The organism is Yersinia bercovieri ATCC 43970 (assembly GCF_013282745.1).
Lineage (GTDB): Bacteria > Pseudomonadota > Gammaproteobacteria > Enterobacterales > Enterobacteriaceae > Yersinia > Yersinia bercovieri.
In genome coordinates this window covers 2,935,944-2,993,614 of record NZ_CP054044.1, presented here as the reverse complement: position 1 = coordinate 2,993,614, position 57,671 = coordinate 2,935,944, and the positions used below count along the sequence as shown (strand labels likewise).

The window sequence follows — 57,671 nt, the reverse complement described above, 5'->3', positions numbered from 1 at the left end:
TTAATGCGTTTTTGATTGTGGTGCTGAAGATCCCTGACATGTTGGCGACCCTCGCCAGTCTGTTTGTGATCCAAGGTGTGGCGATGACTTACAGCTACGGCGGCTCTATCACGCAGAATATGCTGCTGCCAAGCGGCGATATGGCGGAGGGTGTCATCCCTGAGATGTTTTCAGCGCTGGGGCAAGTGCCGGTTATCGTGCTGATTATGTTAGCAGTCACCATTGTGGTGCAGCTGTATTTGTCGCTGACCAAGCATGGTCGGCGGATGTATGCTATTGGCGGCAATCCAGAAGCTGCGCGGCTAGCGGGCATTCGGACAGTGCGTTATCGGGTGCTGGCTTATGTGCTGTCGTCGCTATTAGCCGCATTGGGCGGGATTTTACTGGCATCGCGGATTGGCTCATCACAAGTGAACGCCGGTGGCGGTTATCTGATGGATGCGGTGGCGGCCGCCTATATCGGTTTCTCGCTGGCAGGTTCAGGCAAACCCAATGCCTTCGGCACCCTGATTGGCGCGGTGATCCTCGGCGTATTGCAAAACGGGCTGGTGATGCTGTCAGTACCCTATTATGCGATGGATATCATCAAAGGGCTGGTTCTGGCGATGGCGCTGGCACTGACCTATATTCATCAGAAGCGGTGATAGGGTATTGATTCTTATGTTGTAATGCTTTCAATGCCCATCCATTCGAGGCGTGGCGAGCAGAAGTAGTTTGGGTGCGGCCAGCGCGCAAAAACCGGAGCATACACGTAGTATGTGAGGATTTTGAGCACTGCCCAAACCCAAAATACAAACGCGCAGTAGCCAATAAGAGACTCAATTCAAAGGCATTCTTGCTGGATCAGGATACTGATACTCAAACCCCAGCTCACGGCAAATCTTGCTGCCATCGATCTCACGAGTAGGCTCTTCGATATCCTCAGATGCAAATTCCGGTGGCGTCAGTTGCAACGCCCGCGCACTGGCGGGATAGAAGTCACGTTTTCTCGGATGAAGTGGCGCGCAGAGATTGTAAATATGGCCGCCTCTTGGCAGGTTAAGCAGCAGTTCGATGGCTGAGATAACATCCTCCTGATGCACCAAATTGACCCCCAGTGAACCGCCTTTTACATCAATTTTCCCCGCCAGAAAACGCCCAGGATGGCGATCAGCGCCCACCAGTCCGGCAAGGCGCAAAATATCCACCGAGGTATTGGGCAGCTTATGCAACCAAAGCTCAAGCTCCAACAGCGTTTTTCCGGCGGTGGTCACCGGTTGCAGTGGTGAGCTCTCTTTGATTCGGCCACGGGTTTCGCCATACACCGAGGTAGAACTAGTAAAAATAATGCGAGGCACACCGAAAGCCAGTGCGCTGTCGACCACCATTTGTACCGCCTGAAGATAGTCCCCGCCCCCTTCAGTCGTGCGGCTGGCAGGTAAGGTGATGACCAATGCATCGACTGTCATTAGCTGTGCTAAATCATCCGGATCGCAAATCAGTTCCGGTGTCAGTTGCAATAGGTAGCAATCAATGCCGCTCATTCTGGCGGCTTCGACCCCATCCGGGGTGGTTTTGCTACCAACCACCTGCACTCCGCGCCGGATCAATGATTGCGCTAACGGCAAGCCTAACCAGCCCAATCCAATAATGGCGACTTTTTTCATTTTAATTGCTCTCCATCGGTTTATACCGATAACTCATGCCGATAACTCACGCCGATAATAAGCACTATACTGATAACCTACGCCAGTTGGCCTGCGCTAACAATTATGTTGAGTACATAATGCCTTTCATTTCATTCATCGGTGTAATGGCAATGCGTAACAACTTTGTGCTTAAACTGACATAAAATAGAGTGGTAATCGCCATAAAGAAAAAGATTAACAGCAGATCAGTCGCGGCCTGCCAGCTTGAAATAACCTCATCTAGCGAAAAAAAGGTTGCGCCCTAGCCATCAGATGGTTTACGTTGATTGACAGAAATTATGGCACGTCACGGCTATTTTGATTTTCTCAAAAGCCCAAATAGAGAAATTATTATGAATCGCGTTCAATTTAATCACCATCATCACCATCATCCTGACTAGTCTTGCAGGCCGATGTGTGCTGGAAGACGGTTAACGAATCTTCCAGGTGGCGGTAGAACGCAATAGAGAAAGCCCTCGGAAGATTATCTTCCGAGGGCTTTTTTGTTGCCCATAATTTTATAAATTAGATTCTATTTATTAAAAAGTTAGAGGATTACCATGCTGGATAAAACACGTTTACGTATCGCAATGCAGAAATCAGGCCGCCTAAGTGACGATTGCCATGAACTGCTGTCGCGCTGCGGGATTAAAATCAATTTGCAGCAGCAGCGTCTAATCGCTTTCGCAGAGAACATGCCTATCGACATTCTGCGCGTACGCGATGACGATATCCCAGGTTTGGTGATGGATGGCGTGGTTGATCTGGGCATTATCGGCGAGAACGTACTGGAAGAGGAGTTGCTGAGCCGCCGTGCTCAGGGCGAGGATCCACGTTACTTCACCTTACGTCGTCTCGATTTCGGTGGCTGCCGCCTGTCACTGGCTGCCTCACTGGATACTGAGTATACCGGCCCGCAGTGCTTACAAAATAAACGTATCGCCACCTCTTACCCGCACATTTTAAAACAATACCTCGACAAACAGGGTGTTAGCTTTAAATCTTGTTTGCTGAACGGCTCAGTTGAAGTCGCCCCCCGTGCCGGTTTGGCTGATGTGATCTGTGACCTGGTTTCGACCGGTGCCACCCTGGAAGCCAACGGCCTGCGCGAAGTTGAAGTGATTTACCGCTCTAAAGCTTGCCTGATCCAGCGTGATGGCGAGATGCCTGTTGAGAAACAAGAACTTATCGACCGTCTAATGACCCGCATTCAGGGCGTCATTCAGGCGCGTGAATCCAAATACATCATGATGCACGCACCGAGCGAACGTCTGGATGAGATCATCACCCTGCTGCCCGGTGCCGAGCGCCCAACCATTCTGCCGCTGGCCGGTGATAAGAGCCGCGTCGCGATGCACATGGTCAGTAGCGAAACCCTGTTCTGGGAAACCATGGAAAAACTGAAGGCGCTGGGTGCCAGCTCCATTCTGGTGTTACCGATTGAAAAAATGATGGAGTAACCGATGCAGCCGACGAATTTCAATACCCTAATCGACTGGCAGCAATGCAGTGCAGTGCAGCAAAAAGCGCTGCTAAGCCGCCCGGCAATTAATGCATCAGGCCGCATCACCAGTGCGGTCAGTGAAATCCTGGATCGGGTGAAAGCCGAGGGCGATAGCGCCTTACGCGATTTCAGCCAGCGCTTTGATGCGGTGCAGGTGGCCGATATTCGCGTCACTACTGAAGAGATAGCCGCCGCTGCGGCCCGCTTGAATGACGAGATCAAGCAAGCGATGGCGCAAGCGGTGCGTAATATTGAAATCTTCCACAATGCGCAGAAAATGCCGATAGTGGATGTTGAAACTCAGCCGGGCGTGCGTTGCCAGCAAATCACTCGCCCGATTGCCTCCGTCGGCTTGTATATTCCCGGCGGCTCCGCGCCGTTGCTGTCTACTGTCCTGATGCTCGGCACGCCCGCGCGTATTGCCGGTTGTCAGCGCGTCATTTTATGTTCACCACCGCCAATTGCCGATGAGATTTTGTATGCCGCGCAACTGTGCGGGATTAAAGAAGTGTTCCAGATTGGCGGGGCGCAAGCTATTGCCGCGATGGCCTTCGGCAGCGAATCGGTGCCAAAAGTGAATAAAATCTTCGGGCCGGGCAATGCATATGTCACCGAAGCAAAACGTCAGGTCAGTCAACGCCTCGATGGTGCCGCCATTGATATGCCCGCTGGCCCGTCAGAAGTGTTGGTTATCGCCGATAGCGGCGCGACACCGGCGTTTATCGCCTCTGATTTGCTGTCTCAGGCCGAACACGGGCCGGATTCACAGGTGGTTTTACTGACACCTGATGCGGACATCGCGCAAGCCGTGGCGGTTGAAGTTGAGCAGCAACTTAAGTTGTTGTCGCGCGCCGATATCGCCCGGCAGGCACTGGAGAGCAGCCGCCTGATCATCACCAAAGATTTGCAGCAATGCATTGATATCAGCAATCAATACGGCCCGGAGCACTTAATTCTGCAAATACGTAAACCGGAAGAGATTATCGATCAAATCGATAACGCCGGATCGGTCTTTATGGGTGACTGGTCGCCGGAATCCGCCGGTGATTATGCCTCTGGGACTAACCACGTGTTGCCCACTTATGGTTATACCTCGACCTATTCCAGCCTGGGTCTGGCCGATTTTGTTAAGCGCATGACGGTGCAGCAGTTAACCCCGCAAGGCCTGCTGGGCCTGGCATCAACCATCGAAACACTGGCTCAGGCCGAACAACTGACCGCCCACAAAAACGCCGTTACCCTACGCGTCGCTGCCCTGACAGCCGCCAATAAGGAGCAACCATGAGCAAGTCTGCCACCGTGACTGATTTGGCCCGCGCCAATATCCGTGCGCTAACCCCTTATATGTCGGCCCGCCGCTTAGGCGGCAATGGTGATGTGTGGCTCAATGCCAACGAATATCCGCTGGCGACGCAATACCAACTGACAGCGCAAACGTTCAACCGCTACCCTGAGTGCCAGCCAAAGCTGGTGATTGAACGCTACGCGGCTTACGCGGCTTTAGACACTGAGCAAGTGCTGGTGAGCCGTGGTGCGGATGAAGGTATCGAACTGCTGATCCGCGCCTTCTGTGAACCGGGTCAGGATGCCATCCTATTCTGCCCGCCAACCTATGGCATGTATGCCGTGAGCGCCGAAACCTTTGGCGTCGAGCTGCGCACCGTGCAGACCAAAGCGGATTGGCAGCTCGATTTACCAGCGATTAAAGAGAGTCTGGATCGGGTGAAGCTGATTTACATTTGCAGCCCGAATAACCCAACGGGCAACTTAATCAATCCAGCTGACCTGCGCGCAGTGCTGGAACTGGCGCAAGGTCGCGCTATCGTCGCTATTGATGAAGCCTATATTGAGTTTTGTCCACAGGCCAGTGTCAGCAGTTGGCTAAAAGATTATCCGAATTTAGTAATTTTGCGCACCTTATCGAAAGCCTTCGCATTGGCGGGTTTACGTTGTGGCTTTACGTTGGCGAATAGCGATATTATCCAGCTGCTACTTAAGGTGATTGCACCCTACCCGCTATCAACGCCGGTTGCCGATATCGCCGCACAAGCACTTAGCCCACAGGGCCTTGAGCAGATGCGTCAGCGGGTGAATGAAGTGCGAACCAATCGTGAATGGCTGCAAAATGCGCTGAATGAGTGCGCCTGTGTTGAGCAGGTGTTTACCAGTGAGAGCAACTATTTACTGGCTCGTTTTACTGCCTCCAGCAGCGTATTCAAAACACTATGGGACCAGGGCATTATTCTGCGTGATCAAAATAAGCAGCCGGGTTTATCTAACTGCCTGCGCATTACCATCGGCACCCGTCAGGAGTGTGAGCGCGTGATTGCCGCCCTTGCCCCCCTGCCCGGCGTTGACAGCCCGAATCAGACCAATACTGCCAGCCTGCGCAAGGAAACGATATGAGCCAGAAATTTCTTTTTATTGATCGCGACGGCACCCTGATTGCCGAGCCACCGGAAGACTTTCAAGTTGATCGGTTAGATAAACTGGCGTTAGAACCAGAAGTGATCCCAGCACTACTGGCACTGCAAAAAGCAGATTACCGTTTGGTGATGATCACCAATCAGGATGGTTTGGGGACTAACAGCTTCCCGCAGGAGACTTTCGACCCACCGCACAACCTGATGATGCAAATTTTCAGCTCGCAGGGGATCAATTTTGAGCAGGTTTTGATTTGCCCGCATCTGCCCGCAGATAACTGTATTTGCCGTAAGCCAAAAACCGCCTTAGTCGAGAGCTATTTGGCGGAAGGCGTGATGAACAGCGCCAACAGCTATGTGATAGGTGACCGTGAAACTGACCTGCAGCTGGCGCAAAATATGGGTATCGGCGGCCTGCGTTATCAGCGCGATGGCCTTAACTGGCCACAGATTGCCAAACAACTGACCCAGCGTGATCGCCACTCTCACGTTAACCGTGTCACTAAAGAAACAGCGATTGACGTTAATGTCTGGCTGGATCGCGAAGGCGGTAGCAAGATCAAAACTGGCGTCGGTTTCTTCGACCATATGCTGGATCAAATCGCTACCCACGGCGGTTTCCGCATGGATATTCAGGTCAGTGGTGATCTCTATATCGACGATCACCACACGGTGGAAGATACCGCACTGGCACTGGGCGAGGCTATCAACAACGCGCTGGGCGACAAACGAGGGATTGGCCGCTTCGGATTTGTGCTACCAATGGATGAGTGTCTGGCACGCTGTGCACTGGATATTTCCGGCCGCCCGCACTTGGAATACAAAGCAGAATTTAACTACCAGCGAGTTGGTGATCTGAGCACCGAGATGGTCGAGCACTTCTTCCGTTCTCTCTCTTATGCCATGGCCTGCACACTGCACCTGAAAACCAAGGGTCGTAACGATCACCACCGGGTGGAGAGTCTGTTTAAAGTGTTTGGCCGTACTCTGCGTCAGGCGATCCGCGTTGAGGGCAACACCTTGCCAAGCTCCAAAGGAGTGCTCTGATGAATGTGGTGATTCTGGATACCGGTTGCGCCAACCTCTCCTCTGTCACCTACGCGGTGCAGCGACTGGGTTATGCACCGCTTATCAGCCGTGACCCTGAAATCGTGCTACGTGCTGATAAACTGTTTTTACCAGGCGTAGGGACCGCGCACGCAGCAATGGATCAGTTGAAAGAACGCGAACTGATCGAGCTGATTAAGAGCTGTACCCAACCAGTATTGGGTATCTGCCTTGGCATGCAATTGCTAGCAAACAGCAGCGAAGAGAGTGGTGGCATCAACACCCTTGGCATTATTGATGCGCCAGTGAAACAGATGACCGATTTTGGTTTACCGTTACCGCATATGGGTTGGAATCAGATTACCGCACAAGCGGGAAATCACCTGTTCCGTGGTATCCCAGACGGAACCTATTTCTACTTTGTGCACGGATATGCAATGCCAATATGCCCAAATACCATCGCCCAAGCCAATTACGGCGAGCCATTTACCGCCGCAGTCGAAAAAGACAACTTCTTTGGCGTGCAGTTTCATCCGGAACGTTCCGGCGCAGCGGGAGCCCAACTGCTGAAAAACTTTCTGGAGATGTAAACACCATGATTATTCCCGCTTTGGATTTAATAGCAGGCAAGGTAGTACGTTTGCATCAGGGCGATTACGGTCAGCAGCGTGATTATGGCAACCACCCGCTACCACGCTTACAGGATTATCAGCAGCAAGGCGCTCAGGTATTGCACTTGGTTGACCTTACCGGCGCCAAAGATCCCGCCGCCCGCCAGATCCCGTTATTGCGTGAGCTTTTGGCCGGCGTCGATGTGCCGGTGCAAGTGGGGGGCGGCATCCGCAATGAGCAGGATGTGGTCGCGCTATTAGAAGCTGGGGCGACACGAGTTGTGGTCGGTTCAACCGCCGTTAAGCAGCCAGAAGTGGTGCAGCAGTGGTTTGAGCGTTACGGCCCCGAGGCGATCGTCTTGGCGCTGGATGTCAGGATCAATGCTGCGGGTCGTAAGCAAGTTGCCATCAGCGGCTGGCAAGAAAACTCCGATGCCACATTGGAACAGATCGTCGAACAGTATCTGCCTTTCGGCCTAAAACATGTGCTGTGCACAGATATCTCCCGCGATGGCACCCTGAGTGGCTCCAATGTTGAGCTGTATCAGGAGGTTTGCCAGCGTTATCCACAAGTGGCGTTCCAGGCCTCTGGTGGTATCGGTTGTCTGGATGATATCGCCCGTCTACGCGGCAGCGGTGTACAAGGGGTGATTGTCGGTCGTGCGCTACTGGACGGCAAATTTAACGTGAAGGAGGCGATCGCATGCTGGCAAAACGTATAATTCCCTGTCTGGATGTAAAAGATGGGCAAGTGGTTAAAGGGGTCCAGTTCCGTAACCACGAGATTATTGGTGATATCGTGCCGCTGGCGCAGCGCTACGCGCAAGAGGGCGCTGATGAACTGGTATTTTACGATATCACCGCCTCCTCGGATGGGCGTGTGGTCGATAAAAGCTGGGTCTCACGAGTTGCGCAAGTGATTGATATTCCCTTCTGCGTCGCAGGCGGAATTAAGAGTGTGGAAGACGCAGGCCAGATTTTGGCCTTCGGTGCCGATAAAATATCCATCAACTCACCCGCACTGGCTGACCCAACCTTAATTACCCGACTGGCTGAGCGCTATGGCGTACAATGCATAGTGGTGGGTATTGATACTTGGTATGATGAAGAAAGTGGCAGTTACCAGGTTTATCAATTTACCGGCGATGAAAAGCGCACCAAAGCCACCACTTGGCAAACCGAAGATTGGATCAAAGAAGTCCAGTTGCGCGGTGCCGGCGAGATAGTGCTGAATATGATGAATCAAGATGGTGTGCGTAACGGCTATGATTTGCGTCAACTGAAACAGATGCGGGCTATTTGCCATGTGCCGTTGATCGCCTCTGGCGGTGCCGGAACGCCGGAGCACTTCCTCGAAGCCTTCCGCGATACGGATGTAGATGGTGCGTTGGCCGCCTCCGTGTTCCATAAGCAGATCATTAATATCGGCGAGTTGAAAAAGTATTTGTCTGAACAAGGCGTGGAGATAAGAGTGTGTTAACCGAACAACAAATTAACCAACTAGATTGGGAAAAAGTCGACAATCTAATGCCTGCCATCGTTCAGCATGCCGTGTCCGGTGAGGTTCTGATGATGGGGTATATGAACCGTGAAGCGCTGGCAGTGACAGAAGAAACCGCTAAAGTGACCTTCTTCTCTCGGACCAAACAGCGTTTGTGGACCAAAGGCGAAAGCTCCGGTCACTTCTTAAACGTGGTGAATATCTACCCTGACTGTGACAATGATACCCTGCTGATTCTGGTGAATCCTATCGGTCCAACCTGTCATTTAGGTAATAACAGTTGCTTCGCCCCTGCAGCCAGCGACTGGAGTTTTCTGTATCAGTTGGAGCAGTTGCTAGCATCACGTAAGTCAGCCGATCCGGCCAGTTCTTATACCGCAAAACTCTATGCCAGCGGGACTAAACGAATCGCCCAAAAAGTGGGGGAGGAAGGCGTAGAAACCGCCCTCGCCGCGACGGTGAATGATCGCGAAGAGTTGACCAACGAAGCATCAGACTTGATGTATCACTTGTTAGTGTTATTACAAGATCAAGATTTAGATCTCAGCAAAGTCATTGGCCGTCTACGGGAACGCCACGAAAAGTAGTCTTCTTATTGGTGGCTTTATTGCTGATAAAAGAAAACGCCCCGACTTATCATCGCGGGCGTTTTTGTTGGGACAAACCTATAAATCAGCAAGCACTACGCAATCCCGAAATGGCAACGCGCAGTAGCCATTATATGAATTACTCCATCCACTCAGTATGGAATACGCCATCTTTATCAGTACGTTTATAAGTATGCGCACCAAAATAATCGCGCTGCGCCTGAATCAGGTTAGCGGGCAGCACGGCTGAACGGTAGCTATCGTAGTAGTTAATCGCAGCAGAGAACGTTGGTGTTGGGATACCATTTTGTACCGCATAAGACACAACATCACGCAGCGCTTGCTGGTACTCATCAGCGATTTGCTTAAAGTATGGAGCCAACAGCAGGTTAGCGATTTTCGGATTTTCTGCATATGCATCAGTGATTTTTTGCAAGAACTGAGCGCGGATAATACATCCTGCGCGGAAGATCTTGGCGATTTCACCGTAATGCAGATCCCAGTTATTTTCGTCAGATGCCGCTTTCAACTGAGAGAAACCTTGCGCGTAAGAGACGATTTTCCCCAAATACAGCGCACGACGGATTTTTTCGATAAATTCAGCTTTATCACCCACAAAAGGCTGCACTTTCGGGCCAGTCAGCACTTTAGATGCCGCAACACGCTGATCTTTCAGGGAAGACAAATAGCGGGCAAACACAGATTCAGTGATCAGTGTCAGTGGCTCGCCTAAGTCCAGTGAACTTTGGCTGGTCCATTTACCGGTGCCTTTATTTGCAGCTTCATCCAGAATCACGTCGACCAGATAGATGCCAGCCTCGTCTTTCTTGGTAAAGATATCTTTCGTGATATCAATCAGGTAGCTGTTCAGCTCACCTTTGTTCCATTCAGCGAAAGTGCTTGCCAGCTCTTCGTTGCTCAGGCCCAGTGACTGCTTCAACAAAGAGTAAGCTTCCGCGATCAGCTGCATGTCGCCATATTCGATACCGTTGTGAACCATTTTCACGTAATGACCAGCACCGTCTGCACCGATATAAGCCACACATGCTTCACCGTCATCTGCACGGGCCGCAATTTTCTCAAGAATAGGTGCAACCAATTCGTAAGCTTCTTTCTGGCCACCAGGCATGATGGAAGGGCCTTTCAATGCACCCTCTTCGCCACCGGAAACACCAGTACCGATAAAGTTGAAACCTTGTGCAGAAAGTTCGCGATTACGACGGATGGTGTCTTTGTAATAGGTATTACCACCATCAATCAGAATGTCACCTTTATCAAGGTGCGGCGTCAGTGAAGCGATAGTTTTGTCAGTAGCTTCACCCGCTTTCACCATCAGCAGGATGCGGCGTGGTTTTTCCAGTGAATCAACAAACTCTTCAACGGTGTAACTCGGCACCAGGTTTTTGCCTGGATTTTCAGCAACCACTTCGTCGGTTTTGTCTGATGAACGGTTGAAGATAGAGACGGAATAGCCACGGCTTTCGATGTTGAGCGCCAGGTTACGGCCCATCACCGCCATACCGACAACGCCAATCTGTTGTTTGGACATTAAAAGAACTCCTGTCTGAAGGATGACACCTGTTACCGGCCTTGAGGCCAACAGGTTTTTGATGTGGGAAACATGTTAACTCAGGATTATGCCCGCTGGGTAGTGATTGGTGCGATAGATAGCACAACTGACCAGTTGCTGTGCGCATACGTTTGCTTCGCCAGTACAGACAGGTAATGTAACGCTATTTAGGGCGGGTAAATCAAAACAAAAAAGCAACCCCATGGATTGCTTTTCATCGGCCTAACTCATATCTCAAATTTGACTCATGCCACAAAATCTTTCAACCAGGCTTTAAACTCCACCCCTTGTTGTGGATGGCGTAAACCATAAGCAACATACGCCTGCATATAACCGAGTTTCTCACCGCAATTGTAAGATTGCCCAGTCAAGGCAACGGCATCAACTGGCTCTTCTTCTGCTAGTGCATCAATGGCATCGGTCAGTTGGATACGGCCCCAGGCACCTGGTTTGGTTTTTTCCAACTGCGGCCAAATGTTCGCAGACAGCACATAGCGCCCAACGGCAGAGAGATTTGATTGCAGGTCCACCGGGCTTTGCGGCTTCTCGACCATGGCTTTAATTCGGCTGCTCTCACCGGGTGCTAGTTCAGTTTTCTCACAAGAGATAACCGAATAGTTCGATAACGCCTCGGGTTCGACCGAATGCACCAAGACCTGGCTAGTTCCGCTCTCTTCGAAGCGCTTGACCAATTGAGCAAGATTGTCTCGGGTCAAATCTGATTTTGCGTCATCAATCAGAACATCCGGCAGCAATACCGCAAATGGCGCATCCCCCACCAGCGGTTTGGCACATAACACGGCATGACCCAAACCTTCAGGGTGGCCTTGCCGGATGTGCATGATGGTCACCCCTGACGGGCAGATAGATTGCACTTCATCCAATAACTGGCGCTTAACGCGAGCCTCTAACATGGCTTCCAGTTCATAAGAGGTGTCGAAATGGTTTTCTACCGCATTCTTTGACGAATGGGTTATCAGAATGATCTCTTTAATACCAGCAGCAACGCATTCATTAACCACATATTGAATCAAGGGCTTATCAACAATAGGCAGCATTTCTTTTGGAATGGCTTTGGTGGCTGGAAGCATTCTCATGCCTAAACCTGCTACTGGGATCACTGCTTTCAATTTGGTCATCATTAACCTGCTGATCTCTTGAGACGAACTTAAAATATTTACCTCTTCAGCCACTAAGCCGAAGTTAGTTGATTTGCTGTTTTAGCCAGGCGGTAAAATTCTCACCCTCGGTATTATGACGGACGCCATAAGTGACAAAAGCTTTCATATAACCCAACTTGTCACCGCAATCGTGCGATTTACCGGTCATATGGAAGGCCTCAACCGGCTCCTGCTCCATTAGCATCGCAATGGCATCAGTCAGCTGAATTTCATCACCCGCACCACGTGGGGTTTTTTTCAACAGTGGCCAGATATCCTTAGACAAGACATAGCGCCCAACCACTGCAAGGTTGGATGGCGCTTCAGCGACTGAAGGTTTCTCGACGACTGCTGTCATTAGGGTGCTCTCGCCCGGTGCCAAATCAACATGGCCGCAATCCGCAATACCGTACTTGGAGACATCCGCTTTCGGCACCGGCTCTACCATGATTTGACTACGCCCGGTCTCCTCGAAGCGCTTAATCATGCTAGCAAGGTTTTCTTTAGATAAATCAGCTGTTGAATCATCAAGTAGCACATCGGGCAGCAGCACAATAAATGGGTTATCACCCACCATCGGTTGCGCGCAGAGCACAGCATGCCCCAGCCCTTTGGCATGGCCCTGACGCACTTGCATGATAGTGACATCCGGCGGGCAGATATTTTTAATCTCTTTCAAGAGCTGCCGCTTAACCCGTGACTCCAGTGCCGCCTCCAACTCAAATGAGGTATCAAAATGGTTTTCTATCGCATTTTTAGAGGAGTGGCTTACCAACACAATCTCTTTCACGCCAGCAGCAACGCATTCGTTCACGATATATTGAATCAGGGGTTTATCGACCACTGGCAGCATTTCCTTTGGGATCGCCTTAGTCGCGGGCAACATGCGGGTGCCAAGCCCGGCAACAGGAATGACTGCTTTCAAAGACTTCATTGCTATGACCTCTTCAACTTTAACCAGCTAAATCTGGTTAGATTAATTGTGCACACTTAAAAAATAAGCTGAGATTACTCATTATTCATTTATCTACTCTAAAGTTTACATCAGTAATGTGCCTGATTACAGGCATAAAATATCAGCAACTATTTCATTTACTAATGATTAACAAGAAGAGTTGAATGAATATTACACTATTAAATAAAGTAAAACCTTATAAAACCAGAGCGACATTGTAATTAAGTATTATTTTCAATAAGATTATTATATAAGTCTATATAACTTGAAACCATTTTCTCAGAAACAAAATAATCTAAGTAGCGAGCTCGTGAATTGCGGCCAAACTCTGCAGAGAGTTCAATATTATTCCATAAGTTATCCATTGCAACTCTTAGTGCTTTATAATCTGATGGTGGTACAACTAACCCCGTTTGTTGATCAATATTAATAAATGTCGTACCTGTTCCTATTTCACTTGAAATTAAAGGTTTTCCATACATCGCGCCCTCTAATAAGGTAATACCAAAGGCTTCTGAACGTAAATGAGAGGGGAAAACCACTGCATAACAAAGCGTTAAAAGAGCGGCTTTATCTTCATCAGAAACAGCTCCCAGGAAATGAATATTCTCAATTTTCAACTCTTCAGCCTGGTGTTTTAATTCAGACTCGATAGGGCCTGCACCGACAATAACAATCGGATAAGTTGAGTTTTTTGCAGCTTCGATAAGTATATGCAAGCCTTTATAATAGCGGAAAGCACCGATAAATAAGAAAAAACGCGGGCCGATTTTATTCTTCCAACAGTCAAGGCGTTCAAGTGTTGGAACAGGATAGGACTTCTCATCGAGACCATAGGGAATAACACTTACTTTATGAACAAATTTCTTCAATGTAATACTAGTCGCAACATAATTAGGTGAAGCAGCAACAATATGTGATACATCATTAAGAAATCCATTCATTAATGGCGTGTATATTTTTAACATGTTCTTCTGCTTTACAATATCAGAATGATAACTAACAACAGTAGGCTTTTTTATTCCCGACAAAAAATGGACCATGTCCATAAAAGGGAATGGAAAATGATAATGAATAATATCAGCTTGATTAGCTAATTTTTTAAAATCTTTCAATGCTTGAAATGAGAAAGGTGTAGAAGCGAGCTCAAGATTAATTGGGGAACAATATACGCTATGTGAACCTATCTTTTTATTTATAATACTACCTCGTTTACTTAAAGAGAGTACTGTAGAGTCAATACCTCTACGCGCCCCCCCTCGCATAACTGAAAAATAACCTGTTCAATGCCACCGAATGAGTCAGGGTAATAAGTTTTATAAAAATGCAGTATTTTTAGCATTATATTATTATACCTGTCGATAGGCTTTTATTGTTTCCTGAGCACACCGCTTCCAGGAGAAGGTATTAGCTCTGGAGAGTCCAGCAGCTATTGCATTATTTCGCCAATTTTCATCTTCCAGACTTTTAATGATAGCAGCAGTTAGCCCCTCTACATCCAAAGCATCGCACATCAAACCTGACTCACCTAGAACCTCAGGCAATGAAGCTGCATTTGAGCAAACAACGGGGACACCTGATGCCATAGCCTCAAGAACAGGTAAGCCAAACCCCTCATATAATGAAGGAAATAGAAACGTCCTTGCGCCAGAAAAAAGCAAAGGAAGATCATCCGAACTTAAATAACCAAGGTATAATAGCCAGCCTTGTTGTGTGGCTAATTCAAAACGGCGATGTAACGCTTCACTATTCCAACCAGGAAAACCACAGATAACCAACGGATAGAAAGTACGTATTTCTTGAGGAAGACGTTCATAGGCATCGAGCAACGTTGCAATATTCTTTCTTGGCTCAATGGTTCCAGTAAACAGCGTATATTGACCGACAGTGAGCCCTAACTTTGTCATTAATTTTTGCAAGATTACATCATCGCGAGGATAAAAATCCTTATTACTAGCTAAGGGTGCTGAGACAATTTTTTCTATAGGATAATCAAAATACTCGGCTAACTCTTTACGGGTAAATTCAGAGTCAGTAATTAAGACTTTCGCCCTTTTTAGTGTGAGTAATAACTCTTTTTTCATATATTGCACACGATTTTGAGGGTGACACTGTGGCCACTTAAAAATCGAAAGATCGTGGAAAGTTGCGACAGCATTATCAACTCGAGGGGGTAAATAAAAATTGGTGCTATGGTAAACAGAATCCTTATAAGAGCTTAATGCCATGCTTTTTAACCACGTCGCAGAAAGGTGATACAGCTCAATCCCAATTGCACTATTTTTTACCGCGGTTTTTAACCCTGAAGCAACACTCGACTCAGTCTTAACAATTGGTAAATCACGGGATATTTTTCCACCCTGTAAAAATAGGAGTTCTGAGATGTCATCATTATTTTGCAACTCTCGGGCTAACTCATATGTATAGCGACCAATACCGGTCAGCGGATATTTAATAGAGTCAGTAGAAAAAACTACTTTCATTATTTATTTTCCAGCATCCAACGTAGTGTTTGTTCTAATGGTGGCGTATCCCAGCCATCAATAATGCTTTGTAATTTACTCGCATCACCACATAGTATTTTTACTTCATTAGCACGAACAAAGGCTGGATTAACATGAATAGCTAGGTTATGCGAGGTTATTTCTTCACATAGGCTAATCACTTCACGTAATGAATAGGCCCGACCAGAACAGACGTTAACAATCTCGCCAATAGGTTTGGCTGCTAATAGACCTAAATATGCTTTTGCTAATGCCCTAACATCCGTAAAGTCGCGCCATACATCTAAATTTCCTAACTCTATTTGATCGGCTTTACGTTTGAAGTGAGAAACTATTTTAGGCAGTAAGAAATTATCTGATTGCCCAACACCAGTATAGTTAAAGGGACGAACAATGATAATGGGTAATTTATCAGACCATAATTTAGCCATATACTCCATGGCTAACTTGCTGACGGCATAATCATTAGCAGGATTTACCACGGCTGTTTCACTCAACATGCCAGCTTGGGTGTTACCATAAACATTAGCACTGCTGGCAAGTAAAACTGCGTCTATAGTGTCGGAAATCCTATTCAACGCGGCTAATAAATTCCTGGTACCAACAACATTAACATCATAAAAAGCGCCTGGATCGCCATGTCCGACAAATGCAATGGCAGCAAGGTGAACAACAAAATGAGGTCTCACCTGCTCAATGATAGAAGTAAGTCTGTTAGCATCAAGTAAATCTACTTCAAAATAATCAGGTTCATTTGATGGCTGTGAGCCTAAACCAAACACCCGGTAACCAGCAGCGGATAATTCCACTGCCATGTAATGGCCCGTAAATCCCTGGATACCGGTGATCAGGGCACGCTTGCCATTCATTACCATCAGAATGAGAAACCTTGTTGGTTACGGCGAAGGTCTTCTTCAACCATCATCTGACAAAGTTCTTCTAAGGTTGTTTTCGGTTCCCAGCCAAGCACATCTTTAGCTTTTTGCGGATTACCAATCAACAATTCTACTTCTGCTGGACGGTAGAACTTAGGATTAACTTTAACTAAAGCTTTCCCTGTGGCGACATCAATCCCAACTTCATGCTCATCCTTACCTTCAAAGCACAAATTAAAACCAGCAGCCTTGAATGCCATAGAAACAAAATCACGTACCGTTTCAGTACGGTTGGTTGCCAAAACAAAAGTATCAGGGATATCTGCTTGCAGCATACGCCACATACCTTCTACATACTCTTTGGCGAAACCCCAATCGCGTTTAGCATCCATATTCCCTAATTCCAGAATATCCAGTTTGCCTAATTTAATTTTTGCGACTGAGTCAGTAATTTTGCGAGTCACAAATTCACGACCACGTAGCGGAGATTCATGATTAAACAGAATGCCGCTGCAACCAAAAATACCGTAGCTTTCACGATAGTTAATTGTCATCCAGTGTGCATACAACTTAGCGACACCATATGGGCTGCGGGGATAGAACGGCGTATCTTCAACTTGTGGTATAGCCTGAACTTTACCAAACATTTCAGAGGTAGAAGCCTGGTAAAAACGAATTTTAGTATTAACAATACGAATAGCTTCTAACAGGTTCAGTGGACCAATACCGGTAATTTCGGCGGTTGTAGCTGGTTGGTCAAAAGAAACACCGACAAAACTTTGTGCAGCAAGATTATACACTTCAGTAGCTTGCGTTGTCTGCAACAAGCGAATACTGGCAGAAAGATCGGTAAGATCATACTCAACTAAGTGCAAATTCGGGTGTTTATCAATACCTAGCTCTTCAATCCGCCAAAAATTAACAGAACTTGTACGACGATAGGTACCATAAACTTCATAGCCTTTCTCAAGTAATAACTCAGCGAGATATGCGCCATCTTGACCTGTAATACCAGTTACTACCGCTTTCATGTGTATATCCTTTAATTTCTAATTAGATGCGACACTTAACTCAACATTAGTTGTACTTATCACTTTACCAGATTGGAGCAATTTACACTCCATAAAATATACACCCGGTTCATTTGGTGGGAATAGAGGAATCCAACTACTATTTCTAGTATTAAAATACTCTTCTCTAATTTTCACTGAACCAGAGTCAATTATCTGCATTTCTATATCAAAATGTTCACTTGATTTATTGAGTACAATGATACGACGAAGATGAATGGGACCGGAGATAAGTTCAAATGATGGTTGCATGAATGTAAATTTATTTACATCTACGAGTAAACAAATCGGCCTCACTTTCTCATTCATTTTTTGCACTTCAGTCATTTTTACTTTTTCTAGACCCTTTTTATATTCAAGAATTTTATCAGGATCCTCTACAATTTCATTAAATCCATTTTCTAATGAGTCATAATAGTTTTGAAAATCAAACTCTACTGGAATGACATCACAAGGCCAGTCAGATGGATTTCCTGGCCAAGAAAAACATCTATACTCTTTAATGGAGAAATTATTAGGGAAATAGAACGTAGCAATATTAAAATAAACACTCCATTCATCCACCCCTTTGTTTTTATCACTAGCCAAATATTTACCGTAAATCTCGTTCACTAATTTCTTATTTATTATTTGCGGCATATGTGATGAATAAGCCTTCGTATGAAAACCATACGACTTAAGCAACTGAGCTGTTTTTAAAAGACCGCGATCATAACTACTTCTATTTGGGTAACTGCCAAGCCAAGATTCAAGCGAATTATAATAATAATAGCAGTTGTGAACATTATTACTTCTGAAGTATTCCTCACTTATGTTATTAAGTGCAATATAATCATCATCAGCTGCAATAAAGTTATCTTTTATGACTACTTGAGTATAAAGCTCTTTCCTCAATAACGTATTTCTTTCTTGGTGATCTAATATACTGAGACCAATATCGGCAAGAATATCTTCGTCACAAAAAACATGTGGTGAGAAACCTAGATTAGAAATCTCCGCTTCAAAATCGTTTACATACTCTTTTTTAGTTAAGACAACGATTTCATTAATGAATTTCATCTTATCTTTCAAAGACTTGATGCTTAATCTAAATTTATTTATATCTATAGAAATATAAACCGCTTGATTAACCTTCTCTTCGAAAGAATAATCGGCGGCGCAATTCTCTAGCTCATCAATTTTAGATATAATTGAACACGCAACAGTATCCCAAGAAGTATACTGAAAATCCTCTGCCTTATTTTTTAGTACAGAGTAAAAATCATCTGAATGGATAACATCTGTGAGTGCTTTTTCTAGTTCTATATTATTATTTAGATCGAAAACAAATGCAAACTGACTGACAACTTCTGGCAAAGCCCCGCCATTAGATACAATTGTCGCCGCACCAAACGATAATGCCTCCATCGCTGGCAAGCCATAACCTTCATAAAGAGATGTCGTGATATAAGCTCGACATCTCTTATACAAAAATGCTAATTCTTCATCGCTAACATCATCGAGCCAGAATATATCTTTATTATATCTAGGGTGAGAAGTAAGTTCCTCGACAAACTCATCAATATTCCATCCCTTACGACCAACAATAACTAAATTCGTATTTCCATTATCTATTTTTAGAAAGGAGGAAAGTAACTGCGAATAATTTTTCCTTGGTTCAAGAGTACCAACAGCAAGAAGAAAGTTATTTTTTAGTACATGCGTGAGTTTTTTATCTATCTGAGATAATTTTTTTATATCTATTTCTTCATGTACGGGCAATGGGCCCAAATCAATTACTGATCCATCCTTTGATACACCTATAAAATCTCTACTAAAATCATCAAGTTCCTTTTTTACAAAGTTAGAAATTGAGAATATATAATCACTATATGCAATTTTAGCATAGAATGATTCAATGTAACTTATTACAGTATTCTGATGAGACCAAGCGGAATTAACTAATGGCACACTATCATAATGTAGGTTGTATATTTTCACCCCTTTTCTCTTGAGAATCTCATAGAGAAACTTTCGATTAACACCATCACTCCAAGCAGCATCAATATCGAAAAATATATCCCCCTGTTTCAGTTCATTAAAATTAAACGTAAGTAGCTTACATTCTTCATCATATATAGCGTGGCTGATACATTCGTAGTCACTAATTAATTTGAACTCTGAATTATTATTATCATAAGTGATGAATTTGTAATTTATATTTTTTGACAAAAACTCACTTAAAGTAACAACAACACGCTGAATCCCAGTTTTACGTTTACTACTGAAAGTACTAGTAATATTAACATAAATCATAAATTACACCAATTCTTCAAATTATTCCCAGAAGCTTTTTTATATTCTTCACTTTGCTGTATTACCATGCATAAATGTCTTATTGGCTTACTTCTAACTATATCATTTTCAGGCATTCTATTTAGCAGTACAATATACAAAGCAGTTGCTGCAGCTATATTCTCATTGTTTTCAGAGAATAATTCGTCAAGTGGCTTATTAAGATACAAAGCTTCTTTAATTTTTAAAATCCAAGTATCCGTACCAACGGGAAGACTAGAGTTTAAATGTTGAAAACCATTACTTTTAATCACATCTTGGAGGTAATTAATATAACTATCAGTCGACATCATATTTATATGATTTACTTCTGAAACCAAGTCGAAATGATTAAGTTCATTGAGGTTGTCTGCCGTTTTATTTTTACTAGCTATCGCAAGTTCTTCTTGAGCTTTTTTATTTTTGTTGAAATTATTCACTTCCGTGTTAAAGATTACTTCATCATATTTCAATTTCAAAAAAACCGCACTACTTGGGTTTAATTTTTTCAATAATAAATATGCCTTAATGGCATATTTATTATTCCTAACAGAAATAAGCTTGGCATTATTACTATTACTTATTTTTTTTGTACGTTGTTTATTTATCTTTGAAGAAATAAATCTGAACGGTGCTGTAAATTTCCATGAGTTACTTTTGTAAATAAGCTCAATTCTATTTTCAAGCATTGCCAACTCTTTCGTTCGGTCTTCAATTAGAAGCTTAAATTCTAACTGAACATCTTGTAGGCTATTCTCTAATAAATTAATTTTCTCTTCTAATAAATTATAGTTTTCTTTACTTTCTTCAAATTTTGCCGCGGTTTTTTTATCATATAATTTGGATAACTTTTCTAAATTATACCCTGATTTTCCACCCAAAATTTCTTCTATATTAACATCAATAGCATTGATATCTTTTTTCTGTGCAATAACTGAATAATCAAAACTAACCCCTGTAATGACATCATATAAGCCAAAATCGGCTTTCTCCATTAATCCTTGCGGATGTTGCAATCGCATGATATAACTATTTCTCAACCCATAATACTCACATAAGAAATTGAGTAAAAGAGCAGGAATAGGTTTTTTATGTGTGGGATCAAGATAAAAATTATTTGTCCCGACGATTATATTCTCAGCGTTTGGTGTTTCTAAAATCAAAATCCCACCCGGTTTAAGTGCACGAATAGCGTTATCAATAACGGTACATAAGTCATCAAATGCTATATGTTCAACAAAATGGAATGCAGTGATTATATGATACTTCTCAGCCTCACAAGAGTTTAAAAAGGAAATTGCATCTACATTTCTAACTGAGAAATTTCTAATTCTACATTCCTCGAGCATCGCATCATCCAGATCGATACCAAAAGTTTCAACCCCAAGATCTCTCAGAAGTGACATCCACTCCCCTCGACCACAACCCAGATCTAAAGAAGTTAATCCTCCATGCAACTCTTTTATCTTTTCAATTAAAGGAGAGTAAACCATTAATCTTTCTTTAATTGAAGCCTGCGAACCTCTATATTTATCTTCAAATGCACGATAAAAATCAGCCATTATTTGCAATACTCTACAGTTGGGGGTATCCAAGAAGAACCAACAAAATTATTTTTAGATGTATTAACAATAGTAAATACAAATGCTAAATCCTTCCATTCATAATTTTTACTTAAATGGTTATGCCCCATATGAGCTGCGACGGAAACCGAATAATTTCCTTCACCTATGTTTGCATCAAACGTGAATTTGTAATGTATAGTCTCGCCTGCCATTACTTTATCTATTACTTTAGAATGATAATAAGTATTTGTGCCAAAAATCTCTTCTCCTAATCTATTTTTGATCAAATAACCTACGCATAAATCTTTTAAATCTCTATTTACGGCCAGTTCGATTTTCAAAGTGACACGCTGACCAACAGTGATAACTTCTATTGGTTTACCATTTACATCAGTAATATTGACGTGTACAAACGTAGCATCACCATTGCCAGAAATAGTTTGGATATTTCCATTAGAAATATTTTGTGAAGCATTCACTTTTCCGCTGTTATCAGATAATAACGCATTATAATAATCGAGAACGGCTTCAGGTTCTCCTTCCATTATTTTCTGACCATTAGAAATTAAAATAACTTTATCACAAATATTTTGAATCGCTTGCTTGTCGTGAGAGACAATAAGCAAGGTTGTACCCTGTTTTTTAAATTCTTTGATACGCTCAAAACTTTTATGTTGGAAGTAGGCATCTCCAACAGAAAGAGCCTCATCAATGATAAGTACATCAGGTCTTACCGCAGTGGCAACACTGAATGCAAGCCTTACTTGCATTCCACTGGAATACACCCTGACAGGCTGATCAATATAATCCCCTATTTCAGAAAATTTTATTATTTCAGGCATTAACTTTTCAAGTTCAGGTACACTTAAGCCTAGAAGTTGGCCAGACATAAAGACATTTTGTCTACCTGTAAAATCTGGATGAAATCCCATACCAAGCTCTAATAGAGCAGCTACACGGCCTCTAATTGTAACGTCACCCTCCGTAGGAGTTGCAGTGCCGGTAATCAATTTTAATAATGTACTCTTTCCCGCCCCATTTATACCTATTATTCCAACCGAATCCCCAGGATTAATATTAAAATTAATATCTCTGAGAACCCATTTGAGGGAGTGGTATTTTTTTGCCAATATCCATTCTTTAAGTCTGCTTAATTTTGTTGGATATTGCTTATAGGCCTTACCTAAATTTTTTACTGATACTGAACTAATCATAATTCATCTACCATATCGTTTCCATATTTTTTAAACAAGCCTAATCCCAATATAGAAAATATCACTATAGCTATTACTGCAGGCAGTAAATTGCTTAACAGGGGAGCTTCACCAGCAACAAATATTTTTTGTGCGGAAATAACCAAACCCGTTAACGGATTATAGTGAATGATATTTTGAACCCATATAGGTAAAATAGAAACAGGATATACTATTGGTGTTAACCAGAACCAAAATTGGAGTATAACTATTATGAACTGACCAACGTCCCTGAAAAAAACATTGAGTACAGCTATAATCATTCCCAAACTTATAGAGAATAGAAGAGTCAGTAACACTACAGGAATAATAAATAATATAGACAACCCTTGTAGACTGTTCGAAACCACAAGAAAGATAAAGAATATAGCAAATATCAAGAAGAAGTTAATGGTACTGGTAGCTATTATTACAACAGGCAAGCATATTTTGGGGAAATTAATCTTCTTAATTAGATTAGCGTGTCGTATAAAAACCGTCACACTTTTTGATATAACCTCTGAAAATAAATTCCACAGTATAATCCCTGAACAAAGATAAATACTGTATGCTACATGACTTGGATTTCCTGGTAACTTAGCTTTCATTATTGCAGAGAAAACGATTGTATATACAAGTATCAATGATAAAGGTTGAATAATGAGCCAAAGAGGTCCAAGTATACTAGATTGATATCTTGACTGAAATTCTCGTCTAGACGAACCAATTATAAAGCCTCTATAGCGATAGATGGCTTGCAACATCTCTTTCACAATTATTTTCCACCTAGCAGTGCTAATATTTCTTTTGTCTTATTCTGCATCAGTACCATACTCCCCATCGACTCAACATTTAAGCGGACCACTGGTTCTGTATTAGACACTCTTAAATTAAACCGCCAATCACTATACTCGATACTTACTCCATCCGTTAAATCAATAGTAACAGCGTCGAGCTCGTAAATAGTTCTAATTTTAGTAATACTGTCTTTAGCATCTTTTAGTTGGAGGTTAATTTCACCTGACGCAGGAAACTCTTGAATACGATCACCCACTAATTGACTCAAGGATTTATTCTTCACACATAATAACTCCGCAACCAGCAACCATGGAATCATTCCACTGTCACAATATGCGAAGTCTCTGAAATAATGGTGTGCGCTCATTTCACCACCATACACTGCATCTTCTTTGCGCATACGTTCTTTGATAAAAGCATGTCCCGTTTTTGACATGACTGGAATACCGCCTGAATTTTCAACGATATCAATCGTATTCCAGGTTAAGCGAGGGTCATGAATTATCTTGGCACCGGGTTCTTTCTTTAAAAAGGCCTCAGCCAGTAATCCTACAATATAGTAACCTTCAATGAACTTTCCATTTTCATCAAACAGGAAACAGCGATCAAAATCGCCATCAAATGCAATCCCCATATCTGCACGAGACTCAATGACTAACTTTTCAGTATCAGCGCGACATTCAGGTAATAGCGGATTGGGAATACCATTTGGGAAGTTACCATCAGGATGGTGATGAAGTTTTACGAATTCGATGGGTAGATGCGCAGCAATAAAACGTTTTTCTATTTCATCAATAATATGCCCTGAAGCGCCATTACCAGAGTTAATGACTAATTTTAGTGGGCGAGTGAAGTTTTTAAAATCGATATAGCTCATTAAGTGATCAACATACTCTTTAAGTATCGAGATTGTTTTATAGCTACCTCTTTTACTCTTATCGACCGGCTTAAAATTATTTTGTTCAGCCAATTCTTGTATATCGCGTAAACCAGTATCACCACTTATTGGCTTAGCATTATCTCGAACTAGCTTCATACCGTTATAATCGATTGGATTATGACTAGCTGTCACTTCTATTCCGCCATCGACTCCTAAATAAAAAGTAGCGAAATAAATTTCCTCCGTACCACTTAATCCAATATCCAAGACATCACTTCCAGCATCCATCAGTCCTTCAGCCAAGGCCATTTTTAAGGGTTCACTTGTCAAACGAACATCACCACCGACAACAACTGTTTTAGGCTTTAAATATTCACCGAAGGCTCGACCAATGCGGTAAGCAATATCTTCATTTAATTCTGAACCCAACTGACCACGGATGTCATAGGCTTTAAAACAAGTTAACGTCTTCATTGTTTCCCTTAAATCAGCAGCGGCCATAATGATCTTTAATTCTAATAATATCGTCATCACCCAAGTAAGATCCTGACTGAACTTCAATCAATTCAAGTGAAATTTTACCTGGATTTTCCAGCATATGAAGAGAACCAATAGGAATAAATGTAGACTGGTTTTCTGTGATTAAGAATGTTTTATCCCCAATCGTTACTTTTGCCGTGCCCGACAATACAATCCAATGCTCGGCCCGATGATGGTGCATCTGCATAGAAAATGCACCGCCAGGCTTAACCGTGATGCGGTTAACGTTGAAGCGTTGCTCATTAACAACAATATCGCAACGGCCCCAAGGTCGATAAGTTTCTCTATGACGGCGATATTCACTGCGTTTGGTTTGCTTAAGATGTTCAACAATTTTTTTAACATCTTGAACTTTAGATTTATCTACCACCAGTACCGCATCTTTCGTGCTGACAATAACCAAATTGTCAACACCTACTGCAGCGACTAATTTTTCATCCGTATTGATATAGCAATTCTGTGTATCGTGTAAGAATGTATCACCCGTTACGGCGTTGCCCGACTTATCTTTCTTGCTGACATCCCATAATGCGGACCAGGAACCGACATCACTCCAGCCCGCATCAAGTGGCACAACAACGGCGCTGCTAGTTTGCTCCATTACGGCATAGTCAATTGACTCATCTGGGCAAGCACTAAATCGATCTTTATCGATAGTGATAAAGTCTTTATCCGAATCCGAATCTTTGATTGCTGCTTTGCAAGCATCAAGAATATCTGGCCTGAATTTTTCCAGTTCTTGTATATACCGTTTGGCGCGGAACATAAACATACCACTATTCCAGTAGTACTCCCCCGAATTGATGTATTGTTCTGCGGTATCTAAATTAGGTTTTTCAACAAAGCGCTTAACTTTAAAAGCTTCAGATATATCACTGAGGATCACATCACCTCGATGAATGTAGCCGTAGCCGGTTTCTGGACCTGTTGGTACAATTCCGAAAGTGACCAAACAGTCTTTTTCAGCAAATGGGGTAGCGCGGGTAATAGCTTGGTGGAAGGCGTCGCAATTATTGATAATATGATCAGCAGCCAACACCAACATTATCGGATCGTCACCTTGAGAAATAGCATTGAGTGCAGCTAGTGCAATGGCAGGAGCAGTGTTACGCCCAATAGGTTCCAGAATAATATTATGTGATAATTTGTTTATTTGTCTTAACTGCTCTGCGACCAAGAAACGATGTTCTTCATTGCAAATCACAACTGGTTCTCTGACGGAAATTCCCTCTAACCGATTCACGGTCTCCTGTAGCATCGAATTCACCCCGTGCAGGCGTAAAAATTGCTTAGGATAAAGTTCTCTTGACATCGGCCACAAGCGACTGCCTGTTCCGCCAGCCATAATCACCGGAAGTAACATTATATATCCTTAGTCACTATGAAAGATGCACTCAAATGAGAACGGTAATCATTTCATTTGAAATAATAACCAGTATATCTAATCGATTTAGCAACGCTACCGCCCTTAGCTTTGCAGCTACCTATAACTAACTATTCATATTTGCAACGCTTAATTGCATTGTGGGCTTACACTCAATTACACTATTGAGTTGAAAAAACACACTCACATAACTATTTTTTATGATTATCCATTATATGACATTAGTTTAAACTAGGAAATATCTGTTAGTTTCCCACTATTTTCCATAAGCACCCCTATATAGTTATAGCTTGTTTTCAATTGGTTACATTTTTTATTTACCTTGAGAAAATTTTTTAAATATCATCCATTTCTTATATTAAAATTTGAAAACCTCACGATTTGAGCACATGATTCACATCAGTGGCATAAGCCGTAGAAATAAAAGGTGAAACGCGAAATATGGAATGGATCGCAGATCCTACTATTTGGGCAGGACTGGCGACGCTGGTTGTGCTCGAAATTGTGTTAGGTATTGATAACCTAATATTTATTGCCATTTTAGCAGAAAAATTACCTCGCCATCAACGGGATAAAGCCAGAGTCACAGGTCTGCTGTGCGCATTGTTGATGCGTTTGGTGCTACTGGCCTGTATCTCGTGGTTAGCCACATTAACCGCGCCATTAGTTACCCTTTCCGGACATCCATTTAGTGCCCGTGACTTGATTATGCTCGTCGGGGGGATATTCCTGCTCTTCAAAGCCACCATGGAGCTTAATGAGCGCCTTGAGGGCAAGGATCATCAGCAGAACCAGCAACGCAAAGGCGCACGCTTCTGGCCTGTTGTAGCACAGATCGTGGTGTTGGATGCCATCTTCTCCCTCGACTCAGTGATTACTGCCGTCGGTATGGTGGATCACCTCGCAGTGATGATGGCGGCGGTCTGTATTGCGATTGGTTTGATGTTATTAGCCAGCAAGCCATTGACTCGCTTCGTGAATGCCCATCCAACCATTGTTATTCTCTGCCTGAGTTTCTTACTGATGATCGGCTTTAGCTTAGTGGCTGAAGGTTTTGGCTACCATATTCCGAAAGGATATCTCTACGCCGCGATTGGTTTCTCCGTAATCATTGAATCACTGAATCAGTTTGCTCAATTCAACCGCCGTCGCTTCCTGTCGACAGTGCGCCCGTTACGTGAAAGAACCGCAGAGGCGGTGCTGCGTATGCTGAGCGGTAAGCACGAAGAGGCGGAGCTGGATAACCACACCGCCAGCTTGATAGCAGACAGTAGCAGTGGCGGTCAGGAGGTGTTCAATGAGCAGGAGCGCCGGATGATCGAGCGGGTATTAGGGCTGGCACAGCGTACCGTCAGTAGCATCATGACATCACGCCATGATGTTGAATATCTTGACCTTAATGATCCACCAGAGAAGTTGACTCAACTACTGACGAAAAATCTGCATACGCGAATTGTGGTCACTGAAGATAGCTCAACAGATGAACCGCTAGGTGTTATTCACGTCATTGATCTGTTGAAGCAGCAGTTATCAGGCGAAAAACTCGATTTGCGGGCGCTGATTCGCCAGCCATTGATTTTCCCTGAACAAGTTTCACTGTTGATGGCATTGGAACAGTTCCGTCAGGCGCAGACCCATTTTGCCTTTGTGGTCGATGAGTTCGGCTCCATTGAGGGGGTAGTCACCCTGACCGATGTGATGGAGACTATTGCCGGGAATCTACCGGTGGCGGGTGAAGAGTTGGATGCCCGCCACGATATTCAGCAAATCGAGGATGGCTGCTGGATTGCGAATGGCTATATGCCACTGGAGGATTTGGTGCTCTATCTGCCACTGCCGATTGATGATAAACGTGAATATCATACATTGGCTGGATTGTTGATGGAGTATAGCCAGCGGATACCTCAGGTGGGCGAACAGTTGAAGATTGGTGACTATCTGTTTGAACCACTGGAAGTGAGCAGCCATCGTATCTTGAAGGTGAAGATAACGCCGCTGAAAGCCCCAGATCCTGATTATGAAGTGTAACTGGCTGACTATTAAATTAAGTCGAACAAACAGATAAAAAAGCCGGGTTGCTTTATGGAGTCAGTTCATATCGCTCCCGGCTTCAGACTGCTGACAAACGCCGATGACGGCGAGGGCAGGCAGAAGAGTAAAGCGTCCGCGCCATCGGGATGATTTTACGCCGTCTTTACGATCTGCCTGTTCTCTCCGCTGTGGGCACTTTGCCAATAACCTCCGCTTTATGATTCATGCTGCGGATATTATAAGTGCACAGGCACCAGAATTTCAGTGGCCACAATCACCACTACCAACCCCACCAACACCGGCACAGAGGTACGTTTCACCACTTCAAAAGGTGAGATTTTTGCCATACCGGCGACTGCCACCACCACACCCGACACTGGGGATAAGGTACGTCCCAAATTCGAGGCTTGTAGCATCGGGATAACCAGATAAGCCGGATTTATACCCATTTGCGCCGCCAGTTTTGGGATCAATTCGACAAACGCATAAAACGGCGCATTACCTGAACCGGTTGTCATTGCCGCTAACATAGTGATCACCACCAGTACCAGCATCATAATAATGCCACCAGTGCCAAAGGATTGAGCCAATCCAATCAAGCCGCTGATAAAACCGACGGTACTCAAGCCCTGCGCAAATACCCCAGCGGCGACCAACAGCATCACCACGGTGGCGAATGCATCAGCCATACCACGGTAAGCGACCTCAAGGCCGGTAAATACGGTTTTTGCGCTGAAACTGCGGATAAACTCAATCACCGCGGCAACCAGCATACAGATAACCAAGACCGTGATGATATGCAGCTCCGGCCCCCACTTACCATCAAAAATCAGCACGCCAATAATGGGGGTGAAAGGTAAAATGGCATAAAAAGCTGGCGCATTGGTGGTGATGTCGTTGACATCCATCATCTCATGCTTCTCCTGGCTTTTATTATCCAGATAGCGCTGCCAGAAGAAGTGGGCGATAGCCATGCAGACAATCGCGGCAATAGAGATGGGTAAGGTGGTTTTGAAGGCGAAATCGACCAGTGGCATTTCAGAGGCTTTGGCCGCCAGCACCACGTCACCAGAGGTCGGGGCCAGAATAATGGCTGCCGGTGAGGCGCAAATGGCTGCTGCTGCGCCACGACTAATGCCCACATTGACCATCACCGGGAATAGCGTCGCCATTAGCAGCACCCCTAGCCCGGTTGCAGATGAGACCGCCAAAGACATCAGGCAGGCCACAATATAAGCGGCAACCATCAGTAAATAGGGGGAGTTGATCATTTGTAGTGGTTTGGACGCAATCTTGACCACCACATCATTCGCACCGATATGCGTCATATAAGCCGCAAAACCGCATAACATCATGATCATCATGCCGAGATCGCCACCACGGCTCATCAGCAGGATTTTGACATACTCAACGATGTCCGTCGCACGCCAACCGGTTGAGGTCGCGCTGGCGGGCAATACGTTTTTGCCCATCAGGGCGCTGATAATTAATAGTAATAACCCGCCGACCATCAGCACACCGGTTGCTGAATAGCCCTTAATGATATAACGGCCTACACCAACGGCCACGACAATCCCAATCAAAAGATCTAACATATACCCTCTCTCACCGAATACTCGCCTGTTGCTGTGTATACCCTGTATTTTTGGCGCTGCAATATTGTTCGCGATACGCCAAATGCTTTAGGTATAAGTCTTTATTGTTGTTAAAACGCATAAATAATTGTTAAAACGCAGAAATAGCTCTGCACTCTGCCCATAGTCCATGGGCGAGTTTATGACATCTATCAATTATTCGCAGAGATTTTAGAAACAAATATCAATTTGTGAGCAGAAGGGAGAATTTTATATTTAGAACAACGAGATTGGCGAACAAGAGTACAACAGAAATATAACAAACAAGCCATCATCTCCGATAAGCATAGCGACTTATCGGAGACCGCTCGCGCTTTAAAGTTTATCGATCAACTTTTTAAGATCCTGACTACCGCGACTGGACTGATTACGCTCAGTCCAATCATTGAGTGCTTTTTTAGCGCGTTGCTGTAATTCACCACGCAACAGTTGCTCGACATTCAATTGGTAGCTGAGCTGAGTCCATGGCCCATATATACGCAGTGGAATATCGGTATTTTGTAATAGCCTGACCAAGTTATCTTGCCCACTCCAGCCTTCCAGCACCCGCACAGACAAATTCATGTCACACTGTTGTGCCGGTAAATTGAGCGCGCCGCTACCTTTAATGGCGATCAGCTCTGAATCCGCGATGAGATTACTGATTTTCATTGCCCCACGATTGAGGGCCAGATTCGCTTGCAGCTGTTTAACCTCCGTGTAACGCTCATAGCGGTCTTGACCTTTAACATCACTGGAGCTGCGGGTAACCGCTTGCTGAATAAGCTGCTGGATATTCAATCCCTCCAACCGTGCACTGTTCATGCTGAACTGCGCATCACCTTTCCAGCGGTGGTTGAATGACTCAACATTGAGGCCATCCCCCGACAACTGCGCCTTCAGGGAGAATTTACCCGTCATGACCTTTGGTAAGCCCGCCGCCTGTAACACCGGTGCCAGTTCCATATGATTTATCACGGGATTGACACTCGCCAGTACCTTTTTACCCGTCACATCCAGTGTTCCAGGCAGTGAAAAATCACCGCCCAACCCACTGCCCGTTAAGCGGCTAATCTGCACATCACCACGCTGATTTGCCCCTTGCAGATGCAGTTGATTGACGCTAATTGCGCGATAAACCAGATTATTTGCAGTGAGCGAGATTTGTGCGTTGAAGTCACGTAACGACTGCAAGTCCTGCCCGACATCCTCATCGGCCTGGATCGCGATAACCGGAGCTGTCACGGTAGACTGTTTGCCCGCATCTTTACTGACTGCAGCACTTTTCGACTCCCAACCAAAGATAGTGTCAAGGTTGAGATTATCGGCGGCAAGATTGATGGTGTAATCGGGGATGTCGCCCAGAGTGGCTTTAGCACTCCCGGTCAACTGGTTGTTATTGGCAGAGAAACTCAGCTGGTTTAACAATAATTGCTGAATATCACTTTGATAGCTGGCTTGTAATGTCCCCTCACCACTCACGCCACCAACAGGAATATCCGCACCTTCCAATTTATAGGCGAATTGGCTGATATTGGCGCTGAATTGCTGCGGGTAGTGCCGCATATCGGCATCAGCGACCATGGAAAAAGTCACATCCCGCTGATTACGGTTAACGCGGCTAGACAGGGTGATATGCACTTGGCGCTGATCGTCTTGTTTCAGTTCAAGATTGAGATCGCGAACATTGACCTGATCATTATCTGTTCGCTGCCAGATTAGCAGGCTATCGGCTATCTGCACTTTATTGATATCGAGCTTCCAGGCGCGGTGCTCATTGAGTGGTGCACTGCCGGATGGCGCTACAGGTGCGCCGGGCTGCTGCTGAGCCTCACTATCTGGGGTTAAGCGGATAACCGCCCCTTTCAGCATCACCTGTTTGACATCAAGTTGATGTGACAACAGCGGCCACAGTTTGACATCAAGGCGCATGTTTTCAGCACTGACAATCGGCGCTGTCGCGCCCGGTGCGGTTAGTGCAGTTCGGCCAACAATGATGCTGAGTTGTGGCCAGACATGCCAACGTAAATCGCCCTCTAATTGTAGGTGATAGCCACTTTTCTTCTCGACCTGTTTGACCATGTAAGCACGGAAATCATTAGGATTTACCAGCAATACTAATGCGCTCATTCCTGCCACAATGACAACCAGCAGGATAATTAACGTCGTCAGCAATCGTCTCATAACATCCTCTGTTGTCTAAACAAGCTAAAAGTCTAAACAAGCTAAAAGTCTAAACAGGCTAAAATCTCAGCGAGAAAAATGGCTAGTCTTTATCAATCCTACTGGCCACAGCACCTTGTTGACCTCGATATTTTGCATCCTGACGGCTATTGTAAGGGCGGGCGGCCGGGCCGGAGAGTGGTTCAAAACTCAGTGCGCCAATGAGCATTCCTGGGCGCAGCGCCAACGGCAATTTACCTGAATTATAGAACTCCAGCACGATCTTGCCTTGCCAACCGGGATCAATGCGGTGTGCCGTCACATGCACCATCAGCCCAAGGCGGGCTAATGAGGAGCGACCATCAAGCCAGCCGACCAGATCATCGGGGATAGTTACTGACTCCAACGTCACCGCTAGTGCCAACTCCCCCGGATGCAGGAAGAATGCCTCCCCTTCTGGCAGATTGATCTCATCACTCATGACCCGTTCTAGCGCGGCGCTGACTTCATCTTTCGGGCCGCTTAAGTCAATAAATGCCGCCGTGTGGCCGGTGAAAACACGAAACTGATTACCTAAGCGAACATCGACCGTGGCACCATTGATACGTTCTACCGGTGGACGAGGATCAATACCCAATTTACCGTTGTCCAGCCAAGCTTCTATGTCACGATCGCACAGTCTCATTGCCAAAATCTCCATCAAAATTCACATGTTACAGCTGCATACTACGAAAACTGCCATATTAAGCAGCAAAGATCCAGACTAACATTACTCAAAGAACTGACTGATTTTCGCTTTTAGAATATCGATCGCAATTCGGTTCTTGCCGCCACGCGGAACAATAATGTCAGCATATTGTTTGGAGGGTTCGATAAATTGCAGAAACATTGGGCGCACAGTTTTCTGGTATTGAGCCATAACTGAATCCATTGAGCGGCCGCGTTCATTAACATCACGCTTCATCCGGCGCATCAGGCAGATATCTAATGGCGTGTCGACAAAGATAGAAAAGTTCATCTCTTGGCGCAGGCGAATATCGGTTAGCAGCAAGATCCCTTCCAGAATAATGACTTTTTTCGGCTCTAAATGGACGGTCTCTTTTTTACGGGTGTGCTCAGTGTAGCTGTAAAGCGGTAATTCAACGGACTTACCCGCTTTCAACGATTGCAAATGTTCCAGCAATAAGTTGTGGTCCATGGCGCTGGGGTGGTCATAGTTGGTTTTAACCCGCTCTTCCATCGACAGATGACTCTGATCTTTGTAATAACCATCTTCAGGGATGACACCAATATGTTGGTCACCGACCTGATCGCGCAATTCACGATACAAGGTGCTGGCGATAAGACTTTTACCGGAGGCAGAGGCACCGGCTATCCCAATAATGACGCACTGGTGTGCTTTGTCAGTCATAAAATTAAAGACCTGATTACGAAGTGTGAGGGGGAGACAAAGCACGTGAGGTGCTTCGAGCGCACCAATTATAGGGAGTTAGCTGGTTCGATGCCAGCCCTATACCCTGCGTCATTGAAATTACCACGGTGTTGGCCGCAGCAATTCCAATAACGTCCATCTATCAATAAAGCCGCTTCTATACTGCGCGGAATGATATTTCCGTTGGGATCGCTTCACCTTGCCAGTACATTTCTGCGGCAACATTGGAGGCTAACTGGCGGTAGATGTCAGCAAATTCACTGTCAGGATGGCTAACAACCGTTGGTTCGCCACGATCAAGGTCTTCGCGCAGTGAGATATGCAGTGGGATTTGACCCAACAACTTGCAATGGTATTTCTGCGCCAGTTTCTCTGCACCACCAGTACCGAAAATAGGCTCCAGATGGCCGCAATTGCTGCAAATATGCATGCTCATATTCTCCACGATACCCAGCACTGGCACATGAACTTTCTCGAACATTACAATGCCCTTCATGGCATCTATCAAGGCGATATCTTGTGGTGTTGTCACCACCAGCGCGCCTGTCACCGGAATGTTTTGCGAAAGAGTCAGTTGAATATCACCGGTCCCCGGCGGCATATCAATCACCAGATAATCCAGATCCGGCCATAGGGTATCTTGTAGCATCTGCATCAAGGCCTTACTGGCCATTGGGCCGCGCCACACCATGGCGTTCTCGTCAGTCACCAGATAGCCGATGGAGTTAGTCGCCAGACCATGGGCCATAATCGGCGCCATATGCTTGCCATCAGGTGAGGTTGGCCGCTGATTCATAGTGCCCAGCATGTTCGGGATCGACGGGCCATAAATATCAGCATCCAGAATACCGACTTTCGCCCCCTCCTCCGCCAATGCTAGCGCCAGATTCACTGCGGTACTCGATTTCCCTACACCGCCTTTGCCGGAGCTGACCGCCAGAATATTGCGCACCCCTTTGATGCCCGGCTGGTCATTGGCACGTTTTAGCGTGGTGATGTTGTGGGACAACTTCCAGTCAATAGCTTTAGCACCTGTCACCGCCAGCAACTCTTCACTGACGCTCTCTTTCAATACATCAAAACCAAACTGCCAGGCAAAAGGCATCACCAGCTCAATATGGAGCACATTGTCCAATAAGGCACAGTGATGAATGGCGCGCAACGTGCCGAGATCCTTTTGCAGGGTTGGGTGGCTAAAGGCGGTAAGAACCTTTGAAATTTGTGATTGCAGCAGATCGGCGGTGGTCTGCTCAGGGGATTTTTGGCTCATCCCGGCTCCTTGAATTTATCGTTATTAACCTATGGATAATAGCAATAGTGTACCAGAACTCATTAGCGCCTGTGTGGGCCGAATAGAGAGAAAATCGGCTCAGGCCACATAACCGCCAGGGTTAATAACCAAATAGACTGAAAACAGGTGAAAATCTATTCGTTATGACTTAAGGCAAGATCCCAGCGGCCTTACCCTAGCGGCAAACCGGCTTATCGGTTAACATCAAAGACCCTTTAATCGACATAAAGAAAGCAATTTCCCACTATGGCTCAAGTCGCGAAAAAAATATTGGTGACGTGCGCGCTACCATACGCTAACGGTTCTATTCATCTCGGTCACATGCTCGAGCACATCCAGGCAGACATCTGGGTCCGTTTCCAGCGAATGCGCGGCAACCAGGTTCATTTTATCTGTGCAGATGATGCTCACGGCACTCCAATCATGTTGAAAGCTCAGCAATTGGGTATCGAACCGGAGCAGATGATTGCCGAAATGAGCCAGGAGCACCAACAGGATTTCGCCGGTTTCGCTATCAGTTATGATAACTATCACTCCACCCACAGTGATGAAAACCGTGAACTGTCGAGCCTGATATACAGCCGCCTGAAGGCAAACGGCTATATCAAGAATCGCACTATCTCTCAGCTCTATGATCCTGAGAAAGGCATGTTCCTGCCCGATCGTTTTGTTAAAGGCACCTGCCCGAAGTGTAAAGCGCCAGATCAATATGGCGACAACTGCGAAGTCTGCGGCGCGACCTACAGCCCGACTGAGCTTATTGATCCAAAATCTGCCGTTTCCGGTGCCACACCGGTGATGCGCGAATCTAAGCACTTCTTCTTTGACCTACCTGCATTCAGCGAGATGCTGCAAGCCTGGACGCGTTCTGGCGCACTGCAAGAGCAAGTTGCCAACAAAATGCAGGAGTGGTTTGAATCAGGCCTGCAACAGTGGGATATCACCCGCGATGCACCCTATTTTGGTTTTGAAGTGCCTGATGCACCGGGTAAATATTTCTACGTGTGGCTAGATGCCCCTATCGGTTATATGGGGGCGTTTAAAAACCTGTGTGACAAACGGGGTGATTTGGACTTCGATGAGTTCTGGCGTGAAGGCGCTGAAACCGATCTTTATCACTTCATCGGTAAAGACATCGTTTACTTCCATAGCCTGTTCTGGCCGGCGATGCTGGAGGGCAGTAACTTCCGCAAACCCACCAATCTGTTCGTCCATGGTTATGTCACGGTCAACGGCGCAAAAATGTCGAAATCCCGTGGCACATTCATCAAAGCGGGTACTTACCTAAAGCATCTGGATGCCGATTGCCTGCGTTATTACTATGCCGCGAAGCTCTCCTCCCGCATTGATGATATCGATTTGAATCTGGAAGATTTCGTCCAGCGCGTTAACGCCGACATCGTCAACAAAGTGGTGAATCTGGCCTCCCGTAATGCCGGTTTTATCAACAAACGTTTTGCCGGCAAGTTAGCTGACCAACTGGCAGATCCCGCGCTGTATAAAACCTTCACCGATGCAGCTGTCAGCATTGCTGATGCCTACAACAGCCGCGAATCAAGCAAAGCAATCCGTGAGATCATGGCGCTGGCTGATGTTGCCAACCGCTATATTGATGAGCAAGCGCCGTGGGTGGTGGCGAAAGAAGAGGGCCGTGACGCCGAGCTGCAAGCCATCTGCTCTATGGGCATCAACTTGTTCCGCGTGCTGATGACTTATCTGAAACCGGTATTGCCATCCCTCAATGAGCGTACTGAGGCTTTCCTCAATACCGAATTGACGTGGGATAGCATCGAACAACCGCTGCTGGGCCATCAGATTAATGGCTTTAAAGCGCTGTTTAACCGTATCGATTTGGACAAGGTGAACGAGATGGTCGCCTCTTCTAAAGAAGATATGGCGGCAACCGTGGTGGCAACTGGCCCATTAGCCGATGACCCGATTCAGGAAGTTATCAGTTTCGATGATTTTGCTAAAGTGGATATGCGTATCGCACTGATTCAACAAGCAGAATTTGTCGAAGGCTCCGATAAATTGCTAAAACTGACACTGGATATCGGTGGCGAAACCCGTCAGGTATTCTCTGGCATTCGCTCGGCGTACCCGGATCCAAAAGTGTTGGAAGGCCGTTTGACCATGATGGTAGCAAACCTGGCTCCACGCAAAATGCGCTTCGGTATTTCTGAAGGCATGGTGATGGCAGCCGGCCCTGGCGGCAAGGATATCTTCCTGCTCAGCCCAGACGCTGGCGCTCAGCCGGGTATGCAAGTGAAGTAAAATAGAGTGCTTTTACCACTATGCCGATGAGGGAGACCTGATCGGCATTTTTTTTGCCTTTGCCGCTATGGTTATCACTGCTTCCCGCTCCCCCGCCTCTTGCCCCCCTCGCCTTTGCTGCTTATTTAAGCCATCCAAACTAAAAGATATAACGCGATCGAAAAATTCATAACAAAGTTAATTCCTTATCAAAAAAGTTATGGTTATGATGCTGCATAGAGACAGATAGACGTCTAGACACAAAGATAGCTATAACAACAGCAGCAACACACACATTGCCTAACTTATCGACACCATGACGGAGTTCCGGATGAAAAAAATTGCTTCCCCATTACTGGCCCTGAGCCTGCTGACGGCACTGCCGGTATTCGCTGCGGACACCGCCACATTAGCCCCAATCCCTGATGCTATCGCCAAACATCCAGGGCAGATTAAGATCGCGGTGATCCGTAATTTGGGTTCCGACGACAACACCACACAGTTTCTCTCTGGCGTGTTGAAAGAGGGCAAAAAGCTCGGTTTCAAGGTGGATACCTTCCTGAGCAATGGTGATGACGCCCGTTTTCAGGACTTCGTGAACCAAGCTATCAGCCAAAAATATGACGGCATTATTCTTTCTCAAGGCCGTGATCCTTACTCAACTGAGCTGGTGAAGCGCATTGCGGCCAGCGGCATCGCCGTCTCGGTGTTTGACACCGCGATTCAAGGTGAGATCCCCGGTCTGACAGTGACTCAGCAGGATGATGCTTCCCTCACCAATGAATCCTTTGGTCAATTGGTCAAAGACTTCAATGGTAAAGCCAATATCATCAAACTGTGGGTGGCCGGTTTCCCACCCATGGAGCGCCGTCAGGCGGCTTACCAGACGCTGCTGAAACAGAATCCGGGTATTAATGAGTTGGAGTCTATCGGTGCTGTCTCTTCGGATGTTCAAGGGGATACCGCCAATAAAGTGGGTGCGGTATTGGCGAAATACCCGAAAGGCAAAATTGACGCGATCTGGGGCACTTGGGATGCATTTTCTCAAGGCGCTTATAAAGCCTTACAAGAGAATGGCCGTACCGAAATCAAACTGTACAGCATTGATATCTCGAATCAGGATCTGCAACTGATGCGCGAAGCCAATAGTCCGTGGAAAGTCAGTGTCGCCGTAGACCCTAAACTGATCGGTGCCGTGAACTTGCGTCTAATTGCCAAGAAAATTGCGGGTGAAGCCACACCTGCCAGCTATGAGTTCCGCGCCGCCTCCATTCCTCAAGCATTGCTAGCCAGCCAACCCGGCCCGGTTAACGTGGCAGGTTTGAGTAAAATCATTCCCGGCTGGGGCCAGTCTGATGACTTCAACTCACCCTGGTTTGCCACCCTTGCGGCTAAAAACGCGCAGTAACGGCCAGCAGTTAGAGTGGCGAGTCATGGTAGCTAAGCACGGTAGCTAATCACCGTCAGTAAGGGGCCTACATGGCCAATTGATTTGGAGTGAAATAGATGGCAACGCAAGTAACCTTGCCGACACCAGAATACAGCCGCAATATGCGGCTGATTGGTCATAGTGATCAGGGCGGCAAACCAGATGGTGTGCAGGTAATGGTACATCGTGGCTACGCCTATGTCGGCCATATGGTGTCACAAGGAGTATCGATTATTGATGTCCGGGACGCGAAAAATCCGCGCCCTGCCGGTTTTATCGCCGCACCCGCCAATACCTGGAATGTACACTTACAGGCCCATGATGACCTGCTACTGGTGATTAATGCCCGCGACCTGTTTGCTGACGCCAGTTTTGCCGAAGAGAAGGTCTATTACACCCGCTCGGTGGCACAGACCGTCAGCACCCGTCAGGAGGGCCGTAACTGGAGCGCCGGATTACGTATTTTTGATATTTCGACACCAGATAAACCGCGCGAAATCAGCTTCTTGCCACTTGATGGCATCGGCATTCACCGCATCTGGTACGTCGGTGGGCGCTGGGCCTATGTCTCTGCGCTACTCGATGGTTACAGTGATTATATCTTCCTGACCATTGATCTGGCTGACCCACAAAACCCCGAGGTTGCAGGTCGTTATGCGCTACCCGGTATGCATACTGCCGCCGGTGAACAAGCCAGCTGGCCGGAGGGTAAACGCTACGCACTGCATCATGCCATTATCAGTGGTGACACCGCCTATGGTAGTTGGCGCGATGGTGGACTGACCCTATTAGATGTCAGTGATCGGCACGCGCCCAAACTGATTAGTCATCGTAACTGGAGCCCCCCTTTTGGCGGTGGCACCCATACCGCGCTGCCGCTACCCGACCGCGACCTGCTTGTAGTGCTGGATGAGGCGGTGCTGGATAATCAGGAAGATGGTGAGAAGCATATCTGGCTATTTGACATTCGCGAGCCAAGCAATCCGGTGAGTATCTCGACATTCCCGCAACCCGATGAGCGGGATTATGTGAAAAAAGGTGCACATTTTGGCCCACATAACCTACACGAAAACCGCCCGGGTAGTTTTATCAGCTCATCACTGATTTTTGCCACTTATCAGAATGCCGGTGTCCGCGCTTATGACATCAGCAACCCCTATCAGCCGAAGGAGACCGGCGCTTTGGTGCCCGCCGCACCGGAAAAAATGATGGATAAACGCCCTGGTCGCCCACAAGTCATTCAGTCATGTGATGTATTTGTTGATGCACAAGGGATTATCTACAGCACCGATTATAATGGTGGGTTATCAATCATCGAGTACTTAGGTTAAAAATTCCCTTTGCCCTTGAAGTTGCAGGGGGTTAGCTACGCGCGCTTACCCAAATCACTGACCTGAGTCAGCTCATCGGGGTGCCCGCGCTTGCTGCCTACCTGCAACGCCAATAATTTTGGGCAAGCTTATTACTGGCAGCTCTACTGTTTGCAAAATATATTTCCGCGCCCCCCTCTCTCTTCCTGCCGCAATAGTCTAATGTAATTGGTTGAGCTACTGTCGTCGTGCTGTACGCGTGCCATTTTTATTAGAAAATCCGCATAAAAACAGTTTGTTATCCAAATAATTACAAATAAGAAAATACCATGAAAGGATTTCCCTCACGTGTCACCAATCTGCTGATTGCTTCGCTGGTGTTAACCATTGGTCGAGCCGTTACCCTGCCCTTTATCACCATCTATCTTGCTGAGCATTTTCAATTGGCACCGGATAAAGTTGGGCTAGTGCTAGGGGCGAGTTTGACATTGGGTATTTTCACCAGCCTCTATGGCGGCTATCTGGTGGATAAATTCAACAAAAAACAGTTGATCTTGCTGGCAATCACACTGTTTGCAGCCACCTTCTTTACGCTGCCGTGGGTAGAACATCCCGCCTGGATTATCTTGATATTGGCCCTGCTGCACTCAGCTTACTCGGTCTATGGCATTGCCATTAAAGCCTGCTTTGCCGACTGGCTGCCGGTCAACGAACGCATCAAAGCCTTTTCTGCCAACTACACGCTAGTTAATGTCGGTTGGGCGGTCGGCCCGGCATTAGGGGTGTTAGTGGTCAATATCGGCCCGCAAGTGCCATTTATCATTTCAGGCGCGCTGGCATTGCTGGTTGCCATCACCCTAAAATTCAGGATTAGCAGCGCTGATATGTCAGCCGCTAAATCGACACTGACAGAACCTGCACCTGATTTTCGCCAAACATTCCGCATCTTGCGCCACGATAAGCGACTGATTTACTTCACCCTCGGCGGCATGTTTAGCGCGATTGTCTTTGGCCAATTCTCCGGATATTTATCGCAATATCTGATTACCGTTGCCGATGCCCAATTCGCCTATCAGGTGATTGGGGCGGTCATGACCGTGAATGCCGTGATTGTGATCACTCTGCAATACCTATTGAGCCGCCGCATGAATCAGCAGAATTTAATGCGCTGGTTGATGCTCGGCACCCTGTTCTTTATCATCGGCTTGCTTGGGTTTATGGCCGCTCAGGACTCGATCCCATTATGGATGCTGGCAATGGCGATCTTCTCATTGGGCGAAATTATTGTTATTCCGGTCGAGTACTTGTTTATCGATTTTATTGCGCCAGCGAATCTTAAAGGCAGTTACTATGGGGCGCAGAATCTCGGTCAACTAGGCGGAGCCGTTAACCCCGTGCTTTGTGGTTTTTTGTTAGCCTATGCTGCGCCGCAGATGATGTTCTATATGCTGATTATCGCGGCTATTCTGGGACTGGCCTTCTTCTATCGCGGTTATCTGCTGGCTAAAGCACCCGCTGCTGGCCACCAGCAGAATCAGTCGTGATTGGCATAATTCCATTAAAATTATTCATAGTGTGATGGCTGGCACATAACCAAAGTTAATTGTATGATGAATCAATTCCGTTACTCAGGATCCTCTCTATGCGCAATGTGATTTCACTTTGCTGGCAGTACTTACGGGCTTTCGCCATTATTTACCTCTGCCTATGGGTCGGTAAATTTGTCGCCTTGCTACTGCCCATCACCATCCCCGGCAGTATCATCGGTATGCTGATTCTGTTTACCCTGCTTGCATCGCAAATCTTGCCCTCAAGCTGGGTCAAGCCCGGTTGCCGCATACTGATCCGCTACATGGCGCTGCTGTTTGTCCCAATCGGTGTCGGCGTGATGCAGTATTACGATCAACTTACCAAGCAATTCGGCCCCATTGTCGTCTCCTGCTTTGTCAGCACCCTGATCGTGATGTTAGTGGTGGCGTATAGCTCACATTATGTCCACCGCGAGCGCAAAGTTATCGGCTCTCCAACCCATACGGAGGATGACAAATGATCAGCAACTTATGGTGGTCACTGCCACTGACCTTAATTGTCTTCTTCGCTGCCCGCTATCTGGCCCGCTGGCTAAAAATGCCGCTGCTTAACCCATTACTGATATCTATGGTTGTGATCATTCCATTACTGTTGGTCACACAGATGCCCTACGCCAACTATTTTGCTGGCAGCAAAATCCTAAATGACCTGCTACAACCGGCGGTGGTGGCATTGGCTTTCCCGCTGTACGAACAGTTGCATCAAATTCGCGCGCGCTGGAAATCCATCATAACCATCTGTTTTATAGGCAGTATTACTGCCATGGTGAGTGGCACCGCCGTGGCCCTGTGGATGGGGGCGACACCCGAAATTGCCGCGTCAGTATTGCCTAAATCGGTGACGACCCCCATCGCCATGGCGGTGGCCGAATCTATTCATGGTTTGCCGGCTATCAGTGCGGTATGTGTGATTTTCGTCGGTATTCTGGGGGCGGTATTTGGTCACAGCTTGCTGAATTTATTGAAAATCACCACTAAAGCCTCGCGAGGTTTGGCGATGGGGACGGCTTCCCATGCTCTGGGTACCGCCCGCTGTGCGGAGTTGGATTATCAGGAGGGGGCGTTCAGCTCGCTGGCACTGGTTATCTGCGGGATTATCACCTCTCTGGTGGCGCCGTTCTTATTCCCAGTGCTACTACATTTGTTTGGCTGATGGCATCTCCCTGACGGCGGTTAATCACCAAGATTAATGTATAAATTTGAGATACATCTCTCATTAGTTATTTTACTTGCATAAATTTCATATATAACGGGATACACATCACACTAATAGTCTCCTAAGCTGCCTAAAATAGCTTCCCGTTACAATTGGAGATAATCCCATGCAAGCACGTTTTCACGCCCCTTGGGCTGAGCTGCCCGCTGCACTGCAATCCGCACTTGAACCTATTCTGAGCGCAAACGATTTCCCTGCCATGCTGACCGCCGAGCAAGTGAAAACGGTAAAAGAGATCAGTGAGTTAGATGACGATACACTGGCTTTTGCACTACTGCCCCTGGCTGCTGCTTGCGCACTCACGCCCATATCCCACTTTATGGTCGGGGCCATTGCGCGCGGGAAAAGCGGCAATCTCTATTTCGGTGCCAATATGGAGTTCAGCGGCGCGCCATTGCAGCAAACCATCCATGCTGAGCAGTGTGCGGTCACTCACGCCTGGCTACGTGGTGAAACCGGTCTGGTGTCCATTACCGTCAATTACACGCCTTGTGGCCACTGCCGCCAGTTTATGAATGAGCTAAACAGTGGCACTGATTTGCATATTCATCTGCCAGGTCGCCCTGCGTCTACACTGGGCCAATATCTACCGGATGCCTTCGGCCCGAAAGATCTGGCGATCACCACCCTGCTAATGGACCCGGTGGATCACGGTTACTCGGTGGCAGCAACCGATCCTCTGACACAAGCCGCACTTCATGGTGCCAACCATAGCCATGCGCCTTACAGCCTTTCTCACAGTGGTGTTGCCGTCGAACTGGCTGATGGCACGATTTATACTGGCCGTTATGCTGAAAACGCGGCGTTCAACCCGAGCCTGCCGCCACTGCAAGCCGCATTGATTTTAGCGAATCTGTCCGGCAAAGATTGTGCTGCTATTCGCCGCGCAGTGCTGGTGGAAGGTAATAACGCGATTTTAAGTCAGTGGGATGCTACTCATGCAACACTCGCGGCCTTAGGTTGCTCAGAGGTCAACCGCGTCACTTTTTAAGTTGGTTATTTTTTAAGCTAAAAAGACCTGATTTGCTGGGGTTATATCGTTAACCCCAGTTAACCAAACAACACATTCCCACCGCTAATAACTAAATCTGCAAGATAACTCGCATTTCCACCTGTAACCGACATATTTAACTAACAAAAGCTGTACATATTTCTCTTATCTTTTAGGATCGGGGCAACTACCTGATAACGTCAACTATCTGATAACGTCTAAGAGTAAAACTCATGGAACTTGAATACGAAAGTAAGCGCCCCCTCTATATCCCCTACGCCGGCCCTATCCTGTTAGAATTCCCTTTGCTGAACAAAGGCAGCGCCTTCACCAACGATGAGCGTAACCATTTCAACCTGCACGGCTTATTGCCGGAAGCGGTTGAAACCATTGAAGAACAAGCAGAGCGTGCTTACCGCCAGTATCAGGATTTCAAAAACGACGACGATAAGCATATTTATCTGCGCAATATCCAGGACACCAACGAAACCCTATTTTATCGCCTGCTGGAAGCTCATCTCAGTGAGATGATGCCGATTATCTACACGCCAACTGTTGGTGAAGCATGCGAACACTTTTCGGATATTTATCGCCGTGCACGTGGCTTGTTTATCTCTTACCCCAATCGTGAACACATTGACGATATGCTGCAAAACGCCACCAAGCAAAACGTTAAAGTTATCGTGGTGACCGACGGTGAACGTATTCTTGGCCTTGGCGATCAGGGCATTGGCGGCATGGGTATTCCAATCGGTAAACTGTCACTCTATACCGCGTGTGGTGGTATCAGCCCTGCGTATACTTTGCCAGTGGTATTAGATGTTGGCACCAATAACCCACAACGCCTGAATGACCCGCTGTATATGGGCTGGCGTCATCCGCGTATTTCCGGTGACGAATATTATGCTTTCGTGGATGAATTCATCCAGGCAGTAAAACGTCGCTGGCCAAATGTACTGTTACAGTTTGAAGACTTTGCTCAGAACAATGCCACCCCGCTACTGAACCGCTACCGTGATGAGCTGTGCTGTTTCAACGATGATATCCAAGGTACAGCAGCAGTGACCCTCGGCAGCCTGATTGCCGCCAGCCACGCGGCAGGTAGCCAGCTGCGCGACCAAACTGTCACCTTCCTTGGGGCCGGATCTGCGGGTTGCGGTATTGCAGAACAGATAATCGCGCAGATGATTTCAGAGGGATTGAGTGAAGAGCAAGCTCGTGGGCGGGTGTTTATGGTTGACCGCTTCGGCCTGCTGACCGACAAACTGCCGAATTTGTTGGCTTTCCAAAGCAAATTGGTGCAAAAAAGTGATGCGCTGCAAAACTGGAATTTAACCAGTGACTCAATTTCACTGCTGGATGTGGTGCGCAATGCCAAACCAACCGTGCTAATTGGTGTTTCAGGCCAGCCGGGGCTGTTTACGGAAGAGTTGATCCGCGAGATGCACCAACACTGCCCACGGCCAATCGTGATGCCACTCTCAAACCCAACATCGCGGGTTGAAGCTCGGCCAGAAGATATCATTAACTGGACTGATGGTGCCGCGCTGGTGGCGACCGGTAGCCCATTCTCACCGGTTAGCTATAAAGAGAAACTCTATCCGATTGCTCAGTGCAACAACTCCTATATCTTCCCCGGTATTGGTTTAGGTGTGCTGGCATCCGGTGCCAAACGTGTCACCGATGGGATGTTGATGGCCGCCAGCCGTGCATTGGCAGAGTGCTCACCGCTGGCACTTAACGGCGAAGGCGCGTTACTGCCCAATATCGACGATATTCAGGCCGTATCAAAAACAATTGCCATGCAAGTTGGCAAAGCTGCACAGTTGCAAGGTGTCGCCATTGTGACCTCAGAAGAAGCACTGGCGAAAGCCATTGAGCATAACTACTGGCAACCGCAGTACCGCACCTATAAGCGCACCTCGTTCTAAACCTAATTCGGCCTGTGCTTCGGCATGGGCCGCCCCCTGCAACAGCAAGAACGAAGGGATATCCAAATTAATTAGAATTGCAGTTAGACAGCAAACATCAGACCACTGACAAACCTCAGTTACTCACTCTAAAAAGGTGAGGACAGGTAGAAGAGTAAAGCGTCCGCGCCAGGGAGGGCGCGGCTCGAGCCTCCATGGATGGATCTACGGCGTCTTTACGATCTACTTGTTCTCACCGTTCAAGTACATTGTCAGTGATTCGGGTGACAAATCTGTCGGGAGCAGATTTGAACGCTGCTGGCAGCGGCCTCGCAGAGGCGAGGCCCATGGATGGGCCGAGTATTGAGCGCAGCCAACACACCTGCAGCTTGAAAGATGACAATTATCCCCAATAGATTTCGAGTTGCAGGAAGGCGGCAAGCAAGAGAATCCCGATGAGCTTACATCAGTAAGTGATTCGGGTGATTGAGCGCAGCCAACACACCTGTAGCTTGAAAGATGATGGGGATAGGTATTGCGCAACATGGACGGGTACAGTAGCCTTGCAACTATCACCAGTGAGTTGAATGCATCGAAGGCCAGAGAATGTGGAAACGCCTGATTATTAGCTTAATTATCATCGCAGGGTTGCTGATGGTCACAGCTATTGCACTCGATCGCTGGATCAGTTGGAAAACTGCCCCCTTTATCTATGACGAGCTACAGGATTTACCCCACCGACAGGTTGGCGTGGTACTTGGCACCGCCAAATATTATCGCACTGGGGGCATTAATCAGTTTTATCAATATCGCATTCAAGGGGCGCTAAACGCTTATAACAGCGGTAAGGTCAGCTACTTACTGCTCAGTGGCGACAACGCCCTGCACAGTTATAACGAGCCGATGACCATGCGCCGTGACTTGATCGCCGCCGGTGTCCCACCGGCTGATATCGTGCTGGATTACGCCGGTTTCCGCACGCTGGACTCCATCGTCCGCACGCGAAAAGTCTTTGATACCAATGATTTTATTATCATTACTCAACGCTTCCACTGCGAACGGGCGCTGTTTATCGCTCAGCATATGGGAATTCAGGCGCAATGTTTCGCTGTACCATCGCCAAAAGATATGCTCAACGTTCGAGTACGCGAAATCTTTGCCCGCCTTGGTGCGCTATCTGATCTCTATATCCTGAAACGCGAACCCCGCTTCCTCGGGCCACTAATCCCTATTCCGGCGGTACACATCATACCGGATGACGCCCAAGGCTATCCTGCCGTCTCGCCCGAACAACTCGTCGAGCTTGAGCACCGGCTGGCAGAAGAGAAACAAAAAAACAGCCCCCCCCCTGAACCCGCAACAAAATGAGTTCTGGCAGACCGCTGACAAAACACGATGACGCGATCTGGAGCGGAGAGGACGGGTAGAAGAGTAAAGCGTCCGCGCCAGGGATGGCGCGGCTCGAGCCTCCAGGGACGGATTGACGGCGTCTTTACGATCTAGCTGTTCTCTCCACACCGGCACTTTGTCAATAACCTCGTTCTGGGTTTGGTTTTTGAATAGGTTTGGTCTTCGCCTTTGGCCTTGAGCGCAATTAGAGGATGGGGAGGTGATCGCTTCGGTTGACATGAGATAGGTGTTCACTTGGCCTCTCGCGCCTCAACCGCTAGCAAAAACTACTCCCTTTGCCCCAAAAACAGTCCTACATCACTCTCAACCTCCCCCATCTCCTGCAACAACTGCAAGGTCTCCAGCGCCTCATCTTCATCCAGCCGACTCATCGCAAACCCCACATGCACCAACACCCAATGGCCGATCAATGCCGCGCGGCCCGGGGCATCCTCGGCCACCAGCATAATATTGACACTGCGCCGCACACCGCACACATCCACCCAAGCTGTACCCGCCTGCGTCTCATCCAATGCCACAATTTGCCCTGGAATACCTATACACATAATCTGGCCTCTGTCTCTTCCCGCCGCGCGGTTCTAGCTATAAAAAGTAAACTCACTCCACCTCCAACCGCTTAATCATCACCCCATCATCCGCGGCACCAATACGTAAATGACTCCCCGCGCACAACGGGCAGCGCGTCACTTTGCTGCTAAGTAAATTAACCTCCTGCTGGCAGTCGTGGCACCACACCTGTGACTGCTGCTGGCTAAGGTGTAGAACGCAACCTTCCGCCAGCGTGCCACGACACACTAGCTCAAAACAGAACACCAATGCCTGCGGCTCGACACAGGAAAATGCACCAGTCTCCAGCCACACGCCGGTAATCCGCTGCGCGCCATGCAGCCGCGCCTGCTGCTCCATCATGGTAAGCGCGTTTTGGCATAAGGTTATCTCATGCATGACTCTGCTGCTCCTGTGGTGATTGCTCTGTGCGAGGTATTGCTCTGTGCTAAGTGATGCAAAGAAGATGCCAGCAATACAGCGCTTTTTCGCAGTTCATCACCCCATATAACAATCTGATAAATAAAGTTATTAGCCAGATGTTCCTCGCGACAGATTCATCATGCGAATAATCACTGTCGAAGTGTCATCGTCGAGCATGGCTTTCGTCACTAATGTCGACACTTCAGGCTGGCAACCATGCTGTGTTGGCGGCATTTTACCTCTCGCTTCACTATCCGCCATTGGTCGAGGCCATAGCCTATGGGCCTCCACGCGGCTTTTCCCACCGCGGCTACCGTGCTGGCACAAAATATGCTTTAGAGCTGGGAAATGATCGCTATCAGCCTGACTGTCACCAGATTTTTGTCCCGGAGGGTATGGCTATGAACCGCTTTGTGATTGCGGAGCCGAGGCTTTGTATTGGATGCAATACCTGCATGGCTGCTTGCAGCCAGGTGCATAAAGCCGAGGGTTTACAAGAGCATCCCAGATTGACCGTGATGCGTAACGCCACGGTTACGGCACCAATTCTCTGTCGCCACTGTGAGGATGCGTGGTGTGCACGGGTTTGCCCGATCAATGCCATCACCATGACCAATCACTCGGTTGAATTGGATGAAACCACCTGCATCGGCTGCAAACTCTGTGCCATCGCCTGCCCATTTGGCGCAATCACCCCGGCGGGCAGCAAACCACTGGCGGTGCCGGACACTTTCCCGGAGTTCATTCCGATGAGCGAACTGTCCGATGTGCCGTTCAGCCCCGCTAACATGCACCCCCTCCTCGCCTGGAGCGCCGGGGTGCGCACAGTGGCGGTGAAATGTGACTTATGCCGCTTCCAGCCCCAAGGACCGGAGTGCGTGCGGGTCTGCCCGACCAACGCCTTGATACTGGTGGATGAACAGCGCATCGAACAGGCCAATCGGGCTAAGCGCATGGCGGCGGCCTGTGGGTTAGCAGATAACAGGGCCTTTCTGGCCATGGACAGCGCGCCCGCTATCTCTCACGAGGAGCAGAAAAGATGATGACTTCACTTGAGCTATTGTGGCTCTCTTTATTGCTCTATCTGGCAGGTGCGCTGCTCTCCTTGCTGTTGGCACGGCGCGAAACTGCGGCTATCTATGCCTCTGGGCTGGCTTCATTGCTGGGAGGCATTGCCGGTCTGTTGGCTGCCACGCCCACCTTACTGGCTGGCGGCACTATTACTTTTGCTACTGCGGGGCCATTCCCCTTCGCGGCATTCACTCTGCGCCTTGACCCACTCGCCGCCTTTATGCTGCTGGTCATTTCATTGCTGGTGGTGATAACTGCACTCTACTCATTGGCCTACGTGCAGGAGTACAAAGGGCGCGGCGCCTGGGGAATGGGGGTGTTTATGAATCTGTTCATCGCCTCAATGGTGGCTCTGGTGGTGGTGGATAACGCCTTCTATTTCATCGTGTTTTTCGAAATGATGTCACTGGCCTCATACTTCCTGGTGATAGCCGATCAGGATGACGATGCCATCAGCGCCGGCCTACTCTACTTTCTGATTGCCCATGCCGGTTCGGTACTGATTATGGTCGCCTTCTTCCTGCTCTATCGCCTCAGCGGCAGTCTGGAGTTTGCCGCTTTCCGGCAGGTGGAACCGCAACCGGTTATGGCCTCGATTATCTTCTTGTTGGCCCTCTTCGGCTTTGGTGCCAAAGCGGGGATGCTGCCACTCCATGGCTGGTTACCGCGCGCGCACCCGGCTGCCCCCTCTCATGCCTCGGCCCTGATGTCCGGTGTGATGGTGAAAATTGGCATCTTCGGCATCATCAAGGTGGGCATTGATTTACTGGGTGCCAGCCAGCTGTGGTGGGGCGTGGTGGTGCTGGCATTCGGCGCAGTGTCGTCGGTGTTGGGGGTGCTCTATGCGCTGGCGGAGCACGATATCAAGCGGCTGCTGGCTTATCACACTGTCGAAAATATCGGCATTATCCTAATGGGCGTCGGGGTCGGCATGATAGGTATCGCCAGCCAGCAACCGGTCTTGGCCGCTTTGGGTCTGCTCGGCGCACTCTACCATCTGCTTAACCACGCCGTTTTCAAAGGGCTGCTGTTCCTCGGTGCCGGTGCCATCATCTACCGCTTGCACACCAAGGATATGGAGAAGATGGGCGGGCTCGCCAGAGTGATGCCTTACACCGCGTTGGCCTTTTTGGTTGGCTGTATGGCGATCTCGGCCCTGCCGCCATTTAATGGTTTCGTCAGTGAATGGTTCACCTATCAATCACTGTTTACCATGACCAAAAATGGCGGTTTTATGATTCGCCTGGCGGGGCCGATTGCCATCGTGATGCTGGCTATCACCGGCGCACTGGCGGCGATGTGCTTCGTTAAAGTGTACGGCATCAGCTTCTGTGGCCTGCCGCGCACCGAGAAAGCCGCCCTTGCGCGGGAAGTGCCGTGGCCGATGACCGCCGCCATGCTGCTGCTAGCACTGCTCTGTTTGGCGTTGGGGATTGGCGCGACTCAGGTGGCACCGATTATTGCTCGCATCGCCGCCAGCTTAATCACGGCCCCGCAAACACCCGCGATACAGGTGGCACAAGGGGTAGTGCTGTTCCCGCAACATAGCTCGCAGGCGATGCTCTCCACCCTCTGCATCTTCTTTGGCTTACTGATCTTGCCGCTGGTGATTTTACTGGTCGCCAGCCTCTACAAAGGCAGCCGGCTGGCATTTCGTCATGGCGGCGACCCTTGGGCCTGCGGTTATGCCTATGAGCAGGCGATGACCGTCTCCGCCGGGGGCTTTACTCAGCCACTGCGGGTCATGTTCGCCCCGCTCTACCGGATGCGCAAAAAGCTGGACCCGGCACCGATGATGCAGAGTGCGCTGGAGCACTCAATCAGCGGCGCAACACGGGTGGAGCCGGTATGGGACGACAAAGTTGTGGCCCCGCTTATCCGCCTGATCCAATGGCTCAGCCAGCGTATTCAATGGCTGCAACAGGGTGATTTCCGCCTCTACTGTCTGTATGTGGTCGCCGCGCTGGTGATTCTGCTGATTGTGGCGGCTATTTAAGGAGACGAGCAATGCCAACTACCGATATGCCTACGGTCTCTATGATTGCCTTCGCCTGCGGGCAGGCGCTTTTCATGCTGGCGCTGGCTCCGTTGATGTCCGGCATTTCGCGCATGGTGAAAGCCCGAATGCACTCTCGCCGTGGGCCGGGGGTGCTGCAAGAGTATCGCGATTTAGCCAAGCTGCTGAAACGGCAAGATGTGGCACCGGCCAATGCTGGCATCATCTTCCGCCTAATGCCCTATGTGCTACTGGGCAGCATGTTGCTGATTGCCATGGCGCTGCCGATTTTCACTCTGGCCTCGCCGTTTGGGGTAGCGGGGGATCTGATAGCGCTGCTCTATCTGTTCGCGCTATTCCGCTTCTTCTTCTCACTGGCTGGTCTGGATAGCGGCAGCATCTTCGCCGGTATCGGTGCCAGTCGTGAGTTGACACTGGGGGTGCTGGTGGAGCCGACGCTAATCCTCTCGCTGCTAGTGGTCGGGCTGATTGCCGGCTCCACCAATATCGGCACCATCAGTACCACCCTGTCTGAGGGCCACTGGCAGTCGCCGACCGCCACCGCGCTGGCGTTGCTGGCCTGCGGTTTCGCGGTATTTATCGAGATGGGCAAAATCCCGTTTGATGTCGCCGAAGCTGAGCAAGAGCTACAGGAGGGGCCGCTGACTGAATACTCCGGCGCGTCACTGGGGCTGGTCAAGTGGGGGATTAGCCTCAAGCAAGTGGTGGTGGCGCAACTGTTCCTCGCGGTATTTATCCCGTTCGGCAAGCTGGCGGTACTCAGCGGCCCCGGCTTGCTATGGGCGCTGGTGGCCTGCGTTGCCAAATTGGCGCTGATATTTGTCCTCGCCTCCATGGTGGAGAACAGCATTGCCCGTGGGCGCTTCCTGTTGACCTCCCGTGTTACCTGGCTAGGGTTTGGTGTTGCCGCCCTCTCCCTGGTTTTCTATCTCACCGGTCTTTAAGGCGCTACTAACCTCATCATGGAGAACCTGGCTCTTATGAACATAGCCCTGGCGACTATTTTACTCCCGTTTGTGGGGGCAATCCTCACCGCCTGTCTGCCACAGCGCATGGCGAAATGGTCCTGTACCCTCTTCGCGCTGCTGGCCACACTAGGGACGGTGCTGTTGGCCTATGGCTACTTAGCGGGCGGGAAGATTGATGTCACTTTTGAATTGATTCATTACGGTGATATGGCGCTGTTTGGTCTGACTATCGATCGCATCAGCACACTGATTGCTTTCGCCGTGGTATTTCTCGGGCTGCTGGTGAGTCTCTACTCCACCGGCTATCTGACTCTGGGGAACCGCGAGCATCCGCACGAAGGCACCAACCGCTACTACGCGCTGCTACTGGTATTCATCGGTGCAATGGCGGGTTTAGTTTTATCATCCACCCTGCTGGGTCAGCTGTTCTTCTTTGAAATCACCGGCGGCTGCTCATGGGGATTGATTGGCTACTACCAGAGCCAAAAGTCCCTGCGCTCGGCGCTAAAAGCGCTGTTGGTGACGCATGTGGCGGCCATCGGCCTCTATTTGGCGGCGGCGGTGCTGCTGGTCAACACCGGCACCTTTGCCCTGACGGCGCTGGCACAGTTGGATAGCAGCACCAAAATCATCGTGTTTGGCGGTATCTTGTTTGCCGCGTGGGGGAAATCAGCCCAGCTACCGCTGCATATTTGGTTACCCGATGCAATGGAAGCGCCGACCCCGGTCAGCTCCTATCTGCACGCCGCGTCAATGGTCAAAGTGGGCGTCTATATCTTTGCTCGCGCTATTTACTCGGCGGGTGACGTGCCGCAAATTATCGGCACTGTGGGCATGGTGATGGCGGTTATCACGCTGATTTATGGTTTCTTCATGTATTTGCCGCAAAAAGATATGAAGCGGCTGCTCGCCTACTCCACCATTACCCAGCTCTCTTACATCTTCTTCGCGCTGTCACTGGCTATCTACGGCTCGAAAATGGCCTTTGATGGCGGTATTGCCTACATCTTTAACCATGCCTTCGCCAAGAGCCTGTTCTTCCTGGTGGCAGGTGCGCTGAGCTACAGCTGCGGCACCCGCATGTTGCCGAAACTCAAAGGCATCATGGGCAAAATGCCACTATTGGGGGTGGGATTCTGTGTCGCCGCGCTGGCGATAACCGGAGTACCGCCATTCAACGGCTTCTTCAGCAAATTCCCTATTTTTGCCGCCGGCTTCTCACTCTCGCACGAACATTGGCTACTGATACCACTGCTGATCTTAGCGCTGATTGAGTCAGTGGCGAGCTTCGGCTGGTTTCTCTACTGGTTCGGGCAAACAGTGCCGGGTAAGCCATCAGAAGAGGTCGCCAGTGCTAAACCACTGCCGCTGGCGATGCAGGCAGTGCTGGTGATACTGGTGATCATGTCAGTGTGCTCAAGCTTTATTGCCGTCGCCTGGCTTGGATAAGGGAGTAAATAATGACCGGAACACTATTCATCAACAATCTTGTCATCAACAATCTTGTCATCAACAATCTGGCAGGGCTGCTGATCATTACCTCGCTGCTGGTAATTATCGTGAAGAGACCCGCCACTTCAGCGCTGTTTTATGCTTTGCAGTCACTGGTTTTGGTACTGATTTTCCTGGTGCTGGCTGAAACACTCAACGCCCATGAGTTGTATCTGTGGTCGTTAACCGCCTTTATCACCAAGGTGGTGCTGGTGCCGTGGATTATGTACCGCGCCTTTCGCCAGATGGAGGACCCCAAAGCCAATGGCGGCGTGATAGGTACTGCCAGTCTGATTTTTATCGCCGCCATCATCATCTTGCTGAGCTACTTCGTGGTCGAGCCGGTGCAGTTGCCGATGGTCAGCGCCCTGAAACCGGCACTGGCGGTCTCACTGGGGCACTTCCTGATTGGCCTGCTGTGTATCGTCACCCAGCGCAATATTCTGAAAAATATCTTTGGCTACTGCCTGATGGAGAATGGCGCGCATTTGATGCTAGCGCTGCTAGCTTTCCGCGCACCGGAGCTGGTGGAGATTGGCATTGCCACCGATGCCATCTTCGCGGTGGTGGTGATGACGCTTATGGCGCGCAAAATTTACCGCACGCTGCACACGCTGGATGTTAAACAACTGACGGCGCTAAAGGGGTAATGAAATGAGCAATACTGACCTGCTGCTGTTACTGCTGGCGATACCTCTGATAGCCTCACTACTGGCCTTTGCCTGTCGCGCCCTCGGCAGTGCCGCCCGCATGGCTTCCACTTGGGTGCACTTTATCGGCATCAGTTTGCTGCTGCTGGTGGCCTTGACGCTGGTGTGTCGGGTGGCCCTCGGCGGGGAGATTCTGGCAGCTCACCACTGGCTGCATATCGACAGCCTCAGTGCACTATTCCTCGCCATTCTGGGGATTATCGGTTTTATCACCGGCCTCTACTCGCTCGGCTATATGCGCCATGAGGTGAATAATGGCGAAATTACTGTCGGCACACTGTGCAACTATTATGGTTTCTTCCATCTGTTCCTGTTCACCATGCTGCTGGTGGTTACCAGTAATAACCTGATTCTGATGTGGGTGGGCATTGAAGCCACCACCCTCAGCTCGGCCTTTTTGGTGGGGTTATATGGTCAGCGATCCTCGCTAGAAGCGGCCTGGAAATACATTATTATCTGTACGGTGGGGGTGGCATTTGGGCTGTATGGCACGGTGTTGGTGTACGCCAATGCGGCTAGTGTGTTGGCCGATCCCGGTAGCGCCATTTTCTGGACGGTGGTCGCTGAGCACGCCAAAGAGCTAGACCCTCGCCTGATGCATCTGGCATTTGTCTTTATCCTGATTGGCTTTGGCACCAAAACCGGGTTGTTCCCGATGCATTCGTGGTTACCGGATGCCCACAGCGAAGCGCCCAGCCCCACCAGTGCCCTGCTATCTGCGGTGCTGCTCAACTGCGCCCTGCTGGTGATCATCCGCTATTACATCATTATCAGCGCCGCTATTGGGCCGCACTTCCCACAAATGCTGCTATTGGTGTTCGGCATGATGTCGGTTGCCGTCTCCGCGCTCTTTATTCTGGCGCAGCGCGACATGAAACGTCTGCTGGCCTACTCCAGCGTCGAGAATATGGGGCTGATTGCTGTAGCGCTGGGGATTGGTGGCCCGCTGGGGGTAGTGGCCGCGCTGTTCCACACCTTAAATCACAGTCTGGCAAAAACCTTGCTGTTCTGTGGCTCCGGTAATGTGCTGCTGAAATATGGCACGCGGGATATGGGGGCGATTAAAGGCATTATCCGCGTCGCCCCCCTCACCGCAGTGTTACTGGCCGGTGGCGCACTGGCGCTAGCGGGGATGCCGCCATTTAGCCTATTTATCAGCGAATTTATGCTGGTGGCCGCCACCATTAAAGCCGGCCATCTCTGGCTGGTGATTGTGCTGCTGTTGCTGCTGACACTGGTGCTGGCCGGATTGGTACGCATGATTGCCAGCACGGTGCTGGGCACCCCGCCCCCTGCGGTCAGCAAAGGTGAACTGGGGATCCTCACCACTGCGCCAATGGTGATTTTACTGCTGCTGATGCTACTACTCGGGGTGCACATTCCCTCGCCAGTGACCCGTTTACTCACCGATGCGGCGCAGATTGTCCTCAAAAGTGACAGCAGTGCCCCCACAGTTCAGCCCTTTATGTTGCCGTGGCAATCGCGCTCGCCAATAACAGCAATCTCTCCGGCTCAACCGGCCCCTTCCGTCGCAGATGCCCATACCGCCCTGCAACTCACCCCGACACGTCAGGAGATGTAACGTGACTCACGAAACGCCCATTTCAGCCAATACCCTTTCAGGCCAACCAGCAGGCGGTGAAAAACGGGGGGCCGCCTATGTCGCCCGCCTGCGTGAACAATTTCCGGCGGCAATCCTCGATGAGGAGTGGCAGACCCACGACCAACTGACCATTACCATTAAGCTAAACAGCCTGCCGGAGGTGGTGGAGCACCTCTATTACCAGCAAGGCGGCTGGCTATCAGTGCTGTTCGGTAATGATGAGCGCAGCCTGAATGGCTATTTTGCCATTTACTATGTGCTATCGATGGAGGGGCGCGAACAGTATGGCGCACAGACTGGAAAACGCTATGGCGACAAGTGCTGGGTGATTGTCAAAGCGCTGATAAGCCCTGAGCGGCCTGAGTTCCCATCCGTCACACCAAGGGTTCCGGCGGCGGTCTGGGGAGAGCGCGAAGTGCGCGATATGTATGGCCTGCAACCGGTGGGTCTGCCCGATGAGCGCCGTTTAGTGCTGCCCGATGATTGGCCGGATGACCTCTATCCGCTGCGCAAAGATACTATGGATTATCGCCAGCGCCCCACACCAACCGGCGACACCGAAACCTATCAGTTTGAGAATGAGGCGGGCAGCAGTAGCCGCGTGGTGCCTATCGGCCCGATGCACATTACCTCCGATGAACCGGGCCACTTCCGCCTGTTTGTTGATGGTGAGGATATTATCGATGCCGATTACCGCCTGTTTTATGTCCATCGCGGCATGGAAAAACTGGCTGAAACCCGCATGGGCTATAACGATGTCACCTTCCTATCAGACCGTATTTGCGGCATTTGCGGCTTCACTCACAGTGTGGCCTACACCTCATCGATTGAGAATGCGCTGGGCATTATCGTGCCGCCACGAGCGCAGATGATCCGCACCATTTTGCTGGAGGTGGAGCGGCTACACAGCCACCTGCTTAATATCGGTTTGTCTTGCCACTTCGTCGGTTTCGATACCGGTTTTATGCAGTTTTTCCGCGTGCGTGAAAAAGCCATGACCATCGCCGAGATGCTGACAGGGGCGCGTAAAACCTACGGTCTGAATCTGATTGGCGGGGTCCGCCGCGATATCCTGAAAGCCGATCGCATTAAAACCCTACAGTTGGTGACAGAGATGCGCGCCGATATCGGCCAGTTGGTGGATATGCTGATGAGCACCGCCAATATTGAGCAGCGCACTGTGGGTGTTGGTCTGTTAGATCGTAAAATTGCCCGCGATTTCAGCCCAGTCGGCCCGATGATCCGCGCCAGTGGTTTTGCCCGCGATATGCGCCACGACCACACCTACGCCAACTATGCCAATGTGCCTAAAGAGCTGTTTAGCCTTGATGGCTGCGACGTGAACTCACGCCTGCTAGTGCGGGTGCGGGAGTTCTTTGACTCGCTGGTGATGATTGAATATGGCCTAAACCATATGCCTGGCGGCCCATTGCTGGAAGAGAGAGTCCACTATCAGCCCTACAAATTTGCCCTCGGCTTCTCCGAAGCGCCCCGTGGCGAAGATGTGCACTGGAGCATGACCGGCGATAACCAAAAACTGTTCCGCTGGCGCTGTCGGGCCGCCACCTACGCCAATTGGCCAGTGCTGCGCTATATGCTGCGCGGCAATACCGTCTCTGACGCGCCACTGATCATCGGCAGTCTTGACCCTTGCTACTCCTGCACTGATCGGGTCACTTTGGTGGATGTGCGCAAGCAGAAATCCGTCACTGTGCCCTACAAAGAGATCGCGCGTTATGGCATCGAGCGCACCCATTCGCCGCTCAAATAGAGGGATGAAGAATGTTAAAACTGTTTAAAACCATCCTGAAAGTCGGCGATACCACGGTGAAATATCCGTTTAAGCCGCTTGAGGTCAGTCACGGATTTCGTGGCAAACCACAATATGAGGCCGCGCAGTGTATTGCTTGCGGCGCCTGTACTATGGCCTGCCCGGCCAATGCGCTGACCATGGAGACAGATATCGCCCGTGGAACTCGCCAGTGGCAGTTGTTCCTTGGGCGCTGCATTTTCTGCGG

Annotated in this window: 48 protein-coding genes, 1 pseudogene and 1 other annotated feature (2 of these 50 cut by a window edge); of the genes and pseudogenes, 28 read left to right on the top strand and 21 right to left on the bottom strand. The window is 48.3% G+C overall.

Features of this window, described 5'->3' with window-relative positions; all coding sequences use genetic code 11:
• Nucleotides 1-644 carry the 3' portion of an ABC transporter permease gene (locus HRK25_RS13460; RefSeq protein WP_032897983.1) on the top strand. Its footprint begins 355 nt before the window's first position, so only the last 644 of its 999 coding nucleotides appear in the window; its start codon lies off the left edge, out of view; the stop codon is at nt 642-644.
• A gap of 174 nt (nt 645-818) precedes the next feature.
• On the opposite strand, the gene HRK25_RS13455 is transcribed toward HRK25_RS13460, so the two are convergent.
• The gene (locus HRK25_RS13455) at nt 819-1,646 is read right to left on the bottom strand and encodes an SDR family oxidoreductase (RefSeq protein ID WP_005274680.1); all 828 of its coding nucleotides are present in this window, start codon (nt 1,644-1,646) and stop codon (nt 819-821) included.
• A gap of 374 nt (nt 1,647-2,020) precedes the next feature.
• Between HRK25_RS13455 and hisL the strand changes: the two genes are divergently transcribed.
• The 9 genes from hisL to hisIE all read left to right on the top strand — a co-directional run bounded on the left by hisL (nt 2,021) and on the right by hisIE (nt 9,340).
• Nucleotides 2,021-2,068, top strand: a complete 48-nt coding sequence (gene hisL, locus HRK25_RS13450; protein ID WP_002231208.1) for a his operon leader peptide — start codon at nt 2,021-2,023, stop codon at nt 2,066-2,068.
• Nucleotides 2,044-2,174 (top strand) — a sequence feature (His leader region). Its footprint overlaps the gene before it by 25 nt.
• 53 nt (nt 2,175-2,227) lie before the next feature.
• A complete protein-coding gene (hisG, locus tag HRK25_RS13445) occupies nt 2,228-3,127 on the top strand; it encodes an ATP phosphoribosyltransferase (RefSeq protein WP_005274689.1) in 900 nt (299 codons plus the stop codon).
• A 3-nt stretch (nt 3,128-3,130) separates the two neighbouring features.
• Entirely contained in the window at nt 3,131-4,456 is a 1,326-nt protein-coding gene (hisD, locus tag HRK25_RS13440; protein WP_005274692.1) for a histidinol dehydrogenase, read from the top strand.
• Complete coding sequence (gene hisC, locus HRK25_RS13435; RefSeq protein ID WP_032897984.1) at nt 4,453-5,577, top strand: histidinol-phosphate transaminase; 1,125 nt, start codon at nt 4,453-4,455, stop codon at nt 5,575-5,577. Before hisD ends, hisC begins: the two co-directional genes overlap by 4 nt.
• On the top strand, nt 5,574-6,641 hold the full coding sequence (hisB, locus tag HRK25_RS13430) for a bifunctional histidinol-phosphatase/imidazoleglycerol-phosphate dehydratase HisB (protein ID WP_032897985.1): 1,068 nt from the start codon (nt 5,574-5,576) through the stop codon (nt 6,639-6,641). Before hisC ends, hisB begins: the two co-directional genes overlap by 4 nt.
• Nucleotides 6,641-7,231 (top strand): imidazole glycerol phosphate synthase subunit HisH, encoded by a 591-nt coding sequence (gene hisH / locus HRK25_RS13425; RefSeq protein ID WP_032897986.1) that lies wholly within the window; start codon nt 6,641-6,643, stop codon nt 7,229-7,231. Before hisB ends, hisH begins: the two co-directional genes overlap by 1 nt.
• A 5-nt stretch (nt 7,232-7,236) precedes the next feature.
• On the top strand, nt 7,237-7,974 hold the full coding sequence (hisA, locus tag HRK25_RS13420; protein WP_005274698.1) for a 1-(5-phosphoribosyl)-5-[(5-phosphoribosylamino)methylideneamino]imidazole-4-carboxamide isomerase: 738 nt from the start codon (nt 7,237-7,239) through the stop codon (nt 7,972-7,974).
• On the top strand, nt 7,956-8,732 hold the full coding sequence (hisF, locus tag HRK25_RS13415) for an imidazole glycerol phosphate synthase subunit HisF (protein WP_032897987.1): 777 nt from the start codon (nt 7,956-7,958) through the stop codon (nt 8,730-8,732). Before hisA ends, hisF begins: the two co-directional genes overlap by 19 nt.
• Entirely contained in the window at nt 8,726-9,340 is a 615-nt protein-coding gene (hisIE, locus tag HRK25_RS13410) for a bifunctional phosphoribosyl-AMP cyclohydrolase/phosphoribosyl-ATP diphosphatase HisIE (protein ID WP_032897988.1), read from the top strand. Before hisF ends, hisIE begins: the two co-directional genes overlap by 7 nt.
• A gap of 139 nt (nt 9,341-9,479) precedes the next feature.
• On the opposite strand, the gene gndA is transcribed toward hisIE, so the two are convergent.
• From gndA to HRK25_RS13345, 13 genes and pseudogenes are all read right to left on the bottom strand, one after another.
• Complete coding sequence (gene gndA, locus HRK25_RS13405; RefSeq protein WP_005274704.1) at nt 9,480-10,889, bottom strand: NADP-dependent phosphogluconate dehydrogenase; 1,410 nt, start codon at nt 10,887-10,889, stop codon at nt 9,480-9,482.
• A 266-nt stretch (nt 10,890-11,155) separates the two neighbouring features.
• Nucleotides 11,156-12,049 carry a UTP--glucose-1-phosphate uridylyltransferase GalU gene (gene galU / locus HRK25_RS13400; protein ID WP_032897993.1) on the bottom strand — a complete coding sequence of 298 codons (894 nt, stop codon included), beginning with the start codon at nt 12,047-12,049 and terminating at the stop codon, nt 11,156-11,158.
• Nucleotides 12,050-12,113: 64 nt separating this feature from the next.
• A complete protein-coding gene (gene galU / locus HRK25_RS13395; protein WP_049599198.1) occupies nt 12,114-13,004 on the bottom strand; it encodes a UTP--glucose-1-phosphate uridylyltransferase GalU in 891 nt (296 codons plus the stop codon).
• Between the two features lie 242 nt (nt 13,005-13,246).
• Nucleotides 13,247-14,367, bottom strand: a pseudogene (locus HRK25_RS13390) (glycosyltransferase family 4 protein).
• Between the two features lie 7 nt (nt 14,368-14,374).
• On the bottom strand, nt 14,375-15,508 hold the full coding sequence (locus HRK25_RS13385; RefSeq protein ID WP_005277311.1) for a glycosyltransferase family 4 protein: 1,134 nt from the start codon (nt 15,506-15,508) through the stop codon (nt 14,375-14,377).
• Complete coding sequence (locus HRK25_RS13380; RefSeq protein ID WP_032898526.1) at nt 15,508-16,398, bottom strand: GDP-mannose 4,6-dehydratase; 891 nt, start codon at nt 16,396-16,398, stop codon at nt 15,508-15,510. Before HRK25_RS13380 ends, HRK25_RS13385 begins: the two co-directional genes overlap by 1 nt.
• A 5-nt stretch (nt 16,399-16,403) precedes the next feature.
• Nucleotides 16,404-17,435 carry a GDP-mannose 4,6-dehydratase gene (gene gmd, locus HRK25_RS13375; RefSeq protein ID WP_005277315.1) on the bottom strand — a complete coding sequence of 344 codons (1,032 nt, stop codon included), beginning with the start codon at nt 17,433-17,435 and terminating at the stop codon, nt 16,404-16,406.
• A gap of 18 nt (nt 17,436-17,453) precedes the next feature.
• Nucleotides 17,454-19,769 (bottom strand): glycosyltransferase family 4 protein, encoded by a 2,316-nt coding sequence (locus HRK25_RS13370; protein WP_032898518.1) that lies wholly within the window; start codon nt 19,767-19,769, stop codon nt 17,454-17,456.
• On the bottom strand, nt 19,766-21,349 hold the full coding sequence (locus HRK25_RS13365; RefSeq protein ID WP_005277320.1) for a class I SAM-dependent methyltransferase: 1,584 nt from the start codon (nt 21,347-21,349) through the stop codon (nt 19,766-19,768). Before HRK25_RS13365 ends, HRK25_RS13370 begins: the two co-directional genes overlap by 4 nt.
• The gene (locus HRK25_RS13360; RefSeq protein ID WP_032898528.1) at nt 21,349-22,563 is read right to left on the bottom strand and encodes an ABC transporter ATP-binding protein; all 1,215 of its coding nucleotides are present in this window, start codon (nt 22,561-22,563) and stop codon (nt 21,349-21,351) included. Before HRK25_RS13360 ends, HRK25_RS13365 begins: the two co-directional genes overlap by 1 nt.
• Entirely contained in the window at nt 22,563-23,348 is a 786-nt protein-coding gene (locus HRK25_RS13355; RefSeq protein WP_005277323.1) for an ABC transporter permease, read from the bottom strand. Before HRK25_RS13355 ends, HRK25_RS13360 begins: the two co-directional genes overlap by 1 nt.
• 11 nt (nt 23,349-23,359) lie before the next feature.
• Nucleotides 23,360-24,736 (bottom strand): phosphomannomutase CpsG, encoded by a 1,377-nt coding sequence (cpsG, locus tag HRK25_RS13350; protein WP_005277326.1) that lies wholly within the window; start codon nt 24,734-24,736, stop codon nt 23,360-23,362.
• Nucleotides 24,737-24,749: 13 nt separating this feature from the next.
• Entirely contained in the window at nt 24,750-26,165 is a 1,416-nt protein-coding gene (locus HRK25_RS13345) for a mannose-1-phosphate guanylyltransferase/mannose-6-phosphate isomerase (protein WP_032898520.1), read from the bottom strand.
• 462 nt (nt 26,166-26,627) lie between these two features.
• Between HRK25_RS13345 and HRK25_RS13340 the strand changes: the two genes are divergently transcribed.
• A complete protein-coding gene (locus HRK25_RS13340) occupies nt 26,628-28,214 on the top strand; it encodes a TerC family protein (protein ID WP_005277332.1) in 1,587 nt (528 codons plus the stop codon).
• A gap of 239 nt (nt 28,215-28,453) precedes the next feature.
• Here HRK25_RS13340 and dcuC read toward each other — a convergent pair whose 3' ends face one another.
• The 5 genes from dcuC to apbC all read right to left on the bottom strand — a co-directional run bounded on the left by dcuC (nt 28,454) and on the right by apbC (nt 34,695).
• Nucleotides 28,454-29,812, bottom strand: coding sequence for an anaerobic C4-dicarboxylate transporter DcuC (gene dcuC, locus HRK25_RS13335; protein ID WP_005277334.1), 1,359 nt, complete (start codon nt 29,810-29,812; stop codon nt 28,454-28,456).
• 354 nt (nt 29,813-30,166) lie between these two features.
• A complete protein-coding gene (asmA, locus tag HRK25_RS13330; protein ID WP_032898522.1) occupies nt 30,167-32,014 on the bottom strand; it encodes an outer membrane assembly protein AsmA in 1,848 nt (615 codons plus the stop codon).
• Nucleotides 32,015-32,096: 82 nt separating this feature from the next.
• Nucleotides 32,097-32,678 (bottom strand): dCTP deaminase, encoded by a 582-nt coding sequence (gene dcd, locus HRK25_RS13325; protein WP_032898523.1) that lies wholly within the window; start codon nt 32,676-32,678, stop codon nt 32,097-32,099.
• Between the two features lie 84 nt (nt 32,679-32,762).
• The gene (gene udk / locus HRK25_RS13320; RefSeq protein ID WP_005277347.1) at nt 32,763-33,404 is read right to left on the bottom strand and encodes a uridine kinase; all 642 of its coding nucleotides are present in this window, start codon (nt 33,402-33,404) and stop codon (nt 32,763-32,765) included.
• 178 nt (nt 33,405-33,582) lie between these two features.
• Nucleotides 33,583-34,695: an iron-sulfur cluster carrier protein ApbC gene (gene apbC / locus HRK25_RS13315; RefSeq protein ID WP_005277348.1), complete on the bottom strand. Its 1,113-nt coding sequence runs from the start codon at nt 34,693-34,695 to the stop codon at nt 33,583-33,585.
• A gap of 267 nt (nt 34,696-34,962) precedes the next feature.
• Here apbC and metG point away from each other — a divergent pair, with 267 nt between their 5' ends.
• The 9 genes from metG (at nt 34,963) to sanA (ending at nt 46,782) form a co-directional block, all read left to right on the top strand.
• The gene (metG, locus tag HRK25_RS13310) at nt 34,963-36,990 is read left to right on the top strand and encodes a methionine--tRNA ligase (protein ID WP_032898524.1); all 2,028 of its coding nucleotides are present in this window, start codon (nt 34,963-34,965) and stop codon (nt 36,988-36,990) included.
• 310 nt (nt 36,991-37,300) lie between these two features.
• Nucleotides 37,301-38,377, top strand: a complete 1,077-nt coding sequence (locus HRK25_RS13305) for a sugar ABC transporter substrate-binding protein (protein WP_005277351.1) — start codon at nt 37,301-37,303, stop codon at nt 38,375-38,377.
• A gap of 98 nt (nt 38,378-38,475) precedes the next feature.
• A complete protein-coding gene (locus HRK25_RS13300) occupies nt 38,476-39,729 on the top strand; it encodes an LVIVD repeat-containing protein (RefSeq protein ID WP_005277353.1) in 1,254 nt (417 codons plus the stop codon).
• Between the two features lie 308 nt (nt 39,730-40,037).
• Nucleotides 40,038-41,252 (top strand): MFS transporter, encoded by a 1,215-nt coding sequence (locus HRK25_RS13295; RefSeq protein ID WP_005277355.1) that lies wholly within the window; start codon nt 40,038-40,040, stop codon nt 41,250-41,252.
• Nucleotides 41,253-41,350: 98 nt separating this feature from the next.
• A complete protein-coding gene (locus HRK25_RS13290) occupies nt 41,351-41,758 on the top strand; it encodes a CidA/LrgA family protein (protein WP_005277357.1) in 408 nt (135 codons plus the stop codon).
• The gene (locus HRK25_RS13285; protein ID WP_032898525.1) at nt 41,755-42,450 is read left to right on the top strand and encodes a CidB/LrgB family autolysis modulator; all 696 of its coding nucleotides are present in this window, start codon (nt 41,755-41,757) and stop codon (nt 42,448-42,450) included. Before HRK25_RS13290 ends, HRK25_RS13285 begins: the two co-directional genes overlap by 4 nt.
• A gap of 169 nt (nt 42,451-42,619) precedes the next feature.
• Complete coding sequence (cdd, locus tag HRK25_RS13280; RefSeq protein ID WP_005277361.1) at nt 42,620-43,504, top strand: cytidine deaminase; 885 nt, start codon at nt 42,620-42,622, stop codon at nt 43,502-43,504.
• Nucleotides 43,505-43,737: 233 nt separating this feature from the next.
• A complete protein-coding gene (locus HRK25_RS13275; protein WP_005277364.1) occupies nt 43,738-45,435 on the top strand; it encodes an NAD-dependent malic enzyme in 1,698 nt (565 codons plus the stop codon).
• Between the two features lie 585 nt (nt 45,436-46,020).
• Nucleotides 46,021-46,782: an outer membrane permeability protein SanA gene (sanA, locus tag HRK25_RS13270; RefSeq protein WP_005277365.1), complete on the top strand. Its 762-nt coding sequence runs from the start codon at nt 46,021-46,023 to the stop codon at nt 46,780-46,782.
• 308 nt (nt 46,783-47,090) lie between these two features.
• Here sanA and HRK25_RS13265 read toward each other — a convergent pair whose 3' ends face one another.
• Nucleotides 47,091-47,369, bottom strand: a complete 279-nt coding sequence (locus tag HRK25_RS13265) for a HypC/HybG/HupF family hydrogenase formation chaperone (RefSeq protein WP_005273791.1) — start codon at nt 47,367-47,369, stop codon at nt 47,091-47,093.
• Between the two features lie 52 nt (nt 47,370-47,421).
• Nucleotides 47,422-47,769: a hydrogenase maturation nickel metallochaperone HypA gene (hypA, locus tag HRK25_RS13260; RefSeq protein ID WP_032897680.1), complete on the bottom strand. Its 348-nt coding sequence runs from the start codon at nt 47,767-47,769 to the stop codon at nt 47,422-47,424.
• Nucleotides 47,770-48,194: 425 nt separating this feature from the next.
• On the opposite strand from hypA, the gene HRK25_RS13255 reads away from it, so the two are divergent.
• The 8 genes in view from HRK25_RS13255 to hyfH are tightly spaced (at most 36 nt apart) and all read left to right on the top strand, a layout consistent with a single transcriptional unit that may run on beyond the window.
• Entirely contained in the window at nt 48,195-48,836 is a 642-nt protein-coding gene (locus HRK25_RS13255; protein ID WP_032897732.1) for a 4Fe-4S dicluster domain-containing protein, read from the top strand.
• Entirely contained in the window at nt 48,833-50,860 is a 2,028-nt protein-coding gene (hyfB, locus tag HRK25_RS13250; RefSeq protein WP_032897683.1) for a hydrogenase 4 subunit B, read from the top strand. The genes HRK25_RS13255 and hyfB overlap by 4 nt, the downstream gene beginning before the upstream one ends.
• Nucleotides 50,861-50,871: 11 nt before the next feature.
• Complete coding sequence (locus tag HRK25_RS13245; protein ID WP_032897686.1) at nt 50,872-51,825, top strand: respiratory chain complex I subunit 1 family protein; 954 nt, start codon at nt 50,872-50,874, stop codon at nt 51,823-51,825.
• A gap of 36 nt (nt 51,826-51,861) precedes the next feature.
• The gene (locus tag HRK25_RS13240) at nt 51,862-53,298 is read left to right on the top strand and encodes a hydrogenase 4 subunit D (protein ID WP_005273798.1); all 1,437 of its coding nucleotides are present in this window, start codon (nt 51,862-51,864) and stop codon (nt 53,296-53,298) included.
• Between the two features lie 11 nt (nt 53,299-53,309).
• On the top strand, nt 53,310-53,990 hold the full coding sequence (gene hyfE, locus HRK25_RS13235) for a hydrogenase 4 membrane subunit (protein ID WP_005273800.1): 681 nt from the start codon (nt 53,310-53,312) through the stop codon (nt 53,988-53,990).
• Nucleotides 53,991-53,994: 4 nt separating this feature from the next.
• Nucleotides 53,995-55,632 (top strand): hydrogenase 4 subunit F, encoded by a 1,638-nt coding sequence (locus tag HRK25_RS13230; protein ID WP_005273803.1) that lies wholly within the window; start codon nt 53,995-53,997, stop codon nt 55,630-55,632.
• 1 nt (nt 55,633) lies between these two features.
• A complete protein-coding gene (locus HRK25_RS13225) occupies nt 55,634-57,424 on the top strand; it encodes a hydrogenase large subunit (protein ID WP_049599232.1) in 1,791 nt (596 codons plus the stop codon).
• An 11-nt stretch (nt 57,425-57,435) separates the two neighbouring features.
• On the top strand, nt 57,436-57,671 hold the beginning of the coding sequence (hyfH, locus tag HRK25_RS13220) for a hydrogenase 4 subunit H (RefSeq protein WP_005273809.1). It continues 391 nt past the right edge of the window; the window shows 236 of its 627 coding nt (coding positions 1-236); its start codon is at nt 57,436-57,438; its stop codon lies beyond the right edge, outside the window.

Excerpts from the sequence above, each read along its gene's own strand:
- HRK25_RS13455 (WP_005274680.1), bottom strand. The coding sequence starts at position 1,646 with ATGAAAAAAGTCGCCATTATTGGATTGGGCTGGTTAGGCTTGCCGTTA.
- hisG (WP_005274689.1), top strand. The coding sequence starts at position 2,228 with ATGCTGGATAAAACACGTTTACGTATCGCAATGCAGAAATCAGGCCGC.
- hisD (WP_005274692.1), top strand. The coding sequence starts at position 3,131 with ATGCAGCCGACGAATTTCAATACCCTAATCGACTGGCAGCAATGCAGT.
- hisC (WP_032897984.1), top strand. The coding sequence starts at position 4,453 with ATGAGCAAGTCTGCCACCGTGACTGATTTGGCCCGCGCCAATATCCGT.
- hisB (WP_032897985.1), top strand. The coding sequence starts at position 5,574 with ATGAGCCAGAAATTTCTTTTTATTGATCGCGACGGCACCCTGATTGCC.
- hisH (WP_032897986.1), top strand. The coding sequence starts at position 6,641 with ATGAATGTGGTGATTCTGGATACCGGTTGCGCCAACCTCTCCTCTGTC.
- hisA (WP_005274698.1), top strand. The coding sequence starts at position 7,237 with ATGATTATTCCCGCTTTGGATTTAATAGCAGGCAAGGTAGTACGTTTG.
- hisF (WP_032897987.1), top strand. The coding sequence starts at position 7,956 with ATGCTGGCAAAACGTATAATTCCCTGTCTGGATGTAAAAGATGGGCAA.
- gndA (WP_005274704.1), bottom strand. The coding sequence starts at position 10,889 with ATGTCCAAACAACAGATTGGCGTTGTCGGTATGGCGGTGATGGGCCGT.
- galU (WP_032897993.1), bottom strand. The coding sequence starts at position 12,049 with ATGACCAAATTGAAAGCAGTGATCCCAGTAGCAGGTTTAGGCATGAGA.
- galU (WP_049599198.1), bottom strand. The coding sequence starts at position 13,004 with ATGAAGTCTTTGAAAGCAGTCATTCCTGTTGCCGGGCTTGGCACCCGC.
- HRK25_RS13385 (WP_005277311.1), bottom strand. The coding sequence starts at position 15,508 with ATGAAAGTAGTTTTTTCTACTGACTCTATTAAATATCCGCTGACCGGT.
- HRK25_RS13380 (WP_032898526.1), bottom strand. The coding sequence starts at position 16,398 with ATGAATGGCAAGCGTGCCCTGATCACCGGTATCCAGGGATTTACGGGC.
- gmd (WP_005277315.1), bottom strand. The coding sequence starts at position 17,435 with ATGAAAGCGGTAGTAACTGGTATTACAGGTCAAGATGGCGCATATCTC.
- HRK25_RS13370 (WP_032898518.1), bottom strand. The coding sequence starts at position 19,769 with ATGATTTATGTTAATATTACTAGTACTTTCAGTAGTAAACGTAAAACT.
- HRK25_RS13365 (WP_005277320.1), bottom strand. The coding sequence starts at position 21,349 with ATGGCTGATTTTTATCGTGCATTTGAAGATAAATATAGAGGTTCGCAG.
- HRK25_RS13355 (WP_005277323.1), bottom strand. The coding sequence starts at position 23,348 with ATGTTGCAAGCCATCTATCGCTATAGAGGCTTTATAATTGGTTCGTCT.
- cpsG (WP_005277326.1), bottom strand. The coding sequence starts at position 24,736 with ATGAAGACGTTAACTTGTTTTAAAGCCTATGACATCCGTGGTCAGTTG.
- HRK25_RS13345 (WP_032898520.1), bottom strand. The coding sequence starts at position 26,165 with ATGTTACTTCCGGTGATTATGGCTGGCGGAACAGGCAGTCGCTTGTGG.
- HRK25_RS13340 (WP_005277332.1), top strand. The coding sequence starts at position 26,628 with ATGGAATGGATCGCAGATCCTACTATTTGGGCAGGACTGGCGACGCTG.
- dcuC (WP_005277334.1), bottom strand. The coding sequence starts at position 29,812 with ATGTTAGATCTTTTGATTGGGATTGTCGTGGCCGTTGGTGTAGGCCGT.
- asmA (WP_032898522.1), bottom strand. The coding sequence starts at position 32,014 with ATGAGACGATTGCTGACGACGTTAATTATCCTGCTGGTTGTCATTGTG.
- dcd (WP_032898523.1), bottom strand. The coding sequence starts at position 32,678 with ATGAGACTGTGCGATCGTGACATAGAAGCTTGGCTGGACAACGGTAAA.
- udk (WP_005277347.1), bottom strand. The coding sequence starts at position 33,404 with ATGACTGACAAAGCACACCAGTGCGTCATTATTGGGATAGCCGGTGCC.
- apbC (WP_005277348.1), bottom strand. The coding sequence starts at position 34,695 with ATGAGCCAAAAATCCCCTGAGCAGACCACCGCCGATCTGCTGCAATCA.
- metG (WP_032898524.1), top strand. The coding sequence starts at position 34,963 with ATGGCTCAAGTCGCGAAAAAAATATTGGTGACGTGCGCGCTACCATAC.
- HRK25_RS13305 (WP_005277351.1), top strand. The coding sequence starts at position 37,301 with ATGAAAAAAATTGCTTCCCCATTACTGGCCCTGAGCCTGCTGACGGCA.
- HRK25_RS13300 (WP_005277353.1), top strand. The coding sequence starts at position 38,476 with ATGGCAACGCAAGTAACCTTGCCGACACCAGAATACAGCCGCAATATG.
- HRK25_RS13295 (WP_005277355.1), top strand. The coding sequence starts at position 40,038 with ATGAAAGGATTTCCCTCACGTGTCACCAATCTGCTGATTGCTTCGCTG.
- HRK25_RS13290 (WP_005277357.1), top strand. The coding sequence starts at position 41,351 with ATGCGCAATGTGATTTCACTTTGCTGGCAGTACTTACGGGCTTTCGCC.
- HRK25_RS13285 (WP_032898525.1), top strand. The coding sequence starts at position 41,755 with ATGATCAGCAACTTATGGTGGTCACTGCCACTGACCTTAATTGTCTTC.
- cdd (WP_005277361.1), top strand. The coding sequence starts at position 42,620 with ATGCAAGCACGTTTTCACGCCCCTTGGGCTGAGCTGCCCGCTGCACTG.
- HRK25_RS13275 (WP_005277364.1), top strand. The coding sequence starts at position 43,738 with ATGGAACTTGAATACGAAAGTAAGCGCCCCCTCTATATCCCCTACGCC.
- sanA (WP_005277365.1), top strand. The coding sequence starts at position 46,021 with ATGTGGAAACGCCTGATTATTAGCTTAATTATCATCGCAGGGTTGCTG.
- HRK25_RS13265 (WP_005273791.1), bottom strand. The coding sequence starts at position 47,369 with ATGTGTATAGGTATTCCAGGGCAAATTGTGGCATTGGATGAGACGCAG.
- hypA (WP_032897680.1), bottom strand. The coding sequence starts at position 47,769 with ATGCATGAGATAACCTTATGCCAAAACGCGCTTACCATGATGGAGCAG.
- HRK25_RS13255 (WP_032897732.1), top strand. The coding sequence starts at position 48,195 with ATGAACCGCTTTGTGATTGCGGAGCCGAGGCTTTGTATTGGATGCAAT.
- hyfB (WP_032897683.1), top strand. The coding sequence starts at position 48,833 with ATGATGACTTCACTTGAGCTATTGTGGCTCTCTTTATTGCTCTATCTG.
- HRK25_RS13245 (WP_032897686.1), top strand. The coding sequence starts at position 50,872 with ATGCCAACTACCGATATGCCTACGGTCTCTATGATTGCCTTCGCCTGC.
- HRK25_RS13240 (WP_005273798.1), top strand. The coding sequence starts at position 51,862 with ATGAACATAGCCCTGGCGACTATTTTACTCCCGTTTGTGGGGGCAATC.
- hyfE (WP_005273800.1), top strand. The coding sequence starts at position 53,310 with ATGACCGGAACACTATTCATCAACAATCTTGTCATCAACAATCTTGTC.
- HRK25_RS13230 (WP_005273803.1), top strand. The coding sequence starts at position 53,995 with ATGAGCAATACTGACCTGCTGCTGTTACTGCTGGCGATACCTCTGATA.